Source organism: Mesorhizobium sp. WSM4821 (assembly GCF_055901555.1).
Window position 1 is genome coordinate 2,110,001 of sequence record NZ_CM148371.1, and the last position, 57,671, is coordinate 2,167,671.

The window sequence follows — 57,671 nt, forward strand, 5'->3', positions numbered from 1 at the left end:
GATGATGAGACAAGCGGAACCTTCTGGAAAGTAGGGCCATAGTGGGTGACAGCCCCGTACGCGTAATGCAAATCATCGTCCTCGAGTAAGGCGGGACACGTGAAATCCTGTCTGAAATTGGGGGGACCACCCTCCAAGCCTAAGTACTCGTGCATGACCGATAGCGAACTAGTACCGTGAGGGAAAGGTGAAAAGCACCCCGACAAGGGGAGTGAAAGAGTACCTGAAACCGATTGCCTACAAACAGTGGGAGCCCGCAAGGGTCACCACGTACCTTTTGTATAATGGGTCAGCGACTTAGTGTGACGAGCAAGCTTAAACCGATAGGTGTAGGCGCAGCGAAAGCGAGTCTGAACAGGGCGTTCAGTTCGTCGCATTAGACCCGAAACCGAGTGATCTAGCCATGAGCAGGTTGAAGGTAAGGTAACACTTACTGGAGGACCGAACCCATAACTGTTGCAATAGTTCGGGATGACTTGTGGCTAGGGGTGAAAGGCCAATCAAACTCGGAAATAGCTGGTTCTCCGCGAAATCTATTTAGGTAGAGCGTCGACCGAATACCCCAGGGGGTAGAGCACTGGATGGGCTAGGGGTCCTCACCGGATTACCAAACCTAACCAAACTCCGAATACCTGGGAGTACTAGTCGGCAGACACACGGCGGGTGCTAACGTCCGTCGTGAAAAGGGAAACAACCCTGACCTACAGCTAAGGTCCCCAAGTTATGGCTAAGTGGGAAAGGATGTGAGGATCCCAAAACAACCAGGATGTTGGCTTAGAAGCAGCCATCATTTAAAGAAAGCGTAACAGCTCACTGGTCTAAATAAGGGTCTTTGCGCCGAAAATGTAACGGGGCTAAAGCCATACACCGAAGCTTAGGGTTCGTAGCAATACGAGCGGTAGCGGAGCGTTCTGTAAGCTGATGAAGCCATACCCGTGAGGGGTGGTGGAGGTATCAGAAGTGCGAATGCTGACATGAGTAACGTAAGGGGAGTGAGAGACTCCCCCGCCGAAAGTCCAAGGGTTCCTGCTTAAAGCTAATCTGAGCAGGGTTAGCCGGCCCCTAAGTCGAGGCAGAAATGCGTAGACGATGGGAACCACGTTAATATTCGTGGGCCTGGAGGAAGTGACGGATCATTGAGGTAGTCCAATCTTATCGGATTGAAAGGGCTGCTGCGTGGTTCCAGGAAATAGCTCCTCCTTATAGACCGTACCCGAAACCGACACTGGTGGACTGGTAGAGTATACCAAGGCGCTTGAGAGAACTATGCTGAAGGAACTCGGCAAATTGCACGCGTAACTTCGGAAGAAGCGTGACCCTTTCATGCGCAAGCATGGGAGGGTGGCACAGACCAGGGGGTAGCGACTGTTTATCAAAAACACAGGGCTCTGCGAAGTCGCAAGACGACGTATAGGGTCTGACGCCTGCCCGGTGCTGGAAGGTTAAGAGGAGGGGTGCAAGCTCTGAATCGAAGCCCCAGTAAACGGCGGCCGTAACTATAACGGTCCTAAGGTAGCGAAATTCCTTGTCGGGTAAGTTCCGACCTGCACGAATGGCGTAACGACTTCCCCGCTGTCTCCAGCATAGACTCAGTGAAATTGAATTCCCCGTGAAGATGCGGGGTTCCTGCGGTTAGACGGAAAGACCCCGTGCACCTTTACTATAGCTTTACATTGGCATTCGTAGTGGCATGTGTAGGATAGGTGGTAGGCTTTGAAGCCTGGGCGCCAGCTCAGGTGGAGCCATCCTTGAAATACCACCCTTATCACTATGGATGTCTAACCGCGGCCCGTTATCCGGGTCCGGGACAATGTATGGTGGGTAGTTTGACTGGGGCGGTCGCCTCCTAAAGAGTAACGGAGGCGCGCGATGGTGGGCTCAGAACGGTCGGAAATCGTTCGCTGAGTGCAATGGCATAAGCCTGCCTGACTGCGAGACTGACAAGTCGAGCAGAGACGAAAGTCGGTCATAGTGATCCGGTGGTCCCGCGTGGAAGGGCCATCGCTCAACGGATAAAAGGTACGCCGGGGATAACAGGCTGATGACCCCCAAGAGTCCATATCGACGGGGTTGTTTGGCACCTCGATGTCGACTCATCGCATCCTGGGGCTGGAGCAGGTCCCAAGGGTATGGCTGTTCGCCATTTAAAGCGGTACGTGAGTTGGGTTCAGAACGTCGTGAGACAGTTCGGTCCCTATCTGCCGTGGGTGTAGGAATATTGAAAGGATCTGTCCCTAGTACGAGAGGACCGGGATGGACGGATCTCTGGTGGACCTGTTGTGGCGCCAGCCGCATAGCAGGGTAGCTATATCCGGACGGGATAACCGCTGAAGGCATCTAAGCGGGAAACCCACCTTAAAACGAGTATTCCCTGAGAACCGTGGAAGACGACCACGTTGATAGGCCGGGTGTGGAAGAGCGGCAACGCTTGAAGCTTACCGGTACTAATAGTTCGATCGGCTTGATCGTTCTCATTCCTTATGCCCATTTCTGGCGGCAATCCTTTGGATTGCGCCGAGATGGATGGCACAGAAAACAGCTTCTCGAGCAACGTGCGTTTTGCCGACCTGGTGGTTATGGCGGAGCGGCTGCACCCGATCCCATTCCGAACTCGGCCGTGAAACGCTCCAGCGCTGATGGTACTTCGTCTCAAGACGCGGGAGAGTAGGTCGCTGCCAGGTCTGCCAAGCGCACGTTGTTGAAATCTTCTCCTTACGAACAGGCCCGCCATCGGGATTTCGGGCCGCGCAAGCGGCCCTTTCATTTGGCGAAGGCTTGATTCCAGTAAGTCAAGGCTTACTTCTAAGGTTGACGCGGGGTGGAGCAGCCCGGTAGCTCGTCAGGCTCATAACCTGAAGGTCACAGGTTCAAATCCTGTCCCCGCAACCAAATACAAAAACGGCCCGCCTTGTGCGGGCCGTTTTCGTATTTGGGCTGTACTGGCCGGTTGATTCTTGATTCTTGTCCTGGTCAGAATATCTCCAGGAGGCAAAGCCAATGACGCGGACAGAGAAAGCCAAATCCCGTCCCCGCCACCGGCTCGACCCAACCCCGGCAAATCTCACATGGTTGCCGGGGTTTGTTTGTTTGTTTTGGCGTCTTCTTGTGTAGATTGCCTGCATGGAGATGGACACCGACAAGATCGACGATGCCGTTCTGGGCCTGCTTTCCTGCTTTGGCTAACGCTGCATGACGAGCGGCGCGCCTGGAAGGTTGGACTGGGATGCTCTGGATCGCTTGCACCAGAAGGGGTTGATCGCGAACAAGGCGAAGTCGGTGATTCTGTCAGATGAAGGCCTGCGGCGCGCGGAGAAGCTATTCCGCACCCTGTTCACGCGGCCGGCGCCATGAGCGCTGGGCTGCGTTGCAATTTCACGGCAAGAGCGGCGAAGACAAAATCGATAACTTGAACCACAGGTTCATCTTGCAACAGTTGCGAGTTTGGTAAGCGACTGCCGACCACTACCTGGTGATCTCTAGAGCTAGCTCTAGAGCGGGATGCGTTCGATTGAGCTGCGCGTCCCGCTCTGTCTATCTGTTTTAGCAGCAGTTCTGCGACGCCGAGCGATTCCGCTTGGCTGCAAAAAATGTCTAGCGTCCGAGTTTCAGTCGTAGCGCGGGCGCCGCCATGCGGGGCGCGGATCAATTCACACGGTTTTCCGAGCCCGCCGTCAGGGGTATCTCCAGCCCCCGCCGCAATCCCGTCGCAACGACGGACACTCTGAATTTTCCGGCCAGCGCCTTGTCGAAAATGGCGCCGACGATGATATCCGCATCGGCGTCGACCTCCTCGCGTATGCGGGTGGCGGCTTCGTCGACCTCGAACAGCGTCATGTCCGTGCCGCCCGATATCGAGACAAGGACGCCCTTGGCGCCCATCATGGACGCTTCGTCGAGAAGCGGATTTGCAATTGCCGCTTCGGCCGCTTTCCTGGCGCGCTCCTCCCCGGTGGCTTCGCCGGTTCCCATCATCGCGCGACCCATGTCGCGCATCACCGACTTCACATCGGCAAAGTCGAGATTGATCAGTCCTTCCTTGACGATGAGATCGGTGATGCAGCCGACGCCGGCGTAGAGCACGCGATCGGCCATCGCGAACGCGTCCGCGAACGTCGTCTTGGCATCGGCGATCCTGAAGAGGTTCTGGTTCGGAATGACGATGACCGTATCGGCACTTTCGCGGAGCCGCTCGATGCCCTCATCGGCCGCATGCATTCGACGGTTGCCCTCGAAGACGAACGGCTTGGTGACGACGGCCACAGTCAGTATTCCTGCGTTCCGTGCGGCCTGCGCTATGATCGGCGCGGCGCCGGTTCCAGTTCCGCCTCCCATCCCCGCGGTCACGAAACACATATGCGTTCCCGCGAGATGGTCCATGATTTCGTCGATCGATTCCACGGCCGCGGCATGGCCGACCTCGGGCAGGGATCCTGCACCCAAACCTTCGGTAATGTGCGCTCCCAATTGGATCAGCCGCGTTGCCTTCGACATGGCTAGCGCCTGGGCATCGGTGTTGGCGACGATGAATTCCGTGCCCTGCAGGCCTTCGGCGATCATGTTGTTGACGGCGTTACCGCCACCGCCGCCAACGCCAATGACGGAAATCTTGGGCCTCATCTCCGAGATTACCGGCCTTGTTGCGGTGTTCATTTGCCGTTTCTCCCCTTGAATGCGCAAGCGCAGCGGTCGGTGGAAGGCTGTTCCCGGCGCACTGCAAGACTTCAGACAGTGAGCGAATCAGGACAGCCCAGCTTCGCCAAGGGAATCAGACGGTTGACTCGGCTGCAAGTGCACTATGCGCACTCGCGCGTGTTACGCGGGGATTGGCTCGCTGTGTCCACCGAAAACGCGGCGCATCGCCGGCCGGTGCGTGCCGGCAAGACGAATGTCGGCGCCTCGCGACAGGAAGTCGCGCAACCACCGGCAATCGTGGCGGCATGAGCGTCATCGTTGCTACAGCCTACATGGAGGAAGCAGCCCGCTTCGACTGGCTGATCGCAATGGACGGCGGGCGCGTGCTGGCCTCGGGAACGCCGGCGGAGCTGCTTGAGCGACTGGCGCGCCCGACATCGACGCTGCCTTTATCGCACTGCTTCCGCAAGAAAGGCGGGACGGCCACGAACAGGTGGTGATCCCGCCCCGGTCCGCGGGCGTCAATGGCGAAGTTGCCATCGAAGCGGATCATCTCACCAAGCGCTTCGGTGATTCGGGCGCGAGATAGACCCGAATGACATCGAGGTTCGGCGGCGCGTCGGCTAGATGTCGCAGGGATTTTCCCTTTATTCCGAGCTGACGGTACGTCAGAACCTCGAACTCCACGCCCGGCTCTTCGGCACGGGATGCGGCCGCCATCCCGCTAAGGGTCGAGGACGTGGCGAAGCGCTTCAATCTCGGCGGCGATATGAACACGCTTCCCGACGCCCTGCCCCTCGGCATCCGGCAGCGTCTGTCGCTCGCGGTGGCGATGATCCATTCCCCCGATATCCTGATCCTCGACGAGCCGACATCCGGTGTGGACCCGGTCGCCCGCGACGGCTTCTGGCAGATACTCTGCGAACTCTCCCGCAAGCAGAACGTGACGCTCTTCGTCTCGACACACTACATGAATGAGGCGGAACGTTGCGACCGCGTCTCGCTCATGCATGCGGGCAAGGTTGTTGCCACCGACACGCCGGCCGCGATCGTCCAGAATCGCTCCGTGGCAACGCTGGAAGAGGCTTTCATAGGCTATCTGGAGGATGCCATCGGCACGCGGCAGACCGAGCTCCATGGCGATCTGTCCAGCGCATTCTTGCCGCTCCTGATCGCCATTCCCGTATTGTGCTGGGCCTCGGAATAGTCCTTCTCAGGAAGCAGGCTCGCTGAAATGGGCCTCGTCAATATTCTCCAGCTTGGCCTCAAGGAACTGCGCGGTCTTGCGCGCAATCCGATGCTGATCGTGCTGATCGCCTATGCCTTCATGTTGGCGATCTACACAGCATCCAAGGCGATGCCCGAAACCCTCAACCGCGCTCCGATCGCGATCGTCGACGAAGTCCAATCGCCGGTATCCTCGCGCATCGTGACCGCGTTCTACTCCCCCTATTTCACGGCGCCGAAGCTCATCTCGCAGCCCGAAATGGACAGCCGCATTGGATTCCGGCGTGGACACATTCGCACTAGACATCCCTCCGAACTTCCAGCGCGATCTTCTGGCCGGCAGATCGCCTACGATCCAGCTCAATGTCGATGCGACGCGCATGTCGCAGGCTTTCACCGGCGGGGGATATGTCCAGTCGATCGTATCGGGGGAAGTGAGCGAATTTCTCGATCGCTACCGCGCCGAGACGTCCCTACCGGTCGCTCTCGACTTGCGTGCGCGGTTCAATCCAGAACTCAACAAAGGCTGGTTCGGCGCAATCTCCGACATGATCGATTCGATCACGATGCTGTCGATCATCCCTGACCGGCGCCGCACTCATCCGCGAGCGCGAGCATGGAACGATCGAGCAACTGCTGGTCATGCCCGTAACGCCGTTCGAAATCATGCTGAGCAAGGTTTGGTCGATGGGTCTCGTCGTGCTGGTGGCTTCCGGCCTCTCACTGGGCTTCGTCGTGCAAGGCTTGCTTGCCGTGCCCACGAACGGATCCGCACTGCTGTTCATGACCGGGGCGGCGCTGGACATATTCGCCATGACCTGTCTGGGAATCTTCCTCGCGACCATCGCCGGCTCGATGCCGCAATTCGGGCTGCTGCTGATGATGCTGCTGCTTCCACTTCAGTTATTGTCCGGCGGCGTCACGCCGCGTGAGAGCATGCCCGAGATCATCCAGGCCATCATGTTCGTCGCGCCAAACACGCACTTCGTCATGTTGGCCCAGGCCGTTTTGTTCCGTGGCGCGGGCCTCGACGTTGTCTGGCCGCAGCTCGTGGCGCTGCTGATTATCGGAACCGCGCTGTTTGGTCTTTCGCTTCGCCGCTTTCGTCAATTCCTGAAATAGACACAAGACCGCTCAAAAAACGCGGCGCAGGCGCTACTTCACGCCGATACCGGCAGTCAGGCCGCCATCGATCTTGTAGTCCGCACCAGTGCAGAACCCGGCTTTCGACGAACACAGAAAGGCGATGAGCTCCGCCACTTCCTCCGGCTCTCCGATGCGCCCGATGGGGTGGGCTTCGCCGAAGCGCCGGTAGGCGGCCTCGACATCGGCATCGGTGCCATTCTCGCCGCGCGCCGCCTTTTCCAGGATCGGGGAGCGGATCGAACCCGGGCTGACGGAATTAACGCGGATGCCGGAGCGCGCGTAGTCGAGCGCCAGAGAGCGCGTCAGCGTGTGGATGGCGCCCTTCGTCGTGGCATAGGCGGCGACGTTCTGCTGACAGGCGAAGCCCTGTACCGAAGCCACGTTGACGATGGCCCCACCGCCCCGCCTGATCATTTCCGGGATGCCGAAATGCGCGGTCAGGTAGATCGAGCCGACATTGACGGACATCGCCTGGTTCCAGGTGTCGAAATCGGTGCTGGTCACGGTTCCATACGGATGGACCGCCGCGGAATTGACGATGACATCGAGGCCGCCGAAGCGCTCGGCACCGGCCGCGACCGCGTCGCGAACCTGATCCGGCACGGAGACGTCGACTGCCATGACCAGCGTCTCGGCGCCGGAGCTTTCCAGTTCCGCTCTCATCGCCGCGTTGGCCGCGCGGTCGATGCCGCAAGCTATGATCGCCCCGCCGCCTGCCGCGAGACGTCTGGCGGTTGCCAGCCCGATCCCGGTCGTCCCCGTCACCAGAGCGATCTTGCCGTCGAAATCCTTCATTATAGAAAACTCCCACATTGGCCGTCGGCAGCCGGCTTTGGTTTGACTTCCATTATGGCCCGACAATACGCTTCTGTTTTACCGCAAAGGGAAAGCTCAATGGAACAATGTTGGCGATGGTATGGACCGGACGATCCGGTGACGCTTGATCATGTCAAGCAGGCGGGCGCGACGGGCGTGGTGACGGCCCTGCACGACATCTATGACGGGCGCGCCTGGCCGCTCGACAGCATATTGGAGCGCAAGCGGATCATCGAGGCCGAAGGGCTGACATGGTCTGTCGTGGAGAGCATTCCCGTCCACAATTCGATCAAGATCGGCTCGGCGGAAAGACAGCGTTACGCGGGTTGGTACAAGGATACCATCGGCGCGCTGGCGAAGGCCGGTATAAAGACCATCTGCTACAACTTCATGCCTGTGGTCGACTGGACTCGCACCGACCTTGCCTACCGGCTTCCAACGACGGGCTACGCCCTGCGTTTCGATGCGATCGATTTTGCCGCATACGACCTTTTCGTCCTGAAGCGCAGGAATGCCGAGGCCAGCTACAGTGCTGCACGGGTCGGGGAAGCGGAGTTGCGTTTCAAGGCGCTGAACGACGAGCGGATAGACAGGATCGAGCGCAACCTCATTGCTGGCCTGCCGGCGACCGAGCGTAGCTACAATCGCGAGACGATGAAGGAGGCGCTGGCCGACTACGATGCGATCGGGCCGGCGGAACTGCGGAAAAATCTTGCGTGGTTCCTGAAGGAGATCATTCCGGTCGCCGAGGAAGTGGGCGCGCGCATGTGCATCCATCCCGACGATCCTCCCTTTTCGCTCTACGGTTTGCCGCGCATCGTTTCGACCTCCGATGATGCGCGCTTCATCCTCGACGCCGCCGACAGCCAGGCCAACGGGCTGACGCTGTGCACCGGTTCGTACGGCATCCGCGCCGACAACGATATCGTCGCGATGGTCGAGGAATTCGGGCCGCACATCCATTTCGCGCATCTGCGCAACGTGACGCGCGAAGAGGACGGCTCGTTCTTCGAAGCCGAGCACCTGGAAGGCTCGACCGACATGGCGTCCGTCATCCTGGCGCTGATGAAGGAGGAGGCGCGACGGCGGGACGAAGGCCGCGCCGACTGGCGCATTCCCATGCGCCCCGATCATGGACATCTGCTTGCCGACGATATCGGCAAGACCAGGATAAATCCCGGCTACTCGTTGATCGGCCGACTGAAAGGCCTCGCCGAACTGCGTGGCATCATGCGTGCCGTGGAGCGTTTTGGACTGGCCTGAGGATCGCCAAGCGGGAACGAAGACCCAGGATTTTCGTAATACCGGTACCCACTTTTGAGTGTGATGCTTGGGCGTCACGCCCGTGTCGGGTGGTGCTAAGGCCGGTGGCTTGATGAAACAAGCTCGGCCTTGCGCCGCGCCGTCTCCAGCCCGATGGCGATGAAGCGGCGCGCATGCCGGGCCAGCTCCATATTGTCGGTCCATAGATTGCGCCAAATGGCGGTTTTCTTCGACAGGTTCTCGTCGACGATTTCCGACGAGAAGGATTCGAAGCTGAGGTCATCGCTATAGCCGACTGCGATCAGCGCATCGAAGATCGCGGCGAAGTCGATGTTGCCGGTGCCGAGGAAGCCGCGATGACTCTCGCCGATATGGACATAGCCGATCTTGTCAGCCGCATGGCGGATGGCCAGCCCGACATCGGCCTCCTCGATATTCATGTGGAAGGTGTCGAGATGCAGGAAGATGTTGTCGGAGCCGGTGTCCTCGATGAAGGCCAGCCCTTGTGCGGCGGTGTTGAGCAGATTGCTTTCGAAGCGGTTGACGATTTCGAGGTTGAGCGTGACGCCGGCGGCCTTGGCCGTCTCCGCGACCTTGGCGAGCGTGGCGGCACTGCGGTTCCATTGATCGCGCGTCGGCGCCTCGGTCTGCAATCCGTGGCCGGTCGAGAGGATGCCGGCGAGCTTGCGGCCGCCGAGATCGCGGGTGAGCGCGATCGTGTTGTCGAGGATTTCGACGCCGTGCGCGGCGATCGCCTTGTCGGCGCTTGAAATGTCGCCATCGGCCGGCAGCCCGATGCTGATCGCCACGCCGAGATCGAGGTCGGCGATGCGCCTGGCCAGCCCGCCAACGTCGACATTGGCGGGGTCGAGATAGGAGAATTCGATCAGGTCGAAACCTGCCTCTTTAGTGTTGGCCAGCGTCCGTTCGAGGTCGCTTTGCGCCGAGCTCGCCGACCAGACGAAAGAATGGATTCCAATACGCGACATGATCGTCTCCGGTTGAGCGGGAGCATCGGGCCCAAAAGTGGAGGCCGGTTTTGGGAAGATACGATGCTCAAACAAAAATGGTGCGGCCGGTTATCCCGGCCGCACCAGCCTTGGGAGGCTTAGCGGGCCGCGGTCCAGCCCTTGTAGTCCTTCAGGTTCTCGGCCGTGATCAGCTGCGGGTCGAGCAGCACCGTCGCCTCGGCCGGCTTCTTGCCGGCAAGCACTTCAGCTGCCATCTGCAGGGACTGGCCAGCCATCACATACGGGTCCTGCGAGGCCGAGGCCTTGATCATCGACGTGCCGGACGCGAGTTCCTTCTCGATGTCGGGCGCGCCGTCGACCGCGGTGAAGATGAACTCAGAGCGGTTGAGCTGCTTGGCCGCAAGCTGGGCGCCGATCGCCGTCGGATCGTTGATGGCGAACACCGCGTCGATCTTGTCGAAGCGGGTCAGCAGCGACTGGAACACCTTCAGGCCGCCGTCGCGCGAGCCTTCGGCATTCTGGTCGTCAGAGAGGATCTTGATCTCGGGGTGTTTTGCCAGGACGTCCTTGCAGCCTTTCACCCGCTCCAGGATCGACGACGATGCCGGGCCGTTCAGGATGACATAGTCGCCCTTACCGCCGGTCTGGTCGACCAGATACTGGCAGGCCGCTTCGCCTGCCTTGACGTTGTTGGTCATCACGGTGACGTCGGCGCCCGGCGCCGAAACGTCGAACGCGGCAACCACGATCCCCGCCGCCTGCGCCTTCTTCACCGCCGGCGCGATCGCCTTGGCATCGACGGCATTGAGCATGATCACGTCGACGCCGGCGGCGATGAAGGAGTCGACCTGCGAGACCTGCTTGTTGAGGTCGTAGTCGGCCGACACCGACGTCACCTCGACATTCGGGTTGATCTTCCTGGCGGCGTCTTCGATGCCCTTGATGGTGGCGACGAAGAAGGGGTTGCCGAGCAGGCCGACCGAGATGCCGACCTTATTCAGATCCTTGGCCGAAGCCGGTGCGATGGCGACGGCCGCAAAGGCAACGCCGCAGAGCAGTTTAGCGATGGTCTTCATTCTTTTCCTCCTGATGCCCCGCGCCTCTCACGGTGCGTTACACATGAAACCGGGTCTTTGACGCCGGCGACTAAGGTCAATCACGTTCTTGCTCCTGCCTGGAGCCTGTAGCGGTCGAGGGCGACCGCCACGATGATGACCAATCCCTTGATGATGTACTGCCAGATGTCCGAAACACCGGCCAGGATGAGCCCGTTGGAGAGCACCGCTATGATCAGCCCGCCGATCAGCGTGCCCCAGATCGAGCCGACGCCGCCGACGAAGCTGGTGCCGCCGAGAATGACCGCGGCAATGGCGTCGAGTTCGTAGGACTGCCCAAGCTGCAGCCCGTTGGCCGCGTAGAGCCGGGCCGCCGACATGGCGCCGCCAAGGCCGGCCAGAAGGCCGGAAACGCCATAGACGAAGAGCAGCACCAGCGGCACCTTGATGCCGGTGAGGCGGGCGGCCTCGGCATTGCCGCCGACGGCGTAGATCCAGGTGCCGAGCACGGTGCGCTTGAGCACCAGCCAGGAGAGCACCACGACCGACAAAGCGATGATGACCAGCCAGGGAATGCCGAACAGCGAACCGTTGCCGATGAAGTCGAACGGCAGGTCCGAGTTGAACACGGTGGTGTCCTGGCCGAGCAGGCGGGCGACGCCGCGCACGGCTGTCAGCGAACCCAGAGTTACGATGAAGGGCGGCAGCTTGATGTAGGCGACGAGCAGCCCGTTGATGACGCCGAAGCCGAGGCCGACCAGAATGGCCGCCGGCACGCCGAGCATGCCCCACTCCGGCACCAGCGACACCATCACCGCCACCATCGCCGAGGCGGCAAGGATGGAGCCGACGGACAGGTCGATGCCGCCGGTCAGGATGACGAAGGTCATGCCGGCCGCAAGCACGATGTTGATCGACGACTGCTGCGTGACGATCAGAAGATTGGTCTCGGTGAGAAAGCGCGGGTTCATGAGCTGAAAGCCGGCAGCCAAAAGGATCAGGACCGGCAGCATGCCAAGCGCGGCGAAGGCGGTGCGCAGCCGCCGGCTCCGGCCGACAGCCTGGTCGCTCATCTCGGTCACCTTGTCGGTCATCCCTTGGCCGCTCCCGTTGCAAGTTCCATGATTGCTTCCTGGCTGAGCGGCTGGCCTCCGGATGCCGTCACCTCGCCTGATATGGCGCCGTCGCGCATCACCAGCACGCGGTCGGCGACGCCGATCACCTCCGGCAACTCGCTGGAGATCATCAGGATGGCGATGCCCTTCTTGGCGAGATCGTCGATGAGCCGGTAGATTTCCGACTTCGCCCCGACATCGACGCCGCGGGTCGGTTCGTCGAGGATGAGGACCCGCGGCTCGGTTTCGAGCAGGCGGGCGAGCAGCACCTTCTGCTGGTTGCCGCCCGAGAGCGAGCCGGCATTGGCCTGTACCGACCTGGTGCGGATGGAGAGGTCGGAAACCGCCTTGGAAGCGCGCCTTTCTGCCGTGGCGAAGTCGCGTAAGCCGCCGGCCCCCGCGTCCCGTGCGAGCACGCCCATGCTGATATTGTCGGAAATCGACATGTCGAGGAACAGGCCGAGTTCCTTGCGGTCCTCGGTGAGGTAGGCGATACCGGCATCCAGCGCCTCGCGCGGCGAGCCGATGGTTATCGGCTTGCCGTCGAGTTCCAGCGTGCCTGATGTGTGCCTGTCGGCGCCGAAGATCAGCCGCGCGAGTTCGGTACGGCCCGAGCCGACCAGGCCCGCCAGCGCCAAGACTTCGCCCTTATGCAGATCGAAGGAGCAGTCCTTCAGAAGATTGCCGTCCGACATGCCGCGCACCGATAAGGCGACAGCGCGCTTTTCGTCCGGCGGGCGGTGATCCTTCTTGTAGAAGGCGGACAGGTCACGGCCGACCATCATCGAGACGAGGCGCGAGGCGTTCAGGTCGCCGCGTTCGAGCGTGCCGACATAGCCGCTGTCGCGCAGCACGCTGACGCGATCGGCAAGCTGGTAGACCTCTTCCATGCGGTGGCTAATGTAGATGATGGCGATGCCTTGCGACTTCAGCGTCGCGATGACCTCGAACAGCCGGTCGGTCTCGCGCGACGTCAGCGAGGTGGTCGGCTCGTCCATGACGATGATGCGCGCGCTGGTCGACAGCGCGCGAGCGATCTCGACCAGTTGGCGCTCGCCGAGCGACAGGCTGGAGACGGAGGCACGCGCGGAGAAGGAGACGCCGAGCCGCGCGATGATTTCCTTGGCGCGCCGGTTGCACTGGTCGCGGTCGACGATGCCGAACCGTCTCGGCTCGTTGCCGAGGAAGATGTTTTGCGCAACCGTCAGGTTGGGCGCCAGCGACAGCTCCTGATAGATGACGGCGATGCCGTTGGCGCGCGCCTTGATCGGGTCGCCGGTCGCGGCCGGCATGCCGTCGATCAGGATCTCGCCGCCGGTATCAGGCCGATAGGCGCCGGACAGCACCTTCATCAGCGTCGACTTGCCGGCGCCGTTTTCACCCATCAGCGCGTGCAGTTCGCCGGCGTGGACGGTCAGCGATACATCCTGCAAGGCGCGGATCGGGCCGAACGTCTTGGAGATGTGCCGCATCTCCAGCACCGGCAGGCGCGCCGTCTCGATCCGGGCAGCGGCGGTCATCGTGCGCCTCCCGCTGCTGCACCAATGACGCCTCGGTCGGCGGCGAGGCCGCGCCAGCTGTCGCGATAGCCGGCAAGCCCGGTGAAGCTCGATGCATGCACCGGTTCCGGCGCCTCGGCGGCAAATTCGCGTCCGACGCTCTCGAAGGCAAGGGCGGCCGCTCCGGTGGCGCTGCCCTCCAGCGTGGCGCCCTGCATGAAGGCCTGGCCGGGACGCAGCTCAGCCAGCAGGCTGGCGAGCAGGCCGCCGCTGTTCAGCCCGCCATCGACGATTACGGTGTTGTTCGAATGGATCAGGTCGAGACACAGGTCGACCATCAGCGCGACATAGAGCAGCGCCACGGCCGCGCGCTCCTCCGCGTTGGGTGTGTGCCCGATCAATTCGCCGGGATGGCCAGGCATTGGCCCGCCCGGCGCGAAGCTGGGCAGCGCCATGATGCCGGTGTTGATCACCTGCTGTACCGTGGAACGGTCGATTGCGCCCTGCCAGCCGGCGCTGATCGTCGCGAATTCGCGGCCGCCCATGAAGCGGATGGTCGGCACCGGGCCGCCATCGACATCGACATTGACCAGCATGTCGCGATCGCGATCGAGCGCGTCGAGTGGGCAGTCCGGATTGAGCACGACGACCCAGGTTCCGGTCGAGACGACGGTAACCGGGCCAAGCTCCTGCCGGCGATAGGCATGGAGCGCGGCATTGCTGTCATGGACGCCGTTGTGGATGGCGATCGGCTGTGCCGACTCGCCGAAGCGCTGCTCGCCGATGACGGCGCCGGCACGCTCGAAGGCGGGCATCTGGCCGCGCCAGCCCTCGGCGTCGACCAGTGAACTGAAATCACGTTTGCGCGGCGCCCACAGATGCGAGTGACAACCGAGATAGGACACTTCCGACACCGCTCGGCCACCAAATCGCCAGCTCCAGTATTGCGGATAGCCGAGGATCGATTTCGCCGCGGCGAAAGCACCGGGTTGCACCGCCTTCAGCCACAGCATGTGGCGACCGTAATTGAAGCCGAGCGGCAGACGCGGCGAGAAGGTCTCGGCAAAATCCGGAATGCGGCGATCGATCCGCGCGGCAATCCCAGCCGGCGGTTCTTGCTCATAGTCGAGGATAGGATGCGTCAGCGCCGCATTGTCCACCAAGGCGAAGGTGCAGCCATGGCCCGAAACCATCAGCCCCTCCATGCCATGAATGTCGACCGCCTCGCCGACGGCGCGAGCCGCCCAGTCGTGAAGCGCCGTCTCGTCGAGCACGCTGAAGCCGCCTTTGCGCGTCCAGTTCGGCTGGGTCCGGCGCTCGTCGAGAATCTGGCCGTCCTGACCGAAGACGAACAGCTTCGAGTTGGTCTTGCCGAAGTCAAGGACGGCCACCTTCACTGGATGCCTCCCGAGGCAGTGGCGATCCGCACCATGACGCCGGCGTCTTCCAGCATGCGTGCGTCGGCATCGGACAGGCCGTCGTCGGTGACCAGCGTGCCGATGCGCGACAGTGGCAGCGCCACGTTGCGCGCGTGGATCGATAGTTTCCGGCTGTCTGCCAGCACCACGATCTGGTCGGCGCATCGGCTGAGTTCAACGATGGAGCGGACCAGCAGCGGATGCGATTCCAGCACGCCTTCCTGGCCGATGCCTTGCGCGCCGAGAAAGAACTTCGACGCGTAGAAGGGCACGACCTGAGTGAGCGAATGGATGATGCCGGGCTCGCGATGAAGCTCGCCGCCGGCAACGGTCAGGCTGCAATGGCCGTGGTCGCTCAAATAGGCCACGAGCGGCATCGAGTTGGTATAGAGACGGATGTTGCGGTCGGCGAGCTTGGCGCCGAGATGGAAGCAGGTCGAACCGCCATGCACTATGACGGCGTCGCCATCGCGCACCATGGTTGCGGCGAGTGTGGCGATCTGCCGTTTGGCCTCGACTGCGAGATCGCGGTTCTCGTCATAGGGCCTGGCATAAGCGACACCCGCCTGCGAAGCGCCATCGAGCGCCGAGATACCGCCATAGACCTTCCGCGCTTCGCCGGCCTCATCGATCTTGTCGATGTCGCGACGCACCGTTGCGGCCGACACGCCGAGCCGCTCCTGCAGCTCGCGCACCGACGCGAAGGGGCGATCCCGCAACAACTCGACGATCTGACGCTGGCGGCCGGAGTCGCTCAACGGATACCCTCCCGAAATGCCATTTGCCGCAGCAATTGGTGCAACTTACTCAACACGGATCGGATTGCAAGCTCGATTTGACGGGATAAGATCACTATTGACGTAACTTACTCGTATCTGCGATACCAGCGTCAACCTTAATCCCGGCAACGGGACATCCAAAGCCGTGACCACGCGGCCGGTTTGTGGAGGAATTTCGATGGCAACCTATGCGGATGCGCAGGAACTGGCTGCTTTGCGGTCGCTTTCGGCCAGCATCGGGCGCGACCCGCATTTGACCCAGGCCGCCGGCGGCAACACTTCGCTGAAGGCCGGCGACACGCTCTGGATCAAGGCTTCCGGCACCTGGTTGATGGATGCGCTCGCGCAGGACATCATGGTTCCGGTGGCGATCCCCCCGCTGCTCAGGGCTGTCGAACAGCGCGACCCGGCCGCCGACCAGCCACAGGGTTTCGCCATCGAGGCGCTCAACACAAGCAGGCTGCGGCCCTCGATCGAGACCACGGTTCACGCCCTGATGCCGCAGCGCGTGGTCCTGCATGTCCATTGCGTCGACACCATTTCGCTTGCCGTGCAGGCCGACTGCGAGGCGCAGGTCGCCAAGCGCCTGGATGGCCTCGAATGGGCGTATGTTCCTTATCGCCGGCCGGGCCTGCCGCTTGCCCAGGGCATTGCCGAGCGCCTTCGGCCAGGGGTCGACGTCCTGATCCTTGCCAATCATGGGCTGGTCGTCGCAGCCGGGACCGTCGCCGGCGCCGAGGCGTTGCTGCGTCGCGTCACAGGACTTCTGGCGCGGCCGCCGCGCAAGGTGGCGGAGGCCGACGTTGCCGCATTGACGGCGCTCGTCGGGCGCACCGATTACAGGTTGCCGGCGGATGTCGAGGCGCATGCGGTCGCGATCGATCCCGAAAGCTGCCGGATGGCGTCTGGGGGCAGCCTCTATCCTGATCACGTCATCTTTCTCGGCCCGGGTTCGGTCGTGGCGAGACCCGGTGAGGACGTGAAGCGTGTCACCGAACGGTGCGGCGCGGCACCCGTGGCAACCCTGTTTCCCGGCGTTGGCGTGCTGATGCGTGGCGACGCCAGTGCCGGCGCCGACGCCATGCAACGCTGCCTTGCCGACGTGACGGCACGGGTCGACGTCGCGGCGAAGCTGAACTATCTGACCGCCGCCGAGAATGACGAACTGATCAACTGGGACGCCGAGCAGTATCGCCAGAAACTCAATGCAGCCGGCAGCTGACATGGCGCTTTCAACCAGCCCGCTTTCGATCGCCCCTCTTTCGATAGGCCCCCTGTCGATCGGCATCGACATCGGCACGTCAGGTGCGCGCGCCGTCGCCATGCGGCCGGACTTTTCGATTGCCGCGCGTTCTGCCGTTCCACTCGACAGATTTGGCCAGGACGCTCGCGACCCCTCGGTGTGGTGGTCAGCGGTCGGCGCGGCGCTGGCGGAGTTGCTTGCAGGTATCGATCGCGCGGCGGTCCGCTCGATCGCCGTCGACGGCACTTCGGGCACGCTGCTGCCGGTCGACGACACCGGGCGGCCGCTGGCCGAGCCACTGATGTATAACGACAAGGTCGACGACGACGCCATTCTGGCCGCGGTCGCGCGCGAGGCGCCGGCAGCGAGCGCAGCACGTGGGGCGACGTCCGGTCTCGCCAAGGCGCTGTGGTTCCAGCGCTTGCCCGGCGTCGCCGCTGTGCTGCACCAGGCCGACTGGATCGCGGGGCAGTTCTCCGGCCGCTTCGACACCAGCGACGAGAACAATGCTCTGAAAACCGGCTACGACGTCGAGGCTCGACGCTGGCCGGACTGGATCGCGGCGACCGGCATGCGCATGGAATTCCTGCCGGGTGTCGTCAAGCCGGGCGATGTGGCCGGCACGCTCACCGCGAGCGCCGCGGACCTGTTCGGCCTGGCATGCGACGTGGCCGTGGTCGCCGGCACGACCGATGGCTGCGCGTCATTCCTAGCGACGGGTGCTACGGCAGTCGGCGACGGCGTCACCGCGCTGGGGTCGTCGCTGACCATCAAGATACTCTCCGACCGGCCGATCTCGGCACCGCAGTTCGGCATATATAGTCACCGGTTGGGAGATGCCTATCTGGCGGGTGGTGCATCGAATTCGGGCGGCAAGGTGCTGGCGCAGCATTTCTCGCTTGCGCGCATCATCGAGCTGACTGCGGCGATCGACCCCATGACCGAAACCGGCCTCGACTATTATCCGCTTCCCGCGATCGGCGAACGCTTCCCAGTGGCCGATCCTGTTATGCAGCCACGTCTGACGCCGCGGCCGGCGGACGACGCCGACTATCTGAAAGCGATGCTGGAGGGCATTGCCGGGATCGAGGCGCTCGGCTATCGCCGGCTTGCCGAACTCGGCGCGCCTCGGCTGATCTCGGTCAGAAGTGTCGGCGGCGGTGCTGCAAATCCCGCCTGGACGGCGATCCGGCAGCGCAAGCTGGGCGTCGGTTTTCTGCCGGCGCTTTCGGACGAGGCAGCCGCCGGCACCGCGCGACTGGCGCTGATGGGCGCAATCGAAGCGGGGCTTCTGTGAGCACGAAAACAGTTGAACATCTCGACGGCATCGAAGCGCTGGTCGAGCGTTATCAGGTGTTTCTGCTCGACCAGTTCGGCGTGCTGCATGACGGTACGAGCCCTTATCCGGGTGCCGTGGAGGCATTGTCGGCGCTGAAGCGTTCGGGCAAGACCGTCGTGCTGGTCTCGAACTCCGGGAGGCGGGCGCGGCCCAACGAGACCCGCTTGCTGAAGCTCGGCTTCGAACCGGGAAGCTGGGATCAATTTGTCACTTCCGGCGAGATCGCGTGGCGGTCCTTTCACGAAATGGCGACATCCGGAAGGCTGCGCCTAAACACTAAGTGCCTGCTGATCAGCCGCGAAGGCGACCGCTCGGCGATTGAAGGTCTGCCTTTCGCGTTGACCGGCGACGGCGACGATGCCGAGCTGGTGCTGATCGCCGCCAGCGAGGGCGATCGCTACGACATCGACCACTATCACAGACTTTTTGCACCGGCAGCGATGCGGCAGGTGCCGTGCTTCTGCACCAACCCCGACAAGATCATGCTGACGGCGGTGGGACCCCGCTTTGGCGCCGGCCGATTAGCGGATCTCTACGAAAGCCTCGGTGGCAGCGTCACCCGCATCGGCAAGCCCTACGCGCCGATCTTCGACGCCGCGCTGGCGCTGGCGGGCTATCCGGACCGCAGCACCGTGGTCTGTGTCGGCGACAGCGTCGAACACGATATCGCCGGTGGAATTGGTGCCGGCGTGGCGACGGCGTTGGTCTTGTCCGGAATATTGGCGGATACGCCCGACCTGGGCGGCCTTTTCGACAGTCTGGACGCGTACCCCGATTACACCACGGATCGTTTCAAATTTGCTGATTGAGGCAGGAAATTTACAAGGGGTTGCGCGCCGCCACCGTGATCGCGCTGTCGGTCATGCTGCCCGCTGGCACAGCTCTTTGGCGGCCGTCGCCAGTTCACATCCGATTCATCAGAGGCTATTGATCCTGCATGCGTGATTTTCAACTCCCCGGACGATCGCCGGTTCGTGCGACGGAAGCGATGGCCGCGACATCGCACCCGTTGGCCACATTGGCGGCGATGGAGATGCTGCGGTCCGGCGGCAATGCGATGGACGCGGCCGTGTGCGCGGCTGCGGTACAGGCGGTCGTCGAACCGCAGTCGACCGGTATCGGCGGCGACTGTTTCGTCCTCTACTGTCCCGACGGCCAAGGCGAGGTCGTCGCTTTCAACGGCTCGGGCCGCGCACCCGCCGCGGCGACCCCTGAATGGTACCTGGAAAGAGGGCATGACGCGCTGCCCGAATCCGGGCCGCACGCGGTCACCGTGCCGGGCGCCATCGACGCCTGGTGCCGGCTGCTCGAGGATCACGGCAGAAAGGGCATCGACGCCGCGCTCGCGCCCGCGATTCGCTACGCCGAGCAGGGCTACGTCATCCAGGACCGCGTGGCCTTCGACTGGGCCGAAAGCGCTGCCTTGCTTGCCGCCGACGAACATGCCGCGCGGATCTTCCTGCCGGATGGAAGGGCGCCGCTGGCCGGAGAACTGCACCGGCAGCCGCAACTGGCCGACACCTTACGCATTGTCTCGCGCCGTGGCCGCTCCGGCTTCTATGAAGGCGAGGTCGCCGACGACATCGTATCGCGTCTGCGTACGCTTGGCGGGTTGCATGCGCTCGAGGATTTTGCGGCCACCAAGGGCGACTATGTCAGGCCGGTCAGTACGTCCTACCGAGGCTACGACATCCATCAGATGCCGCCGAACAACCAGGGGCTGACGGCACTGATCATGCTGAATGTGCTGTCGGGCTTCTCGCTTGGCTCGCTGGAACCGAACGGCGCCGAGCGGCTTCACCTCGAGATCGAAGCGGGGCGGCTTGCCTACCAGGACCGCGACAATTTCATCGGCGACCAGGATGTCGTCAATGTTCCCGTGAAGCAGTTGCTGTCCAGATCCCATGCGGACCAGCTTCGCGCCGAGATCGATCCGGCACGCGCGATGACGCATCTGCCTCGCCTTGAGCTCCAGCCGAGCGACACCGTCTACATCTCCGTGGTCGACCGCGACCGCAATACGGTCAGCTTCATCAACTCCACCTTTGGTTCGTTCGGCAGCGGCGTGGTTGGCCCCAGGACCGGGGTCGTCCTGCAGAACCGCGGCAGCAGCTTCCGCCTGGCGGCGGATCACCCAAACCGCATAGCACCGGGAAAACGCCCGATGCACACCATCATGCCGGGCATGATGACAGCCAAGGGCCGGGCGGTTATGCCGTTCGGCGTGATGGGCGGCGGTTATCAGCCCTTCGGCCATGTCCATCTGCTCACCAACATGATCGATTTCGGCATGGACCCGCAGGAGGCGCTGGATGCGCCGAGGGTGTTCTACAGACAGGACATGGTGGAGGCCGAGCGCGGCGTTTCGGCCGATGCGATCGCCGGCCTGCGCGAGCGAGGCCACCAGCTGTCCATCGCGGCCGACCCGCATGGCGGCGGCCAGCTGGTGCTGATCGATTGGGACAAGGGTACGCTTACCGGCGCATCCGATCCGCGCAAGGATGGTTGCGCGCTGGGCTACTGACGATCGGCCGCGTCTGAGTCTTGCCACGAAGCAGATATCGATCGCTTGCGCGACAGTTTTCAGCTGGTTTCGGGTCTGTCACGAGGCATCCCGCACACTGGTCCTGTTCAGTTTTGGCGCTGCCGCCACCAGCGCCTTGCCGATCGCCGATCGCGGCGCGTCGATCACGGTACGAGCATTGCCGGTCTCGGCGATCCGCCCGGCGTCGAGGATAGCGATACGATGGGCGATGGCGCTGATAACGCCAAGATCATGCGAAATGAACAGATAGGCGATCCGTTCCTCGCGCTGCAGGTCCAGCAGCAGTTTGAGAATCTGCCCACGCACCGACACGTCGAGTGCGGACACCGCCTCGTCGAGCACGATCAGCGACGGGTTGGTCGCGATGGCGCGGGCAATCGCGATGCGCTGGCGCTGGCCGCCGGAGATTTCATGGATAGCACGGCTGGCGAGATCAGCGCTGAGGCCGACGCGCTCCAGCAAAGCGGCAATGCGGCGCGGGCGCTCTCGGCGGGATGTGATGCCATGGATGCGCAGCGGATCGTCAAGCACGCGCGCCACGGTGGCGCGCGGGTTGAAGGCGGCGAGTGGGTCCTGGAACACCATTTGCAGACGTGCACGCCGCCCGCGCAAGGCGGCCCCGTTCAAGGACAGGAAGTCGCCGCCCTCGAATTCGATATGGCCGGCGTCGGGTTCGATCAGCCGCAGCACCAGCCGTGCGATCGTCGACTTGCCGCTGCCGGAAGGTCCGGCCAGCGCCAGCGTCTCGCCGGGCTCGATGTGAAAGGAAACGCCGTCGACCACAGCGATGGTCTTGCCGCCGCGACGATATCGCTTGGTCAGTTCGGAAATGGTCAGCAACGGACTGCTCATGCAGGCCTTGCCCGCGACAGCATCGACTCGGCATCGAGGCCGAGATGGGCATCGAGCAGCGCTCTTGTATAGGCGTTGCGCGGGGCATCGATGACCTGCGCGGTCGTGCCGATTTCGACCAGTTCGCCATGCCGGAACACGGCGATGCGTTCGGCAAGGGCAGCGGCCAGCGCGATGTCGTGGCTGACGAACAGCAGCGTCATGCCGTCCTCGGCCACCAATTGCCGGATGAGTGCGACGATCTCGGCCTGAACAATGGTGTCCAGCGCGCTGGTCGCCTCGTCGGCGATCAACAATTTCGGACGGGCCGCGATCGCTGCGGCGATCGCCACGCGCTGTTTCTGGCCACCGGAAAGCTGATGCGGATAGGCGCGCATGGCGACGTCCGGGTCGGGCAGGCGGACGCGTTCAAGCAGGGTTTTTGCCTTGGGATAGGCGGCCGACCAACCAATGCCGAGATGGGTGTGCGCGACTTCCGCGATCTGCTTGCCGACCGTCATTACCGGATCGAGGCTGGCCGAGGGATCCTGGAAAATGAAGCCGATATCGCGGCCGCCGGTTGGGAGGCGGGTGGATTTGGCAGCGGACTTTTGCGCGTTGCGTTCCGCGAGGCCCCCCTCTGTCCTGCCGGACATCTCCCCCTCAAGGGGGGAGATTGGCAGTTTCGCTGCTGGCTCCCCTCCTGCAACCTTGGAGGCTGGCGACGGCAGAGATGAGGGCGCAATCTCCCCCCTTGAGGGGGAGATGTCCGGCAGGACAGAGGGGGGTGCCTTGGCACCCAGGGTTGGCAAAAACCAGTCGATGCGGCCTTCGGTCCTGGCGGAAGCCGGCAGCAGGCCGGCGATGGCCAGCGCCAGCGTGCTCTTGCCCGAACCGCTCTCGCCGATTATGGCGAGGCGTTCGCCGGCGGCGATATCGAGTCTGACATGTTTCAGCGCCGCCATCTCGCTTCCGTTGCGGCGGTAGGTCACCGTCAAATCGCGGATCGAAAGCAGCGCCGTCACGACAGGCTCCTTCTCACCGCCGTCGTCTCGACGATGCCTTCGCCGGCGAGGTAGATGCCGAGCACGGTCAGCACGAGTGCGACGCCCGGAACGATCGACAGGAAGGGCGCGGTGCGCAAGACAGTGCGGCCTTCCGCGATCATGCCACCCCAGGTCACGCGATTGGGGTCGCCGAGGCCGAGAAAAGAAAGAGCCGCTTCGGTAAGGATCGCCGCGGCGACGATCACCGACGACAAAGCCAGCACCGGCGGCAATGCGTTGGGCAGCACCTCGCGAAAGGCAATCTCCAGCGGATGCATGCCGATGACGCGGGCGCCGGCGACAAAATCGCGCTCGCGGATCGACAGCACCTCGGCGCGGGCGACACGCGCCGGCCCAGTCCAGGCGCCGAGTGCGATCGCCGCGACGACGACGCCGAGCGATGGCCCGACGACACTGACGAAGGCCAGCGCCAGCAGGAAGCCCGGCACGGTCTGGAAGGCGTCGGTGACGCGCATCAGCACTTCGTCGACGAGGCCGCCGGCAAAGCCGGCCAGCGTGCCGACCACCGCACCTATGACAAGGGCCGCGGCAGCCGCAGCCAGCCCAACCGCCAGCGAGGTGCGGGCGGCGTGAAAAAGCTCGGCCGTTACGTTGCGGCCGAGCCGGTCGGTGCCGAGCGGCAGCGACCAATTCTGGAAAGGCGGCAGCAGCGCCGGCCCGGCAATGGCTTGCGGGTCGCCGGGAAAGGACAGCGGCGCTGTCAACGCCATGGCGAACAGCGCCACCAGAATGATCGCGCCTGCGACCGCTTCCGGCGTGCGGAGGAAACGGCGAAGCGGGCTCACGCGCCGGCCTCGCTGGCGCCGACGCGCGGATCAAGGACAGCGTAGGCGATGTCGACGAGAAGGTTGATCAGGATGACGAGCACAGCGCTGACCAAGATGATGCCGAGCAACAATGGCGTGTCGCGCGCGGCCACCGCTTCCTGCGCCAGCCGGCCAAGGCCGGGCACGGAAAAGACACTTTCGATGACGACGCTGCCGCCCAGCATCTGCGCTGACTGCAGGCCAAGCATGGTGACCAGCGGCAGCAGTGCGTTGCGGGCGACGTGAGCGAGCACGATGCGGCGGCGGGACAGTCCCTTGGCGCGCGCGGCGAGGACAAAATCCTGTCGCCAGGCCTCGGCCATTCCAGCGCGCATCATGCGCAGATAGAGCGCGAGGTAGATGAAGCCGAGCGCCGAGACCGGCAGGACGAGATGGCGGGCGATATCGACGGCCCGGTCGAGGCCGGCCTTGCCCGAGGCGATGCTCTCGATGCCGCCGATCGGAAACCAGCGCAGGTCGACGGCAAAGACGATGATCAGCACCAGCCCGAGCCAGAAGCCCGGCACGGCATAGAGCGCCAGCGAGCCGATCGACAGGAAGCGATCGCGGAAGCTGCCGGCCTTGGCGCCGGCAAAGATGCCAAGCGTCGAGCCGAGGCCGAAGGAGAGCGCGGTGGCGCTGCCCATCAGAAGCAGCGTGTTGGGCAGGCGTTCGAGGATCACATCGCGGATCGGTCGCGAAAAGGTCAAGGACTGGCCGAGGTCGAGATGCAGCAGGGCCCAGAGATAGTGGGCCAGCCGCGTCAGCGCCGACTGGTCGAGATCCCAGCGCTGGCGCAGCAATTCGATCATGCCGGCGTCGCCGCCGGTCGAGGCGATATAGGCGTCGACCGCATCGCCGGGCGCTGCTTCCAGCAAAAGGAAGGTGCCGATGACGACGATCAGCAGGACGAAGACACTGCCGATGAGGCGACGGCGAAGGAGGGTGAGGGCGCGGGTCATGGGGGAAAGACACCGCTGGCGGCCGCTTGAGGTCGCGCTCCACGGCGCCCCCCTCCGTCCTGCCGGACATCTCCCACACGAGGGAGGAGATTGGCAGTTTTGGCGTATCGCTCAGTTCTGCAACGTTGGAGATTGGCGAAAGCCGCGATGACGGCCGATCTCCCCCCTCGTGGGGGAGATGTCCGGCAGGACAGAGGGGGGCGCGAAGGAACTCTCATTGTCGAAACTGAGCACCCAGGCAGTCGATCTGCAAGTCTGGAAATCAACTCGCCAAATAGGTGTCAGCCCAGTTCGAAACCGCCCAGCGCGGGTTGTTGGCGACATTCGCCACCGTGTCTCTGATAACGCTGATGAAGCTCCATTCGGCGACGTTGATCAGCGGCAGGTCTTCGGCAACCCTCTTCTGGAACTCCTTGTAGAGTTCGGTGCGGGCTGCCGTGTCGAGCGTCTCCGATGCCTTGGCGATGAGGGCGTCGAGCTCGTCGTTCTTGTAGCCGCCCTGGTTGGAGAAAGGCACGCCGTCCGGAATGCCGCTCTGCACCAGAATGGTGGTCGAAATCGCCGGGTCGCCGCGGAACACCGGCGGCCCGACCGCCAGGTCGAAGGCGTGGTCGGTGTAGACGGCCTTGATGTGCGCGGCCGAGTCGTTGTTGACCAGTTGAGCGTCGATGCCGATGGCGGCGAGCGCCTGGCGCAGATAGTCGCCGAACTGCTTGGTCTCGTTGAAATAGGGCGCCGGCAGCAGCTTCAGTGAAAAGCGTTTGCCGTCGTCGCCTTTGCTGTAACCGGCTTCGTCGAGCAAAGCGTTGGCCTTCGCCACGTCGAAGGCATAGGTCGGCACATCGGCCGTATAGAATTGCGGGTCGTTTCTCGGCACCGGGCCGGTGGCTGCGGCGGCGTAGCCGAGGAACACCGTCTTGACGACGAAATCCTTGTCGATGGCGTGAGCGATCGCCTGGCGCACCTTCAAGTCGGCCAGCTCCTTGCGGCGATGGTTGATCTCGACGACGAGCTGATAGGTCAGCCCCTCATAACCCTTGGTGATCACCTTGAGGCCTGGCAGCTTGGAGATGCGGTCGAGGTCGGCCAGCGGCACTGCGGAAAAAGCGGCGAGCTGGATCTCTTCCGCCTCGAGCGCGCTTGCCGCCGAGGTGCGGTCGGGCAGCACCTGATAGATGATCTCGTCGAGGTAAGGTTGGTCCTTGACCCAATAGTCGGCATTCTTCTCCAGCCGGTAATATTCGCCAGGTTTGTGCTCGGCGAATTTGAACGGGCCGGTGCCGATCGGCGCGTTGTTGGCCGGGTTCTCTTCGATCTTTCCGGTCTCGTAGACGTGCTTGGGCACCACGCTGCTCAGCGCCGGCAAGGCATTGCGGATCAACTGGAACGGTGTCGGCTTGGCGAATTTGAACACCGCGGTCAGTTCGTCAGGCGTGTCGACCGCCTCCAGATCCTTGAACACGGTGCGGCCGAGATTCTGCAGCGGCTTCCAGATTTGCAGCGCCGAGAACGCAACGTCGGCGGAGGTGAAGGGTTTGCCGTCATGCCATTTGACGCCCTCGCGCAATTTGAATGTCACCGACAGGCCGTCGGCAGCGCCTTCCCAACTGAGCGCGAGGCGCGGGTCGAGCCCGTCCTTGCCGTCGAAGGAGGCCTCGGCCAGCGTCTCGACGACCTTGCTCGAAATGAAGAAGACGCCATTGGAGGCGACGATCGCCGGACTGAGGTTGCGCGGCTCGGAATCGGCGGCGACGACGAGGCGCCCGCCTTTTTTCGGAGCCTGCGCCAGACCGATGGTCGGCAGCGCCGTTGAAGCCAGCAGGAATGCCGAACCGGCAAGCATCGTACGCCGGGAAATCGTGAACTCTGACATGATCGAACTCCGTCCCCTCTCAGTCGCCCGGCCGGGTTGGCCGATACGCTCGGATGCTAGACGGCATCCTTGCAACGGTGATTATGAGCCTTGCCGAGGGTTTCGCCAGAGACGGATTTGGCGCATCCTCATGTGGCTTTGAAAATTCCGTCCGCTGGACCAGTTACAAAGGGATCGGCTCAATGCGGCCTATCTGGTAGGACCAGATCAGGTTTGGTGCCGCCGGATACGACGGCAGAGGACGCCCCTGCGGTCGTTCTACCTATTTCTGGCTGGACCAGACTGGGTAAAATAGTGCAGATTTGATCGACTGCCAGGCGGCCCGACAAGCCGGCCAGGGAATTCGGGGAGAGAGAAAGATGAACGTCGCTCCAGGCAAGCACGCCGTCAGCACCGTCCCGTTCGATCACGCCAGGGTCGATCGCCTGATGGAGGAGGCCGGCATCGATGTGCTGCTCGCCACCTCCAAGCACAATACGCAGTATCTGCTTGGCGGCTACAAGTTCATCTTCTTCGCGGCGATGGATGCGATCGGCCACAGCCGCTATCTGCCTGTTGTGGTCTACGAGAAGGGCGAGCCGGACCACGCCGCCTATATCGGCAATCGCATGGAGGGTGGCGAGCACCAGAACCACCCGTTCTGGCCGCCGACATTGCACGCAGCATGCTGGGGCACGCTCGACGCCGCAAACCATGCAGTCGAACATCTGACGAAAATCGGCAAGGGCGATGCCCGCATCGGCATCGAACCGGCCTTTTTGCCGTCCGATGCCTACACGCTGATCCGCAGGGCGTTGCCCGACGCCAAGCTGGTCGATGCGACTGATATGCTGGAGCGGATGCGGGCGATCAAGACGGATGCTGAGCTGGAGAAGCTGCGCATTGCCTCCGAGCTGATCACCGATTCCATGCTGGCGACCATTGCCTGGGCGCGCGAAGGCACGACCAAGAGCGAGATCATCGAGCAGCTCAGGCGCCAGGAAACCAATCGCGGCGCGCATTTCGAATATTGCCTGCTGACGCTGGGTTCCAGCCACAACCGCGCCACCTCGCCGCAGGCCTGGAAGAAGGGCGAGGTGTTGTCGATCGATTCCGGCGGCAACTATCACGGCTATATCGGCGACCTCTGCCGCATGGGCATTCTCGGCGAGCCGGATGCCGAACTGGAGGATCTGCTGGCCGAGGTCGAGACGGTGCAGCAGGCGGCCTTCTCCAAGGTCAGTGCGGGCACGCTTGGCGGCGACATGATCTCCCACGCGGAAGGCGTGCTGAAGAAATCCAAGGTCGCGCCCTATACCGATTTCTTCGCCCACGGCATGGGGCTGATCACGCATGAAGCGCCGTTCCTGATGACCAACCACCCGGTGACCTATGAGGGCACCTATGCCGAAAAGCCGCTGGAGACGAACATGGTGCTCTCGATCGAGACGACCATGCTTCACCCGACACGCGGCTTCATCAAGCTGGAGGACACGGTGGCGGTCACCGAGAACGGCTATGTCATGTTTGGCGATCGGGGTCGGGGATGGAATGGGGGCGGGGTGGCTTAGAGCGCGCCTTATCAAAACCCAATCGTCACTCTGAACGGTGTCTCGACAAGCCTTTCAGAGCTCCGTGTCGAATTCGATCGCAAATTCCGCGTCGATGGCGCTCCGCGCAATGAGATCACAAAGCTCCCAATCCGTGAGTTCGCAAAGCGGAAACATTCTCCTCACGGTTTGGCTAACCTCGGATATCGAAATGCTCGCCCTGCCGATGTTGTCGATCAGGTAGCAGACGATCGCTTGGCGAACGTCCGATGAGGTGGGCGTCTGCGCGAGCGCGGGCATTTCCGGCCTACGAATGGAGCCGTTGCTCTGAATCGCTGGCCGTTGTTACATCGAAAGCGACGGGCACACCGTGAGCGATGCATGCCTCCGCCAGCATCTCCTCCAACTCGTGGTCGGTGGCCTTGCAAGCCGGCATGAGTGTTCGGATGGCGCGGATTGCCTGTGCGATGGAGAGGAACCGGGCCTTGCCTCTGGAAAGAACATAGGCCTCGGCCGCCCTTTCAACCGTGACGGTGTGAAAAGTGTTGGTCATCGCGAATTTCCTCCCTGAAACCCGTTACCAACATGATTTACGTCCAACACGCAGCGGCCTTCAAGCTTATGTCTGATTCCGGACAATCAGGCGGAGGCCAGGCCGAAATAGCGCTGCTCCTCCTCGCCATATGCACCATGTGTGAGTTTTATCATTCCGGCGCGGTCGACGATCGTGATCTCGCCGCGTTTGGCGTGAACCAGCCCCCGATATTCAAGCATTTGCAGGGCTGTGGTAACGCCGGGACGCCGAGCGCCAAGCATGGTCGCCAGGAATTCATGCGTCAGGTAAATCTTATTTCCCTCACCGCGGTCGTGGACCATCAGCAACCAGCGGGCGAGCCGCTCCTCGATTTTCGAATGGCCGTTGACCAGTGCCGTCCGCGACGACTGGACAAGGAATGCGTGGGCGCAGCGCAGCAGTGCCGCGCGAAGGCTCGGGCTTTCTGCAATCACGGAGCGAAGATTTTCAACCGGCAGAATCCAGCCATTGCCGGCGACCTGGATATAGGTTTCATTGGAAGACCTGTCTTGGCCGAGAATGACGGCAACCCCGGTCATACCGTCGTAGCCGATGATGCCGACCTCGCTTTGCCGCCCTCCGGGCAGCGTGGCGACCACCGAAGCGATACCCGCCTCCGGAAAATACACATGCTCGATCGGCTGATATGGGATTTCCAGCCGGGCTTTGATGCCCAGCTCGACGTGGCGCATCAAAGGCTGCAAAAGCGCGAAATCCTCCGAGGAGAGGGATTTCAATATCTGGTTGCGAAAAAGGGATTGGGGCATGGCTCTCTCCCTGACGGGCAAGAGCACGTACCCTCTTACTGTCGGTTGCATCCGAAGCAAACTGGCGACCGATATGACAGCATACGCGGTTAGTGCGCGATTGGCAAAGCTTCGCCGGCGCTGAAGTGCTATCACTCACTCCCGCCCGGCGGGCAGCAGCCTGAAATCCGGCAGGTCGCGCAGCACCAGTTCAGGCCCGGCCGGCGAATAGACGACGAAAAGCTGCATCGGCCCGTCGCCGGTGTTCAGCGTCGAATGGAAGCGACTTTCCGGGACGTAGATGGTGCAGCCCGGCCCAACCTTCTCGACGACCGGATTGCCATTCTCGTCCTCGACCATCTGCTCGCCATGGCCTGATATGACGAAGATAATCTCTTCCGCGCCGGGATGGTTGTGGCGCGTGTGGCCCTTGCCGGACGGCAGGTCGACGACGCCACCGGAAAAGCGCGCAGCACCATTCACTTCGGGTGCCACCGTCAGCGACAGTCTGCCCCAGTCGAAGCCGAAGGCGCTGACATCCTTCGGATACACGAATATCTTGCTCTTGTCGGTCATCGTCTCATCCCTTCTTTTTCTTGGCGATTGCGCCGCTTTGTCTTTTTGTTCGAGCATCGGATTTTCCCAAAACCGGCTCCCACTTTTGGGTCCGATGGTCCAGCGTGACGGCCTTGAAATCCGCCGTCTGCCTGGCGATTGCGGCTTCCGCCGGTAGCCGTTCCATCGAGCTTGCGCCGTAGAAACCGTGCAGGCCCTTGCAGCGTTCGAGGATGTAGCGGGCATCGTCCGGCATCGAGATCGGCCCGCCATGGCAAAGCAGGATGACATCCTTGCGCACCGAGCGCGCTGCCGCGGCGATGGCGTCGATCTCCGTCACGCAGTCGTCCAGCGACTTGGCCGACGTCGCGCCGATCGAGCCGCCGGTGGTCACGCCCATATGGGCGACGACGATGTCGGCGCCAGCGTTGGTCATGGCGCGCGCCTCGTCGGGGTTGAACACATAGGGCGTGGTCAGGAGGTCGAGCTTGTGCGCCTCGGCGATCATGTCAACCTCGAGCCCGAAGCCCATGCCGGTTTCCTCGAAGCTCTGCCGCATCTGGCCGTCGAACAGGCCGATGGTCGGAAAGTTCTGCACGCCGGAAAAACCCATCGTTTTCAGTTCGGCCAGCAGCAGCGGCATGATGACGAAGGGATCTGTGCCGTTGACGCCGGCCAGCACCGGCGTCTTCCTGACCACCGGCAGCACCTCGTAGGCCATTTCCTTGACGATCTCGTTGGCGTTGCCATAGGCGAGCAGGCCGGCGGCAGAGCCGCGTCCGGCCATGCGGTAGCGGCCGGAATTGTAGATGATGATCAGATCGATGCCACCAGCCTCCTCGGCCTTGGCCGACAGGCCGGTGCCGGCGCCGCCACCCACGATCGGTACGCCGCCGGCAATCATTTTGCGGAATTTTTCCAGGATCTTCTTGCGCGGTATGGCGGGCATGGTCTCGTCTCTCACTATTTGGCTATGTCGAGGAAAGCCGCAACCGCAGCCTTGGCGAATTCGGGATCGTTGATGTGCAGCGGCAGGCGCGTCACGCGTCGCATGTCGTTCGGCATGATCGTGCGCTCGATGGCCTCGAAGAGTGCTGCATCGGCTTCGGGGTCGGAGAAGGCGCCGCCTTCGATATCGAGCGCCGAAACGCCTTTTTCAGGAATGAGGAACCGGACCGGCCCCTCGCAGAGGTTCAGTCTTGCTCCGATCCATTCACCGATCTTGCGGCTTTCGTCAGGGCTTGTGCGCATCAGCGTCACGTTCGGATTGTGTTCGTAGAACAGCCGCCCGCGATATTTCTCCGGAACGGTTGGCCGCGCCCAGAAATTCACCATGTCGAGCGCGCCGACCGAGCCGACGTAAGGCAGCCTGGTGCGAGCGACCGCGCCGAAGCGGTCTTCGGTCGCCGGCAGCACGCCGCCGAGCAAGAGGTCGCAGACCTCGGTCGTCGTGATGTCGATGATGCCGGCCAGCAGGCCGCTGTCGGCCAGCTTCTCCATGGTGCGGCCGCCGGTGCCGGTAGCGTGGAAGACCATGCAGTCATAGGCCGAACGAAGCTCATCGACGATGGACGTCACGCATGGCGTGGTCACGCCGAACATGGTGAGGCCGATGGACGGCTTGCCGTCGGGCGGCGGCGCCGGTTTTGCAGCCATGCCCGATATCGCCTGGGCGGCATTGTGCAGCACGACGCGGGACAGCCGGTTCAGGCCGGCCATGTCGGTCACAGACGGCATCATGACGATGTCGGAGACATCGACATAAGGCGCCGTGTCGCCCGAGGCGAGCGTCGAGACCATGATCTTGGGCAGGCCAAGCGGCAGCGTGCGCATGCCCGATGTGACGATCGAGGTGCCGCCGCCGCCGCCGATGCCGATCATGCCCGATATGTCGCTGCGCGATTGGACAAACCGGGTGAAGGCGACCGCCATTGCCGCCACCGCGGCGCCGCGATCGTCGATGCCCAGAACGGCACCGCCGCCGTCGGGATGGTGACCGGCGACCTCTTCGGCCGAGACGTCGACCGGCATAGTCTCGCCACGCGTTCCGACATCGACGCGGGCAACAACGGCACCGGTGGCGGCGATGGCATCGGCAAGAAAGGCGAGTTCCTCGCCTTTGGTGTCGGCGGTGCCCACCACATAGATGCGCTTCATTTGCGCCTCTCTTCAGCGGCTGGCTCAAAGGGGGCGCGGTAGAGCGTCAACGTAACCACTCCAAAAAGGGAAGCCATTGCAATTTTTTGAGACGCGCGTATCGTATTGATATGGATGTCTCACGTCAACAAGCGGTGAGCGATGACGCCGACCCCGGAGCCGCACGTGGGGGAGCTGCACGTGGAGGGGCCGCGCGCGGGCCGCGTGCACGCACAAGGCGGTTGATGCTGGAGACGGCGACAAGGCTGATGCAGGCGGGCGCCACGCCCTCAGTCAGCGAGGTCGCGGAAGCGGCACAGGTTTCCCGCGCTACCGCCTATCGTTATTATCCGAGCCAGGCGGCGCTGGTGCAGGCGGTGGTCGACGAAGGGCTCGGCCCGATCCTCACCTGGCAATCGAGTTCCGCCGATGCCGAGCGCCGGGTTGCCGAACTGTTCGGCACCGCCATGCCGCGTATCGAGGCTTTCGAGGCGACCTTCAAGGCGGCGCTGAAGCTGTCGCTCGACCAATGGGCGCGGCGGCAGGCCGGCACGCTGGGCGGCGAGCCGGCCTTCACGCGCGGCCATCGCGTCGACCTGCTCAAGGACGCGATCGCACCGCTCAAGGACCGGCTGCCGCCACGCGAATTCAAGCGCCTGGCGCAGGCCCTGTCGCTGACCTTCGGCGTCGAAGTGCTCATCGTGCTGAAGGACATATGGGGGCTGGACAGCCGCAAGATGATGTCGGTGGCACAATGGGCAGCCGGCGCCCTGGTACGGGCTGCCGTGGTGGAATCGATGACCGAAGGAGACAGACGCGCACGAGCGACAGCCACGGAATAGTGTCGATCTGGTTCGACCAGATTGGGATGCCCATTGCTGACAATTGTCGCGGTGCTGTAGCGGAAACCAGGCCCTTGCGTATCAAGGAGTAGGAAAATTTAAGAAAAACAGACAGATGTTGCTGGAATCCGCTTGTCTAAGGGCCTGTCATCGTCCAAGAAAGAGCTTGACGTGCGTCCGAAATTGGTAATACCAGATCAGGACAGTAGAACGGATTGAAAAGTGAGGGCAGCGATCCATTTCCGGCCGGGCGAGAAGGCTCGAAGACGGAACGGTGCCATCACGGGAGGAACTACCCGGGCCGGCCTCGCCGCCGGCTCGCATGACGCGGTAGAATGCGCACAAGGGAGGAAATCATTATGCGCAAGACAATGACCAGCATGCTTGCTGGTATCGCGATGACGCTTGCCAGCGGAACGGCGGCGTATTCGCAGGAGCTCACGATTTTCTGGGCGGAATGGGATCCGGCCAATTACCTGCAGGAACTCGTCAACCTTTACGAGGCCGAGACCGGCGTGAAGGTCACGGTCGAAACCACGCCCTGGTCCGACTTCCAGACCAAGGCCTTCACCGAGTTCAACGCCAAGGGCAGCGCCTACGACATGGTGGTCGGCGACTCGCAGTGGATCGGCGCCGCATCCGAGGCGGGCCACTATGTCGACCTCACCGACTTCTTCAACAAACACAATCTGAAGGAGGTGATGGCGCCGGCAACGGTCAAGTACTACGCCGAATATCCGTCAAACTCCGGCAAGTACTGGTCGATCCCGGCCGAGGGTGACGCGGTCGGCTGGTCCTACCGCAAGGACTGGTTCGAAGACCCCAAGGAAAAGGAAGCCTTCAAGGCCAAGTATGGCTACGAGCTCGACGTGCCGAAGGATTTCAAGGCGCTGCGCGACATCGCCGAGTTCTTCCACCGTCCCGACGAGAAACGCTACGGCGTCGCCATTTACACCGACAACTCGTATGACGCTCTGGTGATGGGTGTCGAGAACGCCATCTTCTCCTTCGGCGGCGAACTTGGCGACTATGCCACCTACAAGGTCGACGGGATCATCAACTCCGAGCAGAACGTCAAGGCGCTCGAGGCCTACAAGGAGCTCTATTCCTTCACCCCTCCTGGTTGGGCCAAGGCGTTCTTCATCGAGGACAACCAGGCGATCACCGAGAACCTGGCGGCGATGAGCATGAACTACTTCGCCTTCTTCCCGGCGCTCATCAACGAAGCCTCGAACCCGAATGCCAAGGCTACCGGCTTCTTCGCCAACCCTCCTGGACCGAACGGCGACCAGTTCGCCGCGCTCGGCGGCCAAGGCATCTCCGTCATCTCCTATTCCCAGAATCAGGAAGAGGCGATGAAGTTCCTGGAATGGTTCATCAAGGAAGATACGCAGAAGAAATGGGCGGAACTCGGCGGTTACACGGCAAGTGCCAAGGTGCTCGAGTCGCCTGAATTCCAGAACGCCACACCTTACAACAAGGCCTTCTACGAAACCATGTTCAAGGTGAAGGACTTCTGGGCGACGCCGGAATATGCCGAGCTGCTCATCCAGATGAACCAACGCGTCTATCCGTACATCACCGGCAATCAGGGCACGGCCAAGGAAGTGCTTGATTCGCTGGCCGCGGACTGGAACGCGACGTTCAAGAAATACAACCGCGTGAAGTAACCGGCACTAACGCTCGGAGGGGGCGGGAGCCCGCCCCTTCCGTTTTCTTTTCCGGACAAGGAAGGAACGGGCCTTGGCCACTGCAGTCATGACCACGCTGGATCCCAACTCCCGCTCCGCCGCCCGCGGCATGAGCGACCTCACGATCCGCAACCTCTTCATCATTCCGACGATCATTTTCCTGATTGTCTTCAACATCTTTCCGCTGCTCTATTCGCTCGGCTATTCGTTCACCGATTTTCGCGCGTCGAGCCCAGCGGCGGCCAATTTCGTCGGACTGCAGAATTACCGCGAGTTGCTCAACGACCCGTTCATCTGGTCGAATTTCGCCATTACCGCGAAGTATGTCATCGTCTCCGTCGTCGGCCAGGTCATCGTCGGCTTCGGCGTGGCGTTGCTGCTCAACCGCGATATCCCGTTGAAGGGGCTGCTGACGACACTGCTGCTGCTGCCAATGATGCTGTCGATGGCCGTCGTCGGCCTGTTCTGGAAACTGCTCTACGATCCGTCCTTCGGCATCATCAACTATACGCTGGGCCTCGGCTCCTTCGAGTGGCTGTCCAACCCCGACATGGCGCTCTACGCGGTTGCCATCACCGACATCTGGATGTGGTCGCCCTTCGTGATGCTGCTGTCGCTTGCCGGCCTGTCGGCAGTGCCGAAGCACCTCTACGAGGCGGCGGCGATCGACCGCGCCGGCTCGTTCTACACCTTCTTTCGCATCACGCTGCCCTTGGTCGCGCCGATCCTGATGATCGCGATCATCTTCCGCACCATGGAGGCGTTCAAGACCTTCGATCTCGCCTACATCCTGACCAGCCAGCCAACCACCGAGGTGATCTCGATCCGGCTCTACAAGATGGCGTTCCAGGAATGGCAGACCGGGCGCTCCTGCGCGCTTGCCTACATCGTGCTGATCATGATCCTGGCGATCACCAACATCTACGTCAAATACCTGAACAAGGTGAAGGAGCGCTAGAATGGCCGCTGTCACCACTTCTACCGAGCGTTCGCTCAACAAGCTGGCCATCGTCGGTGTGCTGATCGTCACGATGATCTTCCTGGCGCCGATCTACTGGATAGCCTCGACGGCGTTCAAGCCGCGCAACCTTGCCACCACCATCCCACCGACGGTGGTTTTCCAGCCGGAGATATCGCCCTTCGTCAAGCTCTTCACCAAGCGGTCGCAGTTGCGTACCGCGCCGACGCCGGAACAATACGCCGCCGCCCCGTGGTGGGAGCGGCTGGTGTTTGACGGCGGCGAGAAGGTGGTGCGCTCGGGCAGGGGCGAGGTGCAGTGGTCCGGCTACCCGAACCGCTTCATGAATTCGCTGATCGTGGCCATCACCTCCACCGTCCTCGCCGTCGGCATGGGCACCTTCACGGCATACGGGTTCTCGCGCTTCAAGATAAAGGGAGAGCAGGACCTGCTCTTCTTCATCCTGTCGACGCGTATGCTGCCGCCAGTGGTGGTGGCGATCCCGATGTTCCTGATGTACCGGGTCGTCGGCCTCAACGACACGCATTGGGGCCTGATCATCCTCTATACCGCCTTCAACCTGTCCTTCTCGGTTTGGCTGATGAAGGGGTTCATGGACGAAATTCCGAAGGAGTATGAGGAGGCGGCCCTCGTCGACGGCTATACGCGCATGGAGGCCTTCTTCAAGATCGTGCTGCCGGAGGCCGCCACCGGCATCGCCGCCACCGCGGTGTTCTGCTTCATCACGGCGTGGAACGAATATGCCTTCGCGCTGATCATGACCAACCGCCGCGCCCAGACGGCACCGCCGTTCATCCCCAGCCAGGTCGGCTCCGGCCTGCCGGACTGGACGGTGATTGCCGCCGGAACCTTCCTGTTCCTGCTGCCGGTCGCCATCTTCACCTTCCTGCTCCGCAATCACCTCTTGCGCGGCATGTCCTTCGGAGCGATCCGCAAATGATCCGCCATGCTACAATCCAGCGTACGGCCGAGATCGTGATGGTGTGCGGCATCATCGCGCTCTGCCAACCGTGGAATCTCTTCCTGCACCGCTATGGGGTGACGATCATCCTGGTCGGGCTCGTCACCTTCCTGTGCACCAACTGGTTCGGCAAGCCGGATGATGGAAGCGAGAGGACAGACGGGGTCTTCGACGTCTCCGACCACAATGAGGGCCGCACGTGACCCAGATCGAGCTCCGCAGCGTCCAGAAATATTTCGGCGCCGTTCAAGTCATCAAGGACCTCAATCTCAAAATAGACGACAACGAGTTCATCGTGCTGCTCGGCCAGTCGGGCTGCGGCAAGACGACGACGCTTCGCGCCATCGCCGGGCTGGAGACGATCGACGGCGGCGATGTCCTCATCGACGGCAAGCCGGTCCAGCATCTCAAGGCGGCCGATCGCGACATCGCCATGGTTTTCCAGTCGTTCTCGCTCTATCCGCATATGAGCGTCTACGAGAATATCGCCTTTCCGCTCAGGGCGACCCGCAAGAGCAAGGTGGAGATCGACAGCGAGGTGCGCTCGGTCGCCAAGACGCTGCAGATCAGCGATCTCCTCGCCAGGAAGCCATCGGCGCTGTCGGGCGGCGATATGCAGCGCGTGGCAATCGGTCGGGCGCTGGTGCGGCGGCCGAAGGCGATGCTGATGGATGAGCCGATCGGCGCGCTCGACGCCAAGCTGCGCGAGGAGATGCGCGCCGAGATCAAGCGGCTGCACATCAAGCAGGGTTCGACCACCATCTATGTCACCCATGACCAGATCGAGGCGATGAGCCTCGCCGACCGCATCGTCATTATGCATGAAGGCGTGCTGCAGCAGGTCGGTTCGCCGGACGAGGTCTACTCGCGGCCGGCCAATCTGTTCGTTGCGCAGTTCGTCGGCAGCCCGGTGATGAACGTCGCCGAGGCGGCGGTGGCGGAAAAAGCTTCGTCGGTGTCGGTGACGGTCGGCGGAGCGGCCACCGGCTTCGAGTTCCCGCGCGCGCTGCTGTCGAAACTCAACGGCCATGCCAGCGACAAACTCGCGCTCGGCATCCGGCCGGAAGGCGTCATCATTCGCCGCGAAGCGGCGGAAGGGTTCTTGCCGGTCGAGGCGCAGATCGTCGAGCCGCTCGGATCCTTCGACATCGTCGACCTCAAGGTCGGCTCCAAGATGCTGCGCGCCCGCACCAAGAGCGGTTTCGTCAGCGGGCCCGGCGTGAAGGTATTTGCCAGGATCGATCCGACCCAGGCGCATTTCTTCGACACGGCGAGCGGCAAGTCGCTGGGGGTGAGACTCTGATGGCCCATATCCAGCTCAAGAACATCTCGAAGACATTCGGCAATCACACCGCGTTGACCGGACTCAACCTCGACATCGCCGACGGCGAGTTCTTCGTCCTGCTCGGCGAGACGGGCGCCGGCAAGACGACAACGCTGCGGATGATCGCCGGCCTGGAAAAGCCGAGCGAGGGGCAGGTCTTCATCGACGGCATCGATGTCGCCAACTGGGGTGCGGCCGAGCGCGACGTGGCGCTGGTGCTGCAGCAATATTCTCTCTATCCGCGCTACACGGTGCGCGAAAACCTCGAATTTCCGCTGAAGCCGAAGATACGCCGGCTGCCCGACGCCGAGATCAAGGATCGTGTCGACCGTGCCGCCAGGACGCTACGGATAGAGCATCTGCTCGACCGCAAGACGGACCGGCTTTCGGGCGGCGAGATGCAACGCGTCTCGATCGGCCGCGCCATCGTGCGCAAGCCACGCGTGTTCCTGATGGACGAGCCGTTGTCGGCGCTCGATGCCAAATTGCGTGAGGCGCTGCGCACCGAATTGAAGAACCTGCAGATGCAGCTCGGAGCAACTTTCCTGTTCGTGACGCACGACCAGATCGAGGCGATGTCGATGGGCGACAAGGTCGGTGTCCTCAACCATGGCCGCATCGTCCAGACCGGCACGCCGCACGAGATATACAACAATCCGCGCGACACCTATGTGGCGAGCTTTGTCGGCTCGCCGCCGATGAATCTCATCGACGGCAAGCTCGTCGACGGCCGTGCTGTGATGGCGCCGCTGAATTTCGAGTTGCCTTTCGCGGGGGCTGCCAAGACGGGCGGCGCGACCGACGGTCGTCCGCTCGTCTTCGGTATTCGTCCCGAAGACGTCTATCTCGAGACGGGAGCGCCGGTGGAAGCCCGCATCCACGATGTCGAGAACCATGGCGTCGAAAAGATCCTGACGCTGCGGGTCGGCGACGCCATGCTGCGGGCCACGGTGCCGGCCAGGACCGATGTCGAGATCGAGCAGCCGGTGCGCTTTGCCTGGAACCCGGACAAGGTGGTGCTGTTCGACAAGGGCAGCGGGATCAATCTGCGCCACGCCAGCTAAACCGCAGCGCGTTTGACCGGCCTCATGCTACACGCTTCAGGTTGTTGCTTTCTTTGCGCGACGGTATCGCCAACAACCGCCGGCCGATCCAGGTAAGGCCAAGCTATGGTCGTTCTGTGGACCGCCGCCCACCTATTTTGGGAAGTAGGTCTCGTAAGGGGTGCCGTTGATCAGCAGGATCACGCATTCCGTGTCCGAGAGGCAGGCGTCATCATGCATTTCATTGGCCTTCTGGGTCCAATACGATCCCGGAGGCAGTTCGACCTTGGTTGCTTCGCCGCCGTCCATTTGCCAATGCGCCCAGAGCCCCTGAATGACCACAGCGCGATAGTCGGCGGTGTGCGCATGAACCGGCGCGCGCCAGTTGCCGGGAACTTTGAGCAACGTGCCCGCCGGACCCTTGGCCCGTTCGCCCCATAACGGCCCGAGCCTATGCGGCTGGTCAGGCACTTCGGCGACGAAAGGAATCTTGTCGGCCGGCAGGTAGCTGTCTTCAAGAGCAAGTGCCCGGCCCGGAATGAAGGACAGGGCGGCAAGCGCAAACAATGGAAAGCAGTTGGCCATCGAAGTTTCCTCCGCTCGTCAAATTATTGACGAGGCGTCGCCGGGCAATGACACTCCGTCCAAAAGACTTGGCAATTCCTCCAGGGCCGGTAGCACGACCGAGCTTCCCAGTTTCAGCTCTCGTCGTCGCTGCCGCCGGTGTTGCGAAGATGGCTTGGCGCTACGCCGATGACCCGCTTGAAAGCGCGGCTGAAAGACGCTTCTGACTCGTAGCCCAGCTTCGCCGCGACCACCGACACTCTCATTCCGTCGCGGGCCAGCCATTGCCGCGCCTGGTGCATGCGCACCCGCAGAACATATTTAGCCGGCGTCTCTCCGACCACGGTTGCGAAGCGTTGGGCAAAGGCGGAACGAGAGGCCCCCATCATCCGCGCCAGGGCTTCGACTGTCCACTCGCGTTCCGGCTGCAGATGAATGGCAGCCAGCACCTTGCCGACATCCGGATTCCTGACTGCCGCGATCCATCCTGTGGCGTCACCGCAGCCATTCTCCACCCAGGAGCGGATGATCGTGGCGGCCAGCACGTCGGCAAGGCGCGCCAGAATGCCGCCCGATCCGACCCGGTCCATTGTCACCTCGCCTGCCATCGCATCAAGCAGGTGCTGGATGCCCGGCGCGTTCGCCATCAGTTCATGCGCGCGCATCAGGTCGGGCATCATGTTCAGCAAGGGATGCGATCCGTCTAGATTGAAATGCATGCTGCCGCAGAACAGCAAGGTCTTTGGGCCGCCGCATTCGTTCGAGACGTCGTAGATGTTCTCGCAGACCGGATCGATCGTATAGCGGCCGATCGGCATCGGAGGCACGCCCGGCGCGCTGGCTAGCACATGCTCGTCGCCGCGCGGTATCAGCAGCGCATCGCCCACCGTCAGTTCGATCCATTCCTTCGCCGGCGACAGCAGCCAGCAGCCTTGCTGTCCGATAAAGTGGAAGCGCGCCGCCTTCTGGGCGGGAAACGACACGGCCCAGGGCTCACCCAGCACGCAGCGGCCGTAATCGACGCCGTCGAGGCGCAATCCGCGCAGCATGTCGCTCAGCGGGTCGCCGGAACCCGGCAACGCAGTTTTGGACGAATTGTAATTCATTCCGGTGTTTCTAGCATGGAAACTCCAGATAGTCACTCCCATGTTGCATCGCAGCCAAATGGTGCGCTGCAACCGGAGATCCAGCATGACCGAACCCGCCACAGGCGTCATCGACGCCGCTGTTCTCGACTCCTCCGAATCCGAAGAACGATCCGAGCCGGCTTGGGGCGCGGTGGTATCGCTGGCGCTTGGCGTGTTCGGGCTGGTGACCGCCGAATTCCTGCCCGCCAGCCTACTGACGCGGCTGGCGCAAGATCTCGGCATCACCGAGGGCGCGGCCGGACAAGCGGTCACCGCGACGGCAGTGGTCGGGGCAATCGCGGCGCCAACCATGGCCATTGTCACCAAACGGCTGGACCGCAGGCTGGTCATGTGGGGACTGACGGTGCTGCTGATTGTCTCGAACCTGCTGGCGGCCTTCGCGTCGTCGCTTCCCGTTCTCCTGGCCGCCCGGGTCGTTCTTGGCATCGCCCTCGGCGGCTTCTGGTCGATGTCGGCGGCGATGGCGATGCGGCTCGTGCCGATGCGCCTGATGCCGCGCGCCATGTCGATCATCCTCACCGGCGTTTCGGTCGCTACCGTCACCGCGGCCCCTGTCGGCGCCTATGTCGGCGACATCTGGGGATGGCGCACCGCCTTCATGATCGCAGCCGTGGTCGGCGCCCTGGCGCTTCTGGTCCAGATCGCCACCATTCCGCGCTTGCCGCCGGCGGGCGTGGCCAGTTTTCGCACGTTGCTTGAGGTAATGAAGCGACCGACGATCAGGGCAGCACTTCTGGTGGTCCTGCTGGTCGCCTCGGGCCACTTTGCCGGCTTCACCTATGTCCGGCCGTTTCTCGAGACGGTTCCGGCGCTGGATATCGAGACGATCTCGCTGGTGCTGCTTGCCTACGGCATCGGTGGCTTCTTCGGCAATTTTGCCGGTGGGTTTATGGCCGAGCGCAGCCTCAAGATCGCCGTCGGCCTGGCGCCTCTGCTGATCGCGGTGGCGGCGCTCCTGCTGCTCATTGTCGGCGCCTCGCCGGTTGTGGCGGCGATAGCAGTGGCCGCCTGGGGCTTTGCCTTTGGCGCGGTGCCGGTAGGGCTGCAAACCTGGCTCGTGCGGGCCGCTCCCGACCAGGCCGAAAGCGCCGGCGGGCTGATGGTCGCCACGTTCCAGGTGGCCATCGCGCTGGGCGCCGTCTTCGGCGGCCTGCTGGTCGACAATGCCGGCGTTGCCAGCGCCTTCGCCTATTGCGGGATCGCGACCTCGCTGGCGGCCTTGGCGGCGTTCTTTCTCGGCCCAAAGGCAGCCGACAGTTGAACTCGGTCAAACCGCCCGACCGTCGAAATCAATCACCGGCACCGCGTCAAGGTCGAGATCGTCGAGGCAGTTGACGTTGACATAGGCACTTCGTTCATTCCCTTCGCTGACATCCTCGGCGAAGGGGTGAATGCCGCAGGTGCGGCAGAAGCGGTGCGCGATAACGTGATTGCCGAATGTGTAGCTGCCGAGATCATCGCCCCAGGCAAGCACACGCAACGTGCCGTGCGGCACGGCCCATAATAGCGCACGCTTGCGCGAGCAGATCGAGCAGTTGCATCGCAGGGCTGCGGTCAATTCGCCTTCGACCTCGAAGGCCACCTTGCCGCAGTGGCAGCTGCCTTTGTAGAGCATCAGGTCTCCTCCTTCCGTTCGACAGGGGTGCAAATCCGCCCATGCCGGGTTATGTCTCCCGAGCCACGTGCTGGCTGTTGCCTGTAAGACGTTGCAAGCGTCTGGAGTCCGACACCGAAAATGCAATCCGCCCGTGACCGCCTCGAAGTCGTGCTTTCGCGTCTCGCCGTCCGCGCGGACAATGAAAGCGTATTCATAAAACTTTATCCAGAAGCCGCGCGGGTGGCAGCCGATGCCGCCGATGCGCGACGCAAGGCCGGTGTGACGTTCGGGCCGCTCGACGGAGCGATCGTCTCGATCAAGGATCTGTTCGATGTCGCCGGCGAGCCTACCACAGCCGGTTCGTTGTTGCTCAGCACCGCGGCGCCGGCGCTGCGTGATGCCGTCATCGTGCAACGATTGCGGCAGGCGGGCGCCGTCATCTTCGGCAAGACCAACATGACCGAATTCGCCTTCACCGCGATCGGCGTCAACCCGCATTACGGCACTCCGGGGAACGCGACCGACGCCAGCCGGATTGCAGGCGGCTCGTCCTCCGGCGCCGGTGTTTCCGTTGCCGAAGGCACGAGCGAGATCTCGATCGGTTCCGACACCGGCGGTTCGGTGCGCATTCCGGCATCGCTGAACGGTGTCGTCGGCTTCAAGCCGACGGCGCGGCGCGTGCCGCGTGATGGCGTTTTCCCGCTGTCGGCCACGCTGGACTCGATTGGCCCACTCGCGCGCACCGTCGCCGAATGTGCCGCAGCCGACGCGGTGATGGCGGGCGAGGAGCCAACGGTGCTTGTTGCGTTTCCGTTTGCCGGACTGCGCATCGGCGTGCCACGCGGCGTGCTCTTCGAGGACACGGAAGAAGGGGTCGCGGCAGCGTTCGATCGATGTGTTCGCAGGATGGAGCTTGCGGGTGCAGGCCACGCCGATCTGTCCATCGATGACCTCCTTGCCGATTTGCGCGCGGTGACGAAGCGGGCCTCGATCGCGGCAATGGAGGGTGCCGAGGTCCATGCGGATTGGCTCGCGGCAGGCGCGACGACGCCGGTCGATCCGCGGGCGAGCGAGCCGTTGTCGCGCGCTGCCGCCGTTCCGGCCACGGCCTATATCAGGGCAGTCCGCCGCCGCACGGCGCTTCTGGCGGCCATGGATGAGCGGCTGGCATCGGTCGATGTGCTGGCTCTGCCGACCACGCCGGTCACCGCGCCGACCATCGTGTCGATGACCCGCGACGAAGATCTGTGCGACAGGACGGAAGGCCTTCTGCTGCGCAACACGCAGGTCGCCAACCAGTTCGACCTCTGTGCGATCTCGCTGCCGATGCCGGGAATGGCCCGCCCTGCCGGGCTGATGCTGGTGGCGCGCAACGGCCACGACCACCGTCTCCTGCGCATCGCGGCGGAAGTCGAGACACTGCTTGGTGCTCAGCCGTCGGCCGGAAACCGTAGCCGGTAGTGCTTGACCACTTCGGGATTGCGCAGATTGACCGGCAATTTGTTGGCCAGCACCAGCAAGGTTTCAGCAGCCGAACCGACGCCCATGCGCATCATCGACTGTTCGGTGATGCCGGCCATGTGCGGGGTGACAATGACATTGTCGAAGCTGAAATAGGGATGGTCCGAAGGCAGCGGCTGCGTCGCAAAGACATCGAGCGCAGCACCGCCGATACGGCCCTTTTGCAGCGCTTCGATCAGCGCGTCGTCGTCGATCACCGGCCCGCGCGAAATATTGATCAGCAGCGCATCCGGCTTCATCCGGGCGATGCGCTCGCGGCTCATCAATCCGCGCGTCTCCGGCGTCAGCGGGCAGCACAGAACGATGATGTCGCTCTGCTCGACCAGCGCGTCGATCGACAGGAAGCCGATCCTGTCGGGCGCTGGCCCGATGCTGCGCGTCGTCGCCACCACGTTCAGGTCGAAACCATGCGCCGCGATATGGCCGACGGCCCGTCCGATGGCGCCGAGGCCGACAATGCCGATTGTCTTGCCGGCGAGCTCGCTGGCGAGAATGGTATGTTCGCGGCCGGCGAGCCATCCTTTCGCCCGCAGGTCGCGGTCCACCATGCGGAAACGCCGAAGCAGCGCCAGGGCCGCGAACATCACATATTCGGCGACCGAACGTGCATTGACCGCCGGCACGTTGGCCACCAGCACGCCGGCTGCGTTGGCCGCTTCCATCGGGACCATGTCGAGCCCGGCGCCGTGGCGGATTGCGGCCCTGAGCTTCGTCGCCCCTTCGAAAAGCGCTGATGGCAGCGGCGCGCGAACGATGATGATATCGGCGTCCCTCGCCGCGGCGGCCAGCGTGCCCGCATCGAGGGCGGAGGCGACAACGAGGTCGCCGGCACCAGTCAGCATGGCGGAGGCGCGCGGGTGCAGCGTGTGCGTCGACAGGATCTTGGGCATATCAGACCTGTTCGAGCGCCGGGCTGTGAGGTTCCGCCCCGCTGCCCTCGATCAGGCCTTTCCAGTAGCTCTCCGCACCTTGCAGATGGGCGCTCATCAGCGCCTGGGCGAGATTGCCGTCGCGGCGCAGCAGCGCCTCGTAGATATGGATGTGCTCGGCATGCGAGCGCACGTTGCGTTCTGGATCGTTGAAATAGATCGGCAGGCGTTGCTCGCCCATCATGTAGTAGACGCTGCATATGTTGTGAAAAACGCTGTTCTTGGTCGCCCGCACGATCTCTAGGTGAAACTCGCGGTCTTCCTTGGCAAGGCCCTCGCCTGCCGCAATGCGATCCTCCGAAGCTTTCAGAATCTCGCGCAGCCGCTCGAAATTTTCCTCGGTGGCGCGCGAGCAGGCAAGCTCGGCCGCCTTGATCTCGTGGATCTTGCGCAGTTCGACCGTCTCGTAGATCTGGATCGGATCGAGCGGCAGGCCGGCTCGCGCGAACAGCGCCATCGCCTCGACGCTGACCTGCTTGGTGTCGATGTAGATGCCGGATTTGGCCCGGCGCTCGACGATGCGCATGGCTTCGAGGATGGCCAGCGCCTCGCGGATCTGGCCGCGGCTGACGGCGAAATGCTCCGCCAGTTCTCGCTCGGACGGCGTTCGGCCCGTCGCCTTGTCGGAGTGGGAGAACAGATAGGCGGCGAGTTCCGCGAGAAGGTTCTTTTCTTTCATGATCAGCCGCGTAACGCGTGCGCCTCCAGGAACCGTTCCGAAAGGGTGAATCCCAGTCCGGGCTTTTCGGGGATCGCTATCATACCGTCCTTTGCTTCGACAGTCTCCTCGACCAGGTCGTGGATCATCGGGTTGGCGCCGAGCGAATATTCGACGGTGAAGCTCGCCGGCGAGGCGGCACAGACATGGAGCCCGGCGAAGAAGCAAGGCGCGCCGGCCCACAGATGCGGCGCGAAGCGCAGATTGAAGGCGCTGGCGATGGTGCCGATCTTCATCGCCTCGCTGATGCCGCCGCAGAAGGCGGGGTCGGGCTGGAAGATATCGGCGGCCTTGAGCGTGGCGAGGTCGCGGAAGGCATAGCGCGTCGCTTCGCTTTCGCCGGTGGCGATCGGCATGGAGCCGGACGCCCGCACTTCGGCCATGCCCGGCTTGTCGTCGGCAATGACCGGCTCCTCGAACCAGGCCAGATCGAGATCGCCGGCGAGATGGATGAAGCGCTTGGCTTCCGCCACCGTATAGGTGCCGTGCGCATCGACCATCAGCTCGACGTCGGGGCCGAGCGCATGTCTTGCGGCGCGGACGCGGGCGGCGGAAATGTGCGGAGCGCCGTCCATCGCGCCGACTCGCATCTTGAGCGCCTTGAAGCCGCCCTTGGCGATATAGGATTTCAACTGGTCGCCGATCGCCTCGGTGGAGGCCCAGCCGCCGGAAGCATAGGCTGGCATGCGGTCGAGCTTGCGGCCGCCGAGCAGCCGCCAAACCGGAACCCCCAGCGACTTGCCCAGAATATCCCACAGCGCGATGTCGACGGCGCTGATCGCGGCGATGCTGATGCCGCGCCGGGCCAGTTGCGGCATGGCGTGGCCATTTTGCGCGGCACTGTCATGGCGCACGCCATTGTAGAGCATCTCCCAGATCACCCCGATGTCGGCCGGATCGCAGCCGATCAGCTGCGGGCCGACTTCGTTGTTCAGCATGTGGACGAGAGCGCCATAGCTGCCGGCGCTGCCGGCGGCATTCTTGCCTTCGCCCCAGCCGACCAACCCGTCGTCGGTTTCGATGCGCAGGATGGCGGCGTCGAACGTCGTCACTTGGCCGAAGTCGCTGCGGTGCTGCTTCGCGGCCTCGATCGGTATGCGGACCCACCAGGCTTGGACCGTCTTGATGCGCATGTTCATCCCCGGCCCTGCCGCCGATCAGAGCGGAAGAGCTCATTCCCAGAGGTCGACTACTTGATCAGCGGCAGCAGCGTTTCGGCGTTGATGCGCATCTGGTCGGTGTAGAATTTCTCCGTGAGCACGCTGGAACCGTGGTCCTGGATGAATTTGAGCTGCTCCGGCGAGATGTCGACCGGATTGCGTTCGACCATGTCGGGATAGGGAGCGGCCGGCGTGCGGTCGACGGGGGCGACGAACTCGTTGGTCAGCGCACCGTCGTAGCCTATCTCCTTCAGCGTGCCGACGATCTTCGGCCAGTCGATCTGTCCGAGGCCGGCGGCGAAGCGGTTGTTGTCGGCCACGTGGAAGTCGAACAGGCGCTTGCCGACCTGGCGGATGGCGTCGTAGACGTTAAACTCTTCCATATGGATGTGGTAGGCGTCGAGGCAGACGCCGCATTCGGGGCTGACCGCATCGGCCAGCGCCAGCGCCTGGGCGCCGCGGTTGAACAGATAGGTCTCGAAGCGATTGAGCGGTTCGACCGCAATCTTGACGCCCACCTTCTTGGCATGGGTGAAGCATTCCCTGGTGGCGTCGACCACCCATTTCCATTCTTCCGCCTCGGTGCCGTCCGGCACCACCTTGCCGACGGTGGCGGGAACGAGCGTGATGATCTCGCCGTCGAGTTCGCTCACCATCGTCAGCACGTCCTTGACATACTGCACCGAGCGCTCGCGCTGGCCCTGATCCTTGGCGGCAAGATTGCGTTCGCCCAGCATGAGCGTCACCGCACCCCAGCAGCGGATGCCGTGCTCTTTCAGCAGCGCACGCGTCTCGTCGGTCTTGTACTGCTCGGGTTCGCCGGAAATCTCGATCGATTCATAACCGAATTTCTTGATGCGCCTGAGCGTCGTCTCCAACGGTTCCGCCCGCATCCAGTTGTGCGTCGAAAGATGCATGGTCTGTCCTTCCCAGAATTCGCCTGTAGCAATTCGCCTATGACACACGCCAGCAGAGTGCGTCGCATGTTCCTCCCCAAGGCGCTCCAGCGTTTTCGTGAACTGGTTCGACCAATTGGGCCTGAGAGGAGGTCTACAGCAATTTTATCTGGACGGCAAGAAGCGCTGGAGTGCTGCTCCGTTTCCTGTTTACAGCGTTGATTATATTGCAATATGCGGCATAACTCGGCATAGTTGCAGGCTTCGCAACGCAAGTCGAATGACTTGACCGGATTCTGACATTTGGTAATACCAGAATAGCGGTGCGCAACGCACTGTACGAAAGACCAAAGAGGCTGGCCCTGCTTTCAATCGGCGCTATGCTTGGTCGTGGACAATTAGGGAGGATGCCGATGCCGTCGACAATGAAGGGTCCTGGACTGTTTCTGGCGCAGTTCGCGGGCGATGCCGCACCGTTCAATTCGCTGCCGTCGATCACAAAATGGGCGGGCGGGCTGGGTTACAAGGGCGTGCAGATCCCGACCTGGGACAGCCGGCTGTTCGACCTTGAGAAAGCTGCGTCTTCCCAGGCCTATTGCGACGAGGTCAAAGGCATCTGCGCTGAGGCCGGTGTCGAGATCACCGAGCTGTCGACGCACCTGCAGGGGCAGTTGGTGGCGGTGCATCCGGCCTATGACGCGCAGTTCGACGGTTTCGCGCCGCCGACGGTGCACAACAATCCCAAAGCCAGGCAGCAATGGGCGGTCGAACAGATGCAGTTCGGCGCCAAGGCTTCGAAGAATCTCGGGCTCAAGGCATCGGTGTCCTTTTGCGGAGCACTGGCCTTTCCCTACCTCTACCCTTGGCCGCAACGGCCGGCGGGATTAATCGAGGAAGCGTTTTCCGAACTGGGGAAACGCTGGAAGCCGATCCTCGACGTCTATGAGGATAATGGCGTCGATCTGGGTTACGAGATTCATCCGGGCGAGGACGTGTTCGACGGCGCGACCTTCGAGATGTTCCTCGATGCCGTCGACGGCCACAAGCGCTGCAACATCAATTACGACCCGTCGCATTTCCTGCTGCAGCAGCTCGATTACCTTGAATTCATCGACATCTATCACGAGCGGATCAAGGCGTTCCACGTCAAGGATGCCGAGTTCAATCCGACCGGCCGGCAAGGCGTCTATTCCGGCTATCAGAGCTGGACCAATCGGGCCGGACGTTTCCGCTCGCTCGGCGACGGACAAGTGGATTTCGGCGGCATCTTTTCCAAGCTCGCTCAATATGACTACGATTCATGGGCGGTGCTGGAATGGGAGTGCTGCCTGAAGCATCCGGAGGACGGGGCGGCCGAAGGCGCTCCGTTCATCCAGCATCACATCATCAGGGTGACGGAAAAGGCGTTCGACGATTTCGCCGGCGGTGCGACAGACAAGAAGGTGCTGCGCGCCATGATGGGAATTTAGCACCGCTTTCCCTCCCCTCTCGAGGGGAGGGTGGCCCGAAGTGGCCGGGTGGGGTCGGTCCATGCCGAGCTCCACGCCCGGCGACCCCACCCGATCCGCTGCGCGGATCGACCTCCCCTCAAGGGGAAGGTAAGCAACGACGAGGGAGAAAATCATGGTCGGCGCATCGAAGTCGGAAACGGGAGGCGGCCCGATCCGCTACGGCATGGTCGGCGGCGGGCAAGGCGCCTTCATCGGCGCGGTGCACCGGATCGCCGCGCGCATGGACAATGAGTTCGTATTAGTGGCAGGCGCTCTGTCGTCGAATCCGGCGCGTGCCAAGGCATCGGCCGCGGAACTTGGGCTAGATCCCTCGCGCAGCTACGGCTCTTTCGCCGAGATGGCCAAGGCCGAGGCCAAGCGGCCGGACGGCATCGAGGCGGTGGCCATCGTCACGCCCAACAATGTGCATGTGCCGGCGGCCAAGGCCTTTCTCGAGGCCGGCATCCACGTCATTTGCGACAAGCCGTTGGCGACGACGCTGACGGAAGCCAAGAGACTGGCGGCATTGGTCGAAAAGACCGGCAAGGTCTTCGTGCTAACCCACAACTACACCGCCTATCCGATGATACGGCAAGCGCGCGAGATGGTGGCCAAGGGCCAGCTCGGCGACATCCGCATCGTGCAATCGGAATATCCGCAGGACTGGCTGACCGAGGACCTTGCCGCCACCGGCCAGAAGCAGGCGGCCTGGCGCTCCGATCCCAAGCAGGCGGGTGCGGGCGGTGCTTTGGGCGACATCGGCACGCATGCCTATAATCTGGCGCGCTTCGTCTCCGGGTTGGAACTAGATTCGCTGTCCGCAGATCTCGACGCCTTCGTGCCGGGGCGGCAGCTCGATGACAATGTGAACGTGATGCTACGCTTCAAGCCGGTCGGCAAGTCGCATCCGGCCAAGGGCATGTTGTGGGCGAGCCAGGTGGCGCCCGGCCACGAGAACGGGCTGAAGCTGCGCATCTACGGCACGAAGGGCGGGCTCGAATGGGTGCAGGCCGACCCGAACTATCTCTGGTACACGCCGTTCGGCCAGCCGAAGCAGCTGATCACCCGAAATGGCGCCGGCGCGCTGCCCGTCGCCGGTCGCGTCAGCCGCGTTCCGTCAGGCCACCCGGAAGGCTATCTCGAAGGTTTCGCCAACATCTACCAGGAGGCGGCCCGCGCCATCCGCGCGGCGCGCCGCAAAGGCGGCAAGCCGGCTAAGGACGTTATCTTCCCGACCATACAGGATGGCGTCGAAGGCATGGCCTTCATCGAGGCCTGCGTGAAGTCGTCGAAGAAGAATGGGGCGTGGACGAGACTCTGATCGGGGTGTTGAACTTCAGATGATGCCGGCCTGCAAACGGCAGTTTCCTGCGCTTCCGGTGCCCACGTACCCAAGAGTACGCTCCGCTCCGGTTCTCGGAACTACCATTTTCGGCCCGGCCTGACCTGAATCTCACCCCCCGCAGGGCCAATAAGAGGGAGGGGCGTCGATGAAAATCGGCATGTGCATGTTCTTGTGGACGACGGCCGTATCGAAGAAACACGAGCCGTTGCTCAGGGATATCAAGGCGACCGGCTTCGATGGCGTCGAGATACCGATCTTTGCCGGTACGCCGGACGATTACAAAAAGCTCGCCGAACTGCTCGACCGCATCGGACTGGAGCGCACGGCGGTCTCGGCCATGGGCGATCCGGCGATGAACTTGATCTCGGCCGACGGCTCAACGCGCAAGGCCGGCATCGACTATATGAAATGGGCGATCGACTGCTCAGCTGCGCTCGGCGCCAAAACCTTGAGCGGCCCGCTGCATTCGACGCTCGGCGCCTTCTCCGGTAGCGGGCCGACGGCGGCGGAGAAAAAGCGCTCGGTCGCCTCGCAACGCGCCATCGGCGACCACGCCGGTAAGAAGAACGTCACCATCGGGCTGGAGGCACTCAACCGCTTCGAGTGCTATCTGCTCAACACGATGGACGATCTGTCGGAGCATATCGACGCAATCGACCGGCCGCACATCAAGGCGATGTACGACACGTTTCATGCCAATATCGAGGAGGCCGACCCGATCGGCGCCTATACGCGCAACCGCAGAAACGTCGTCCATATCCATATTTCGGAAAACGATCGCGGTGTGCCGGGGCGCGGCCACATTCCGTGGAAAGAGACGTTTTCGGCCATCCGCAAGAGCGGCTATGACGACTGGCTGACGATCGAGGCCTTCGGCCGCTCGCTGAAAGATTTGGCGGCGGCCACCAAGGTCTGGCGCGATTTTTCCGAAAACCCGGAAGCCGTCTATCGCAACGGCTACAAGCACATCAAGAACGGCTGGAAGAAGGCAGGCGCCTATTGATGAAAGCCTGACCTCGGAACGGCAAGGTTGGGTGGGTCTTTCATATCATCTGCCGGAATGGCGTGATTGCGCCATAACCAGCCATCGCGACGCGTAAAATTGAACAACCGAAAAGGGCACGTCGGTCCACTTTGCGTAGCTAAGGTGTTCATAAGCGGACATTCGCCTGGATCAGACGGACCCCGGGTTTGACCCATTCCAGACTTTCGGCTCCCTTCTCTGGCACCAAGCTCCTCCGAGCTCCCGAACGGTATGTAATCGTGACTCTTGTTCAGATTCCAGAGATGCGATCGGGCGCAGCGACTTCGGAATTAGGAGGCGACGGACAATTGAGTTGCATATCCGACAAAGTGCGAGCGAGTATGACGCTCAGTAAGATCGGCCCCGTAATTCGTTCGGCTTTAGCCACGTCCAGTTGAGGAACCGCCATGCGCGACATCGCCAAGTGGCTGGAGGGCCAAGGTCTTGGCGAGTATGTGGAAGCGTTTGCCAACAACAAAATCGATTGCGATGTGCTGCCAAGCCTGACGGGCGATGACCTCAAAGAGATGGGAGTTGCCGCGGTAGGTGATCGGCGCAAACTTCTGAAGTCGATCGCCAGCCTTGCACCGCCTGACATTGGGCAGCGTCACGAAGGGGCCGCTGCGCCGGTCACATCGGCTGAGCCCTCGCAAGAAGTGTCGCCCGAGCGCCGCCAGCTTACGGTGATGTTCTGCGACCTGGTGGGTTCGACGCCTCTCTCGGTCGAATTCGATCCCGAGGATGTGGCCGACGTAATACGTTCCTATCACACGAGCTGCACAAAAATCGTGGGGCGATGGGATGGGCATATCGCCAAGTTCATAGGCGACGGCGTGCTGGTCTATTTCGGCTGGCCGCGTGCCCATGAGGACGATGCAGAGCGCGCCGTCGAGGCGGGTCTTGAACTGACATTGGCAGTCTCGACGTTGGATACCGCCATTGGACGACCTATGGCAGCTCGTGTCGGTATCGCGACAGGTCTTGTAATGGTCGGCGAAACGACTGGCACCGGAACGGCGCGCGAGCGCGCCGTGGTCGGCGAAACACCGAACCTGGCGGCGCGGCTACAAGGCATCGCGGAACCCGGAACTGTCGTGGTCGCCGCCAGCACGCGACAGCTACTTGGCAACCTCTTCGAGACTGCCGATCTTGGCGAACACCTCTTGAAGGGTTTTCCGGAGCCCGTACGCGCTTCACGTGTCCTGGGCAAGGCCGCCAAGGAGACACGCTTTGAAGCGCTGCACGGCCGGCTCCATACGCCGCTGATCGGGCGCGGCGATGAAGTGGAACTGCTGACGAAGCGATTTCGGCAAGCAGAGGCAGGCGAGGGCCAAGTCGTTCTCATTTCGGGCGAACCAGGGATCGGCAAGTCGCGCCTTTGTGAGGCGGTGCGAGCCAAGTTGCTGCACCGGCCGCATGCGCGCCTGACCTACCAGTGCTCGCCGTCGCACGCGGACCGAGCATTTTACCCTCTGGTCACGCAGCTTGAACAGGCGGCCGACATTCGCCCGGACCTCGATCCGGGCGAAAAATTGCGAAGGCTGACGGCGATGCTTCCCAGGTCTGGCGAGAGCGCTCAGGTCCAATTGTCGGTTCTCGCCGCTTTTCTCTCCATCCCAACGAATGGAGGAGAAGGCCCGCCGAGCCTGGATGCGCTTCAACAGACGGAACGAACCTTTGATGTGCTTATGAGCCTCTTGGAGGATTCCTGCGCCAAAGGCCCCGCGGTCATCACCTTCGAGGACTTGCACTGGTGCGACCCGTCGACGCTCGAGTTCCTCAACCGGCTCGTCGACAGGGTAGAGACCCTGCCAGTGCTGCTGCTCGTCACCTCGCGCCCCGGAATCAGCGTGGCATGGTCGGATCTGCCTCATGTCACGACGGTTGCATTAAATCGCATAACCAGGCGCGAGTGCGAGAGAATGATCGATTTGCTTGCCAACTCCGACGTGCTGCCGGAGCGCGTCGTCGAGGAGATCGTGAAGCGGAGCGATGGAATACCGCTGTTTCTCGAAGAGATGGCCCGGACCTTGATCGAGGCGCAGAACCAGCCGAACGCCGCCGGCGCGCTCGAGCGGGGCGTGCCGGCATCGCTCCAGGACATGCTGATGGCCCGGCTCGATCGGCTCGCCACCGGAAAGCGGATCTATCAGACCGCGGCCGCAATCGGTCGCGAGTTCACCATCGGACTGCTCGCGCGCGTTTGCGATCTCGATGGAGCCGCGCTGCAACTGGCTTTGGATGCCTTGGTGGAGGCCGAGCTGCTGGTCTCCCGGCAAACCGTCTCGGGAGCGACGTATGTCTTCAGGCACGCTTTGCTTCAGGACGCGGCCTATGGCAGCCTGCTGCGTGATACACGCAAGGAACTGCACGCGCGCATCGCCGCTGCGCTTGCACAGGCGGAAACCGACGATCCAGCATTGCTGGCGCGTCACTACGAGAGTGCAAATGCCTGGAACGAGGTCTTGAACTGTCGGCTCCTGGCGGCGGCGAAAGCCGAGAGTCGCGGGGCTCGCTGGGAGGCGGCCGAGCATTACCGGCGCGCCATCCACGCTCTCGAACGCCTTCCCGACACGGCGGCGCACCGGCAAACCTACGTCGAGACGGTCTTGGCGCGGGCCAGGAGCGGCCGGCAGTACGCGAGCAAGCAGGAACGTGCCGAAGCGCTTCACCAGGTCGACAGGGCAATCGCCTTTGCCGACGGGGACACCGCGGCCCTGGCGGGGCTGCAGTCCTTCAAGGGAGTGGATTGGCTGGAAGAGCCGTTGCTGGTCAGCGCCGAACGACATGCCGGTTTCGCAGATGCGGCGCGCCAGGCCGAAGTTGCGTTCCGCTATGCCAACTTCCTCGGCAATACCGGACGGCTTGAAGAATCACTCGGCAAGATCGAACGGGCCGCGGCGCTGTTGCAGGAAGTCGGGGCCCTGGAAGAGCTCGGTTCGCTCGCCGCAGGTGCGGGCCGTTGCTACAATGCCCGCGCCGGGCGGTTGCAGCGGTCTCTGCAATTCGCCGAGATGGTCCGGGAGATCGCAGCGTCGACGCAGGACGTCGAGGTGCGCTCGTGGCTGGCGATGGAAGCAGAGCCTTTGCTTTACAAGGGACTCTGGCAGCGGACGGTGGAGGTGGTCGAGCAGAACCTCTCCACGGCCTGGGAGAACGCGAGATGGAGCGTTGTATTGTGGGCGTCGGGCTGGGCAGCCATCGCCTGTCTGAAGCTGAACCGGATTGCCGACGCAAGGGCCTTCCTGGATCCGGTGATGAAGACAGTGGCACGGCGGGTAGATAACGATTTCTGCAAGATCTATCCGCACATCGCCTTGAGCCAATTGCACCTCGCCGAAGGGGACGCCGCAGCGGGGCTGCATGCGGCGGAACGCGCGCTGGAGCTCGCGGAGCGTGTAACGGCGAGGCTCGAGATTGGCGCAGCCCGTCGTGCGCTCGGCCAAGCCTACGAGGCCAGGGGTGATCGCCAATCGGCGGACGGGCAGTTCCGTCGAAGTGTTGAGGTTCTCCAGACAATCCAGTCCCGACCCGAGCTCGCCCAAAGCCTGCTTGCCTTTGGCAGATTTGAATTGGTTGCTGACAGAGATCAAGCAAAGGGGTTGCTACACAGCGCCCTTAAGCTATTCAAAGAAATCGAGGCAGACGGCTGGGTGGCGGAGACACAGACCGCTCTTCTTCACTGATCTCTTCAATCTGAAACCAGAAGACCAATGCCCGCGAAACGATGACCGAGTTGTGACTGTTCGCTCTTGTCAAGCAGCAACGCCCGCTGTTGGCGCGCATTGCAGACCTGTTCAAGCCGCTCGTCTACGTCCGCTTTAGAGCAGCGTGGCTCTTTACGATTTGGTTGACAGGCGCAAAATGGCTCCACTGGGATGGCGGAGCCGCGCGTAGTCAGACCTCCGTCGCCTCGGCCGGTTCTAAGGCATCTTCTACATCCACTCCGAGATATCTTACGGTGTTTTCGATCTTGGTGTGACCAAGCAGTCGTGAGTCATAATACGCATCCTGTTATCTCATTGAAACTCAAGGGCTGCTGCGCGGGATTTGGTGTTACCGAAGCTGACGGTCGCTTCCTGGCTGCAAACGCGGCCACGTCCTCGGCCTTGATCAGCCAGGGTGCACCCGTGCAGACTTGTCGGCCCTTGATGTCGCCGCGACGGATCATGCGCAGCGCCGTCATCTTGCAGACGCCAATGATCTCGGCCGCGGCGTCGAGCGTGATCTCGCCGCGCTGGGCCCGTTCGCCTTCGCGGTAGACCGCGATGCCGTGGTGACAGCGGAAACCGCGCACGCGCTGTTGCGTCCATCCGTTGCTGTAGCCAGTTGGCTTGCGGCAGCGATTGAGCAGCCGTGCGATCTGCCGATCCGGCATGCGATCAGGACGTCGGCGACGCCACGGCTCTTCAGCTCGTTCATGACGCGCAGCCAGAACTTGGCGCCCTCGGTCTGCTCGATCCAGATGCCGAGGATCTCCTTCGTGCCGTCCGGCAGGATGCCGAGCGCGATGTAGACGGCCTTGTTGCGCACGAAGCCCTCGTCCCTGATCTTGACCCGGATGGCATCGAAGAAGACCAGCGGATAGACCGCATCCAGCGGCCGGTTCTGCCATTCGGCCACTTCCTCCAGGACGGCGTCGGTGACGGCCGAAAAGAAGGCGGCGGCTAGCGCGATGCTGGACGGCATTATCGAAGTACATCCCGACTTCGCATGTATTATTGACGAGGTCCAAGCCGAGCGATCAGCAAGACCTCTTACGCAAAAACAGGAGACAACCTATTGCCCGGTTTTGATACGTTTCTTAGACTCAGTTTTGCAATAGCTTCGCCGCGCTCGTCTCCAACTCAAGGCGCGGCCAAGTGTAGACTTTCACCACTAGGACCGAGCCTCCCTCTCAGGCGATCTGAGCCGCCGGCGGTAGGCGAGCGCGCCGCTCGTCATTGCCGCTTGCGATGGTCCCCATCAGTTTGCGGCGCAGATAGCTGGAGATGTTGTCGAAGATGAAAACGACAAGCAGGATCAGCAGAACCATATAGAAAACATTGGCCCAATTGGTGTTGGTGCGCATGGCCTCCCACAATTTCAGACCGATGCCGCCGGCGCCGACTGCGCCTATGATCGTCGCTGAGCGCGTGTTCGATTCCCAGAAATAGAGGGATTGGCTGAGGAATACCGGCAGAACCTGGGGCAGCACGCCGTAACGCTGCACCATTGCGGGCGTTGCGCCGACCGAGCGGATGCCCTCGCGCTGCTTGTCGTCGATATTTTCCAGCGCCTCGGAATAGAGTTTGCCCAGGGTCCCGGTGTCGGTGAAGAAGATTGCCGACATGCCGGCCAGTGGCCCCGGACCGAAGCCGCGGGTGAAGAACAGCGCCCAGATCAGCATGTCGACCGACCGCTGAAAATCGAAGAAGCGCTTCGTTACCTGATTGGCTAGCAGGCTCGGCGTAACGTTGCGCGCAGCCAGGAAGGCGAGCGGAAAGGCGACGATCGAGGCCAGCACCGTGCCGACAAAAGCCATGACGATGGTTTGCAGGAGTTTCAGCCAGACGTCGCCGTGCTGCCACTCGGCGTTGTTCAGAACGTTGTCCCAGGCGAGTGCTGCGTTTGACCGCGACGGGTCGATGCGTGCCCCGGAGACGATCAGCGAGGCGACCTCGCCCAACGGCTTTCCCCAGAATGGCGAATTCGTGTCGAACACGAAATTGGCCCAGCCGAAGAAACGTCTCCAGGCGACCACTTCGTCATCTTGCACTTCGGCGCGACCGAGAAATCCGAACGAGACATAGGCGGTCGAGCCCGGCCTGCGTTGTTCTATCCAGTTTGGCAACGGTGTGCGCGGCGTGACGGCACTGTCTTTGGCGATGTCGAAGGTGACGCTTTCGGCGCCGCGTGTCACGGTGACAAGGTTTGGCGTGATGGCGATCCGGCCATTGCCAAAGACGACGTCCGCCGCCACGACGGCCCCTTCACGCACCGTTTCAGGCGCAACCGGAACCGATTGCCCTTGCGCGGCGGCCGGGTTCTCGGCGGTTGGCGCGCCAGGCGCCATGAACGAGTCCTGCGACGACTTGTTGGTCGTGATCGTCGGTGCCGGTGCTGCGTCGACCCGCCGCTCGATCACGGCCATCTGCTTGGTCACCCAGTCGGGATCCGGATTGGATCCCAGTTTGGAGAAGCGGGAGTAGTCGATCGTCAGATAATTGTCCTTGAACTCGATGTCGGGCCGGATTTCGTAGGACACCCAGTCGGCGAGATAAGCGCCGGCAAGGTTCCAGTTCGCCTTTTCGAGAACGGCGCTGACCGAGA

The 57,671-nt window shown here is 62.7% G+C and carries 47 protein-coding genes, 1 tRNA gene, 2 rRNA genes and 5 pseudogenes (2 of these 55 running past the window's edge); 25 read left to right on the top strand and 30 right to left on the bottom strand.

Annotated elements, in window-relative coordinates; all coding sequences use genetic code 11:
* The 4 genes and pseudogenes from AC0NID_RS10150 to AC0NID_RS10165 all read left to right on the top strand — a co-directional run.
* Positions 1-2,469 (top strand): 23S ribosomal RNA (locus AC0NID_RS10150); it begins 329 nt to the left of the window's first position.
* 97 nt (positions 2,470-2,566) lie between these two features.
* Positions 2,567-2,681 (top strand): 5S ribosomal RNA (rrf, locus tag AC0NID_RS10155).
* 131 nt (positions 2,682-2,812) lie between these two features.
* Positions 2,813-2,889: transfer RNA gene (locus AC0NID_RS10160), tRNA-Met, on the top strand.
* Positions 2,890-3,120: 231 nt separating this feature from the next.
* Positions 3,121-3,351, top strand: a pseudogene (locus AC0NID_RS10165) (DUF6429 family protein).
* A gap of 291 nt (positions 3,352-3,642) precedes the next feature.
* On the opposite strand, the gene ftsZ reads toward AC0NID_RS10165, so the two are convergent.
* Positions 3,643-4,650, bottom strand: coding sequence for a cell division protein FtsZ (ftsZ, locus tag AC0NID_RS10170; RefSeq protein WP_473455486.1), 1,008 nt, complete (start codon positions 4,648-4,650; stop codon positions 3,643-3,645).
* Between the two features lie 275 nt (positions 4,651-4,925).
* On the opposite strand from ftsZ, the pseudogene AC0NID_RS10175 reads away from it, so the two are divergent.
* Both AC0NID_RS10175 and AC0NID_RS10180 read left to right on the top strand, forming a co-directional pair.
* Positions 4,926-5,749: pseudogene (locus tag AC0NID_RS10175) on the top strand (ATP-binding cassette domain-containing protein); the annotation flags it as partial.
* A 117-nt stretch (positions 5,750-5,866) separates the two neighbouring features.
* Positions 5,867-6,981, top strand: a pseudogene (locus tag AC0NID_RS10180) (ABC transporter permease).
* Positions 6,982-7,014: 33 nt separating this feature from the next.
* On the opposite strand, the gene AC0NID_RS10185 reads toward AC0NID_RS10180, so the two are convergent.
* The gene (locus AC0NID_RS10185; protein ID WP_473455485.1) at positions 7,015-7,800 is read right to left on the bottom strand and encodes an SDR family NAD(P)-dependent oxidoreductase; all 786 of its coding nucleotides are present in this window, start codon (positions 7,798-7,800) and stop codon (positions 7,015-7,017) included.
* A 99-nt stretch (positions 7,801-7,899) separates the two neighbouring features.
* On the opposite strand from AC0NID_RS10185, the gene uxuA reads away from it, so the two are divergent.
* Positions 7,900-9,084 carry a mannonate dehydratase gene (gene uxuA, locus AC0NID_RS10190; RefSeq protein WP_473455483.1) on the top strand — a complete coding sequence of 395 codons (1,185 nt, stop codon included), beginning with the start codon at positions 7,900-7,902 and terminating at the stop codon, positions 9,082-9,084.
* 95 nt (positions 9,085-9,179) lie between these two features.
* Here uxuA and AC0NID_RS10195 read toward each other — a convergent pair whose 3' ends face one another.
* From AC0NID_RS10195 to AC0NID_RS10220, 6 genes are all read right to left on the bottom strand, one after another.
* Positions 9,180-10,073: a sugar phosphate isomerase/epimerase family protein gene (locus AC0NID_RS10195; protein WP_473455481.1), complete on the bottom strand. Its 894-nt coding sequence runs from the start codon at positions 10,071-10,073 to the stop codon at positions 9,180-9,182.
* Between the two features lie 119 nt (positions 10,074-10,192).
* Entirely contained in the window at positions 10,193-11,131 is a 939-nt protein-coding gene (locus AC0NID_RS10200; protein ID WP_473455480.1) for an ABC transporter substrate-binding protein, read from the bottom strand.
* 80 nt (positions 11,132-11,211) lie between these two features.
* The gene (locus AC0NID_RS10205) at positions 11,212-12,183 is read right to left on the bottom strand and encodes an ABC transporter permease subunit (RefSeq protein ID WP_473455522.1); all 972 of its coding nucleotides are present in this window, start codon (positions 12,181-12,183) and stop codon (positions 11,212-11,214) included.
* 17 nt (positions 12,184-12,200) lie between these two features.
* Complete coding sequence (locus AC0NID_RS10210) at positions 12,201-13,745, bottom strand: sugar ABC transporter ATP-binding protein (RefSeq protein ID WP_473455479.1); 1,545 nt, start codon at positions 13,743-13,745, stop codon at positions 12,201-12,203.
* On the bottom strand, positions 13,742-15,121 hold the full coding sequence (locus tag AC0NID_RS10215; RefSeq protein ID WP_473455477.1) for an FGGY-family carbohydrate kinase: 1,380 nt from the start codon (positions 15,119-15,121) through the stop codon (positions 13,742-13,744). Before AC0NID_RS10215 ends, AC0NID_RS10210 begins: the two co-directional genes overlap by 4 nt.
* Positions 15,118-15,900 (bottom strand): DeoR/GlpR family DNA-binding transcription regulator, encoded by a 783-nt coding sequence (locus tag AC0NID_RS10220; protein ID WP_473455476.1) that lies wholly within the window; start codon positions 15,898-15,900, stop codon positions 15,118-15,120. Before AC0NID_RS10220 ends, AC0NID_RS10215 begins: the two co-directional genes overlap by 4 nt.
* A 199-nt stretch (positions 15,901-16,099) precedes the next feature.
* On the opposite strand from AC0NID_RS10220, the gene AC0NID_RS10225 reads away from it, so the two are divergent.
* The 4 genes from AC0NID_RS10225 to ggt all read left to right on the top strand — a co-directional run bounded on the left by AC0NID_RS10225 (position 16,100) and on the right by ggt (position 21,027).
* Positions 16,100-17,143 (top strand): class II aldolase/adducin family protein, encoded by a 1,044-nt coding sequence (locus tag AC0NID_RS10225; protein ID WP_473455475.1) that lies wholly within the window; start codon positions 16,100-16,102, stop codon positions 17,141-17,143.
* Position 17,144: 1 nt separating this feature from the next.
* Positions 17,145-18,461 carry an FGGY-family carbohydrate kinase gene (locus AC0NID_RS10230; protein ID WP_473455474.1) on the top strand — a complete coding sequence of 439 codons (1,317 nt, stop codon included), beginning with the start codon at positions 17,145-17,147 and terminating at the stop codon, positions 18,459-18,461.
* Complete coding sequence (locus AC0NID_RS10235; protein WP_473455473.1) at positions 18,458-19,312, top strand: TIGR01459 family HAD-type hydrolase; 855 nt, start codon at positions 18,458-18,460, stop codon at positions 19,310-19,312. The genes AC0NID_RS10230 and AC0NID_RS10235 overlap by 4 nt, the downstream gene beginning before the upstream one ends.
* A gap of 128 nt (positions 19,313-19,440) precedes the next feature.
* Entirely contained in the window at positions 19,441-21,027 is a 1,587-nt protein-coding gene (gene ggt / locus AC0NID_RS10240; protein WP_473455471.1) for a gamma-glutamyltransferase, read from the top strand.
* A 78-nt stretch (positions 21,028-21,105) separates the two neighbouring features.
* Here ggt and AC0NID_RS10245 read toward each other — a convergent pair whose 3' ends face one another.
* The 5 genes from AC0NID_RS10245 to AC0NID_RS10265 form a co-directional block, all read right to left on the bottom strand.
* Positions 21,106-21,900, bottom strand: a complete 795-nt coding sequence (locus AC0NID_RS10245; protein ID WP_473455470.1) for an ATP-binding cassette domain-containing protein — start codon at positions 21,898-21,900, stop codon at positions 21,106-21,108.
* Positions 21,897-22,904, bottom strand: a complete 1,008-nt coding sequence (locus AC0NID_RS10250; protein WP_473455469.1) for an ABC transporter ATP-binding protein — start codon at positions 22,902-22,904, stop codon at positions 21,897-21,899. Before AC0NID_RS10250 ends, AC0NID_RS10245 begins: the two co-directional genes overlap by 4 nt.
* Positions 22,901-23,731: an ABC transporter permease gene (locus AC0NID_RS10255; RefSeq protein ID WP_473455468.1), complete on the bottom strand. Its 831-nt coding sequence runs from the start codon at positions 23,729-23,731 to the stop codon at positions 22,901-22,903. The genes AC0NID_RS10250 and AC0NID_RS10255 overlap by 4 nt, the downstream gene beginning before the upstream one ends.
* Positions 23,728-24,714: an ABC transporter permease gene (locus tag AC0NID_RS10260; RefSeq protein WP_473455467.1), complete on the bottom strand. Its 987-nt coding sequence runs from the start codon at positions 24,712-24,714 to the stop codon at positions 23,728-23,730. Before AC0NID_RS10260 ends, AC0NID_RS10255 begins: the two co-directional genes overlap by 4 nt.
* Before the next feature lie 262 nt (positions 24,715-24,976).
* Entirely contained in the window at positions 24,977-26,587 is a 1,611-nt protein-coding gene (locus AC0NID_RS10265) for an ABC transporter substrate-binding protein (RefSeq protein ID WP_473455466.1), read from the bottom strand.
* A gap of 359 nt (positions 26,588-26,946) precedes the next feature.
* Between AC0NID_RS10265 and AC0NID_RS10270 the strand changes: the two genes are divergently transcribed.
* Complete coding sequence (locus AC0NID_RS10270) at positions 26,947-28,137, top strand: M24 family metallopeptidase (RefSeq protein ID WP_473455464.1); 1,191 nt, start codon at positions 26,947-26,949, stop codon at positions 28,135-28,137.
* 54 nt (positions 28,138-28,191) lie between these two features.
* On the opposite strand, the gene AC0NID_RS10275 is transcribed toward AC0NID_RS10270, so the two are convergent.
* The 6 genes from AC0NID_RS10275 to AC0NID_RS10300 form a co-directional block, all read right to left on the bottom strand.
* Positions 28,192-28,416: a hypothetical protein gene (locus AC0NID_RS10275; RefSeq protein WP_473455463.1), complete on the bottom strand. Its 225-nt coding sequence runs from the start codon at positions 28,414-28,416 to the stop codon at positions 28,192-28,194.
* A gap of 7 nt (positions 28,417-28,423) precedes the next feature.
* Positions 28,424-28,669, bottom strand: coding sequence for a hypothetical protein (locus tag AC0NID_RS10280; RefSeq protein ID WP_473455462.1), 246 nt, complete (start codon positions 28,667-28,669; stop codon positions 28,424-28,426).
* Between the two features lie 86 nt (positions 28,670-28,755).
* Positions 28,756-29,592, bottom strand: a complete 837-nt coding sequence (locus AC0NID_RS10285) for a Crp/Fnr family transcriptional regulator (RefSeq protein WP_473455461.1) — start codon at positions 29,590-29,592, stop codon at positions 28,756-28,758.
* The gene (locus AC0NID_RS10290) at positions 29,593-30,012 is read right to left on the bottom strand and encodes a cupin domain-containing protein (protein WP_473455460.1); all 420 of its coding nucleotides are present in this window, start codon (positions 30,010-30,012) and stop codon (positions 29,593-29,595) included.
* Positions 30,013-30,016: 4 nt separating this feature from the next.
* On the bottom strand, positions 30,017-30,940 hold the full coding sequence (locus tag AC0NID_RS10295; RefSeq protein WP_473455459.1) for a phosphoenolpyruvate hydrolase family protein: 924 nt from the start codon (positions 30,938-30,940) through the stop codon (positions 30,017-30,019).
* A 14-nt stretch (positions 30,941-30,954) separates the two neighbouring features.
* Positions 30,955-32,148, bottom strand: a complete 1,194-nt coding sequence (locus AC0NID_RS10300; protein ID WP_473455457.1) for a Tm-1-like ATP-binding domain-containing protein — start codon at positions 32,146-32,148, stop codon at positions 30,955-30,957.
* 110 nt (positions 32,149-32,258) lie between these two features.
* Between AC0NID_RS10300 and AC0NID_RS10305 the strand changes: the two genes are divergently transcribed.
* The 7 genes from AC0NID_RS10305 to AC0NID_RS10335 all read left to right on the top strand — a co-directional run bounded on the left by AC0NID_RS10305 (position 32,259) and on the right by AC0NID_RS10335 (position 38,988).
* The gene (locus AC0NID_RS10305; protein WP_473455456.1) at positions 32,259-32,969 is read left to right on the top strand and encodes a TetR/AcrR family transcriptional regulator; all 711 of its coding nucleotides are present in this window, start codon (positions 32,259-32,261) and stop codon (positions 32,967-32,969) included.
* Positions 32,970-33,328: 359 nt separating this feature from the next.
* A complete protein-coding gene (locus tag AC0NID_RS10310) occupies positions 33,329-34,639 on the top strand; it encodes an ABC transporter substrate-binding protein (protein WP_473455455.1) in 1,311 nt (436 codons plus the stop codon).
* 73 nt (positions 34,640-34,712) lie between these two features.
* The gene (locus tag AC0NID_RS10315) at positions 34,713-35,618 is read left to right on the top strand and encodes a carbohydrate ABC transporter permease (RefSeq protein ID WP_145722129.1); all 906 of its coding nucleotides are present in this window, start codon (positions 34,713-34,715) and stop codon (positions 35,616-35,618) included.
* A 1-nt stretch (position 35,619) separates the two neighbouring features.
* Entirely contained in the window at positions 35,620-36,579 is a 960-nt protein-coding gene (locus AC0NID_RS10320; RefSeq protein ID WP_145722128.1) for a carbohydrate ABC transporter permease, read from the top strand.
* On the top strand, positions 36,576-36,803 hold the full coding sequence (locus AC0NID_RS10325; RefSeq protein ID WP_473455454.1) for a hypothetical protein: 228 nt from the start codon (positions 36,576-36,578) through the stop codon (positions 36,801-36,803). Before AC0NID_RS10320 ends, AC0NID_RS10325 begins: the two co-directional genes overlap by 4 nt.
* A complete protein-coding gene (locus AC0NID_RS10330; RefSeq protein WP_473455453.1) occupies positions 36,800-37,903 on the top strand; it encodes an ABC transporter ATP-binding protein in 1,104 nt (367 codons plus the stop codon). Before AC0NID_RS10325 ends, AC0NID_RS10330 begins: the two co-directional genes overlap by 4 nt.
* Positions 37,903-38,988 carry an ABC transporter ATP-binding protein gene (locus AC0NID_RS10335; protein ID WP_473455452.1) on the top strand — a complete coding sequence of 362 codons (1,086 nt, stop codon included), beginning with the start codon at positions 37,903-37,905 and terminating at the stop codon, positions 38,986-38,988. The genes AC0NID_RS10330 and AC0NID_RS10335 overlap by 1 nt, the downstream gene beginning before the upstream one ends.
* Positions 38,989-39,120: 132 nt before the next feature.
* Here AC0NID_RS10335 and AC0NID_RS10340 read toward each other — a convergent pair whose 3' ends face one another.
* Entirely contained in the window at positions 39,121-39,552 is a 432-nt protein-coding gene (locus tag AC0NID_RS10340; protein ID WP_473455451.1) for a DUF4437 domain-containing protein, read from the bottom strand.
* A gap of 113 nt (positions 39,553-39,665) precedes the next feature.
* Positions 39,666-40,637 carry an AraC family transcriptional regulator gene (locus AC0NID_RS10345; protein ID WP_473455450.1) on the bottom strand — a complete coding sequence of 324 codons (972 nt, stop codon included), beginning with the start codon at positions 40,635-40,637 and terminating at the stop codon, positions 39,666-39,668.
* An 85-nt stretch (positions 40,638-40,722) separates the two neighbouring features.
* On the opposite strand from AC0NID_RS10345, the gene AC0NID_RS10350 reads away from it, so the two are divergent.
* A complete protein-coding gene (locus AC0NID_RS10350; protein ID WP_473455449.1) occupies positions 40,723-41,940 on the top strand; it encodes an MFS transporter in 1,218 nt (405 codons plus the stop codon).
* Positions 41,941-41,946: 6 nt separating this feature from the next.
* Here the strand turns inward: AC0NID_RS10350 and AC0NID_RS10355 are convergent, their stop codons facing one another.
* Positions 41,947-42,294, bottom strand: a complete 348-nt coding sequence (locus AC0NID_RS10355) for a GFA family protein (protein WP_473455448.1) — start codon at positions 42,292-42,294, stop codon at positions 41,947-41,949.
* A 120-nt stretch (positions 42,295-42,414) separates the two neighbouring features.
* Between AC0NID_RS10355 and AC0NID_RS10360 the strand changes: the two genes are divergently transcribed.
* Positions 42,415-43,737 carry an amidase gene (locus tag AC0NID_RS10360; RefSeq protein WP_473455447.1) on the top strand — a complete coding sequence of 441 codons (1,323 nt, stop codon included), beginning with the start codon at positions 42,415-42,417 and terminating at the stop codon, positions 43,735-43,737.
* On the opposite strand, the gene AC0NID_RS10365 is transcribed toward AC0NID_RS10360, so the two are convergent.
* From AC0NID_RS10365 to AC0NID_RS10380, 4 genes are read right to left on the bottom strand one after another with little or no spacing between them, the layout of a single operon-like run.
* The gene (locus tag AC0NID_RS10365; RefSeq protein WP_473455446.1) at positions 43,707-44,687 is read right to left on the bottom strand and encodes an NAD(P)-dependent oxidoreductase; all 981 of its coding nucleotides are present in this window, start codon (positions 44,685-44,687) and stop codon (positions 43,707-43,709) included. The two genes, AC0NID_RS10360 and AC0NID_RS10365, sit on opposite strands and share 31 nt — an antisense overlap.
* Before the next feature lies 1 nt (position 44,688).
* Positions 44,689-45,405 (bottom strand): FadR/GntR family transcriptional regulator, encoded by a 717-nt coding sequence (locus AC0NID_RS10370; RefSeq protein WP_473455445.1) that lies wholly within the window; start codon positions 45,403-45,405, stop codon positions 44,689-44,691.
* A 2-nt stretch (positions 45,406-45,407) separates the two neighbouring features.
* Positions 45,408-46,577 carry a mandelate racemase/muconate lactonizing enzyme family protein gene (locus AC0NID_RS10375; RefSeq protein WP_473455444.1) on the bottom strand — a complete coding sequence of 390 codons (1,170 nt, stop codon included), beginning with the start codon at positions 46,575-46,577 and terminating at the stop codon, positions 45,408-45,410.
* Between the two features lie 56 nt (positions 46,578-46,633).
* Entirely contained in the window at positions 46,634-47,521 is an 888-nt protein-coding gene (locus AC0NID_RS10380) for a sugar phosphate isomerase/epimerase family protein (protein WP_473455443.1), read from the bottom strand.
* A gap of 392 nt (positions 47,522-47,913) precedes the next feature.
* Between AC0NID_RS10380 and AC0NID_RS10385 the strand changes: the two genes are divergently transcribed.
* The 4 genes from AC0NID_RS10385 to AC0NID_RS10400 all read left to right on the top strand — a co-directional run bounded on the left by AC0NID_RS10385 (position 47,914) and on the right by AC0NID_RS10400 (position 55,045).
* The gene (locus tag AC0NID_RS10385; protein WP_473455442.1) at positions 47,914-48,969 is read left to right on the top strand and encodes a sugar phosphate isomerase/epimerase family protein; all 1,056 of its coding nucleotides are present in this window, start codon (positions 47,914-47,916) and stop codon (positions 48,967-48,969) included.
* Positions 48,970-49,123: 154 nt separating this feature from the next.
* Positions 49,124-50,311, top strand: coding sequence for a Gfo/Idh/MocA family protein (locus AC0NID_RS10390; protein ID WP_473455441.1), 1,188 nt, complete (start codon positions 49,124-49,126; stop codon positions 50,309-50,311).
* Between the two features lie 169 nt (positions 50,312-50,480).
* On the top strand, positions 50,481-51,338 hold the full coding sequence (locus tag AC0NID_RS10395) for a sugar phosphate isomerase/epimerase family protein (RefSeq protein WP_473455439.1): 858 nt from the start codon (positions 50,481-50,483) through the stop codon (positions 51,336-51,338).
* Between the two features lie 428 nt (positions 51,339-51,766).
* Positions 51,767-55,045, top strand: coding sequence for an AAA family ATPase (locus tag AC0NID_RS10400; protein ID WP_473455438.1), 3,279 nt, complete (start codon positions 51,767-51,769; stop codon positions 55,043-55,045).
* A 211-nt stretch (positions 55,046-55,256) separates the two neighbouring features.
* Here the strand turns inward: AC0NID_RS10400 and AC0NID_RS10405 are convergent.
* From AC0NID_RS10405 to phnE, 4 genes and pseudogenes are all read right to left on the bottom strand, one after another.
* Positions 55,257-55,349 (bottom strand): annotated as a pseudogene (locus tag AC0NID_RS10405) (integrase); the annotation flags it as partial.
* 7 nt (positions 55,350-55,356) lie between these two features.
* Positions 55,357-55,545, bottom strand: coding sequence for a helix-turn-helix domain-containing protein (locus AC0NID_RS10410; protein ID WP_473455437.1), 189 nt, complete (start codon positions 55,543-55,545; stop codon positions 55,357-55,359).
* A gap of 191 nt (positions 55,546-55,736) precedes the next feature.
* Positions 55,737-56,015 (bottom strand): annotated as a pseudogene (locus tag AC0NID_RS10415) (transposase); the annotation flags it as partial.
* A 241-nt stretch (positions 56,016-56,256) separates the two neighbouring features.
* A protein-coding gene (phnE, locus tag AC0NID_RS10420; protein ID WP_473455436.1) for a phosphonate ABC transporter, permease protein PhnE crosses the window boundary here: on the bottom strand, positions 56,257-57,671 show its 3' portion. It continues 133 nt past the right edge of the window; the window shows 1,415 of its 1,548 coding nt (coding positions 134-1,548); its start codon lies beyond the right edge, outside the window; its stop codon occupies positions 56,257-56,259.

Coding starts and splice junctions, on each gene's coding strand:
- AC0NID_RS10290 (WP_473455460.1), bottom strand. CDS start 30,012: ATGACCGACAAGAGCAAGATATTCGTGTATCCGAAGGATGTCAGCGCC.
- AC0NID_RS10205 (WP_473455522.1), bottom strand. CDS start 12,183: ATGAGCGACCAGGCTGTCGGCCGGAGCCGGCGGCTGCGCACCGCCTTC.
- AC0NID_RS10375 (WP_473455444.1), bottom strand. CDS start 46,577: ATGCGCATCAAGACGGTCCAAGCCTGGTGGGTCCGCATACCGATCGAG.
- AC0NID_RS10350 (WP_473455449.1), top strand. CDS start 40,723: ATGACCGAACCCGCCACAGGCGTCATCGACGCCGCTGTTCTCGACTCC.
- AC0NID_RS10380 (WP_473455443.1), bottom strand. CDS start 47,521: ATGCATCTTTCGACGCACAACTGGATGCGGGCGGAACCGTTGGAGACG.
- AC0NID_RS10325 (WP_473455454.1), top strand. CDS start 36,576: ATGATCCGCCATGCTACAATCCAGCGTACGGCCGAGATCGTGATGGTG.
- AC0NID_RS10200 (WP_473455480.1), bottom strand. CDS start 11,131: ATGAAGACCATCGCTAAACTGCTCTGCGGCGTTGCCTTTGCGGCCGTC.
- AC0NID_RS10185 (WP_473455485.1), bottom strand. CDS start 7,800: ATGAAGGATTTCGACGGCAAGATCGCTCTGGTGACGGGGACGACCGGG.
- AC0NID_RS10225 (WP_473455475.1), top strand. CDS start 16,100: ATGGCAACCTATGCGGATGCGCAGGAACTGGCTGCTTTGCGGTCGCTT.
- AC0NID_RS10305 (WP_473455456.1), top strand. CDS start 32,259: ATGGATGTCTCACGTCAACAAGCGGTGAGCGATGACGCCGACCCCGGA.
- AC0NID_RS10400 (WP_473455438.1), top strand. CDS start 51,767: ATGCGCGACATCGCCAAGTGGCTGGAGGGCCAAGGTCTTGGCGAGTAT.
- AC0NID_RS10345 (WP_473455450.1), bottom strand. CDS start 40,637: ATGAATTACAATTCGTCCAAAACTGCGTTGCCGGGTTCCGGCGACCCG.
- AC0NID_RS10355 (WP_473455448.1), bottom strand. CDS start 42,294: ATGCTCTACAAAGGCAGCTGCCACTGCGGCAAGGTGGCCTTCGAGGTC.
- AC0NID_RS10395 (WP_473455439.1), top strand. CDS start 50,481: ATGAAAATCGGCATGTGCATGTTCTTGTGGACGACGGCCGTATCGAAG.
- AC0NID_RS10370 (WP_473455445.1), bottom strand. CDS start 45,405: ATGAAAGAAAAGAACCTTCTCGCGGAACTCGCCGCCTATCTGTTCTCC.
- AC0NID_RS10210 (WP_473455479.1), bottom strand. CDS start 13,745: ATGACCGCCGCTGCCCGGATCGAGACGGCGCGCCTGCCGGTGCTGGAG.
- AC0NID_RS10245 (WP_473455470.1), bottom strand. CDS start 21,900: ATGAGCAGTCCGTTGCTGACCATTTCCGAACTGACCAAGCGATATCGT.
- AC0NID_RS10385 (WP_473455442.1), top strand. CDS start 47,914: ATGCCGTCGACAATGAAGGGTCCTGGACTGTTTCTGGCGCAGTTCGCG.
- AC0NID_RS10195 (WP_473455481.1), bottom strand. CDS start 10,073: ATGTCGCGTATTGGAATCCATTCTTTCGTCTGGTCGGCGAGCTCGGCG.
- AC0NID_RS10280 (WP_473455462.1), bottom strand. CDS start 28,669: ATGACCAACACTTTTCACACCGTCACGGTTGAAAGGGCGGCCGAGGCC.
- AC0NID_RS10360 (WP_473455447.1), top strand. CDS start 42,415: ATGCAATCCGCCCGTGACCGCCTCGAAGTCGTGCTTTCGCGTCTCGCC.
- AC0NID_RS10300 (WP_473455457.1), bottom strand. CDS start 32,148: ATGAAGCGCATCTATGTGGTGGGCACCGCCGACACCAAAGGCGAGGAA.
- AC0NID_RS10295 (WP_473455459.1), bottom strand. CDS start 30,940: ATGCCCGCCATACCGCGCAAGAAGATCCTGGAAAAATTCCGCAAAATG.
- AC0NID_RS10365 (WP_473455446.1), bottom strand. CDS start 44,687: ATGCCCAAGATCCTGTCGACGCACACGCTGCACCCGCGCGCCTCCGCC.
- AC0NID_RS10340 (WP_473455451.1), bottom strand. CDS start 39,552: ATGGCCAACTGCTTTCCATTGTTTGCGCTTGCCGCCCTGTCCTTCATT.
- AC0NID_RS10335 (WP_473455452.1), top strand. CDS start 37,903: ATGGCCCATATCCAGCTCAAGAACATCTCGAAGACATTCGGCAATCAC.
- AC0NID_RS10320 (WP_145722128.1), top strand. CDS start 35,620: ATGGCCGCTGTCACCACTTCTACCGAGCGTTCGCTCAACAAGCTGGCC.
- uxuA (WP_473455483.1), top strand. CDS start 7,900: ATGGAACAATGTTGGCGATGGTATGGACCGGACGATCCGGTGACGCTT.
- AC0NID_RS10265 (WP_473455466.1), bottom strand. CDS start 26,587: ATGTCAGAGTTCACGATTTCCCGGCGTACGATGCTTGCCGGTTCGGCA.
- AC0NID_RS10410 (WP_473455437.1), bottom strand. CDS start 55,545: ATGACGGCGCTGCGCATGATCCGTCGCGGCGACATCAAGGGCCGACAA.
- ggt (WP_473455471.1), top strand. CDS start 19,441: ATGCGTGATTTTCAACTCCCCGGACGATCGCCGGTTCGTGCGACGGAA.
- AC0NID_RS10260 (WP_473455467.1), bottom strand. CDS start 24,714: ATGACCCGCGCCCTCACCCTCCTTCGCCGTCGCCTCATCGGCAGTGTC.
- AC0NID_RS10270 (WP_473455464.1), top strand. CDS start 26,947: ATGAACGTCGCTCCAGGCAAGCACGCCGTCAGCACCGTCCCGTTCGAT.
- AC0NID_RS10390 (WP_473455441.1), top strand. CDS start 49,124: ATGGTCGGCGCATCGAAGTCGGAAACGGGAGGCGGCCCGATCCGCTAC.
- ftsZ (WP_473455486.1), bottom strand. CDS start 4,650: ATGAACACCGCAACAAGGCCGGTAATCTCGGAGATGAGGCCCAAGATT.
- AC0NID_RS10310 (WP_473455455.1), top strand. CDS start 33,329: ATGCGCAAGACAATGACCAGCATGCTTGCTGGTATCGCGATGACGCTT.
- AC0NID_RS10275 (WP_473455463.1), bottom strand. CDS start 28,416: ATGCCCGCGCTCGCGCAGACGCCCACCTCATCGGACGTTCGCCAAGCG.
- AC0NID_RS10230 (WP_473455474.1), top strand. CDS start 17,145: ATGGCGCTTTCAACCAGCCCGCTTTCGATCGCCCCTCTTTCGATAGGC.